At 58.7% G+C, this 57,671-nt stretch carries 39 protein-coding genes and 2 pseudogenes (1 of these 41 running past the window's edge); 19 read left to right on the top strand and 22 right to left on the bottom strand.

Annotated features, from left to right (window positions below; genetic code table 11):
• Positions 1–3,635: the 3' portion of an ATP-dependent RNA helicase HrpA gene (hrpA, locus tag E3W21_RS24475; protein ID WP_134422150.1), read on the top strand. 277 nt of this gene lie to the left of the window's left edge; the window shows 3,635 of its 3,912 coding nt (coding positions 278–3,912); its start codon lies off the left edge, out of view; it ends in the stop codon at positions 3,633–3,635.
• A 357-nt stretch (positions 3,636–3,992) separates the two neighbouring features.
• The gene (locus tag E3W21_RS24470) at positions 3,993–5,114 is read left to right on the top strand and encodes a beta-ketoacyl-ACP synthase III (RefSeq protein ID WP_134422149.1); all 1,122 of its coding nucleotides are present in this window, start codon (positions 3,993–3,995) and stop codon (positions 5,112–5,114) included.
• A gap of 229 nt (positions 5,115–5,343) precedes the next feature.
• Here E3W21_RS24470 and E3W21_RS24465 read toward each other — a convergent pair whose 3' ends face one another.
• Positions 5,344–6,660, bottom strand: coding sequence for a putative porin (locus E3W21_RS24465; protein WP_129442029.1), 1,317 nt, complete (start codon positions 6,658–6,660; stop codon positions 5,344–5,346).
• A gap of 280 nt (positions 6,661–6,940) precedes the next feature.
• Here E3W21_RS24465 and E3W21_RS24460 point away from each other — a divergent pair, with 280 nt between their 5' ends.
• Positions 6,941–8,065, top strand: coding sequence for a GNAT family N-acetyltransferase (locus E3W21_RS24460; RefSeq protein WP_046048079.1), 1,125 nt, complete (start codon positions 6,941–6,943; stop codon positions 8,063–8,065).
• Positions 8,066–8,201: 136 nt separating this feature from the next.
• On the opposite strand, the gene E3W21_RS24455 is transcribed toward E3W21_RS24460, so the two are convergent.
• The 4 genes and pseudogenes from E3W21_RS24455 to E3W21_RS24440 form a co-directional block, all read right to left on the bottom strand.
• On the bottom strand, positions 8,202–10,034 hold the full coding sequence (locus tag E3W21_RS24455) for an ABC transporter ATP-binding protein (protein ID WP_129442035.1): 1,833 nt from the start codon (positions 10,032–10,034) through the stop codon (positions 8,202–8,204).
• Positions 10,035–10,116: 82 nt separating this feature from the next.
• On the bottom strand, positions 10,117–10,674 hold the full coding sequence (locus E3W21_RS24450) for a peptidylprolyl isomerase A (protein ID WP_008153188.1): 558 nt from the start codon (positions 10,672–10,674) through the stop codon (positions 10,117–10,119).
• Positions 10,675–10,677: 3 nt separating this feature from the next.
• A pseudogene (locus E3W21_RS24445) lies at positions 10,678–11,483 on the bottom strand (alpha/beta fold hydrolase).
• A 14-nt stretch (positions 11,484–11,497) separates the two neighbouring features.
• Positions 11,498–12,421, bottom strand: coding sequence for a LysR family transcriptional regulator (locus E3W21_RS24440; RefSeq protein WP_129442037.1), 924 nt, complete (start codon positions 12,419–12,421; stop codon positions 11,498–11,500).
• A gap of 49 nt (positions 12,422–12,470) precedes the next feature.
• Here E3W21_RS24440 and E3W21_RS24435 point away from each other — a divergent pair, with 49 nt between their 5' ends.
• The 4 genes from E3W21_RS24435 (at position 12,471) to E3W21_RS24415 (ending at position 16,417) form a co-directional block, all read left to right on the top strand.
• A complete protein-coding gene (locus E3W21_RS24435; protein WP_129442039.1) occupies positions 12,471–12,785 on the top strand; it encodes a 3-phosphoglycerate kinase in 315 nt (104 codons plus the stop codon).
• Positions 12,786–13,044: 259 nt separating this feature from the next.
• Positions 13,045–13,644, top strand: coding sequence for an FMN-dependent NADH-azoreductase (locus E3W21_RS24430; protein WP_134422147.1), 600 nt, complete (start codon positions 13,045–13,047; stop codon positions 13,642–13,644).
• 365 nt (positions 13,645–14,009) lie between these two features.
• Positions 14,010–14,876 carry a carboxylate/amino acid/amine transporter gene (locus tag E3W21_RS24420; RefSeq protein WP_134422146.1) on the top strand — a complete coding sequence of 289 codons (867 nt, stop codon included), beginning with the start codon at positions 14,010–14,012 and terminating at the stop codon, positions 14,874–14,876.
• A gap of 65 nt (positions 14,877–14,941) precedes the next feature.
• A complete protein-coding gene (locus tag E3W21_RS24415; protein WP_134422145.1) occupies positions 14,942–16,417 on the top strand; it encodes a S41 family peptidase in 1,476 nt (491 codons plus the stop codon).
• A gap of 40 nt (positions 16,418–16,457) precedes the next feature.
• Here the strand turns inward: E3W21_RS24415 and E3W21_RS24410 are convergent, their stop codons facing one another.
• Positions 16,458–17,756, bottom strand: coding sequence for a mechanosensitive ion channel family protein (locus E3W21_RS24410; protein WP_134422144.1), 1,299 nt, complete (start codon positions 17,754–17,756; stop codon positions 16,458–16,460).
• A 193-nt stretch (positions 17,757–17,949) separates the two neighbouring features.
• Between E3W21_RS24410 and E3W21_RS24405 the strand changes: the two genes are divergently transcribed.
• Positions 17,950–19,296, top strand: coding sequence for a DEAD/DEAH box helicase (locus E3W21_RS24405; RefSeq protein WP_008153197.1), 1,347 nt, complete (start codon positions 17,950–17,952; stop codon positions 19,294–19,296).
• Between the two features lie 70 nt (positions 19,297–19,366).
• Here E3W21_RS24405 and E3W21_RS24400 read toward each other — a convergent pair whose 3' ends face one another.
• Positions 19,367–19,642, bottom strand: coding sequence for a hypothetical protein (locus E3W21_RS24400; protein WP_134422143.1), 276 nt, complete (start codon positions 19,640–19,642; stop codon positions 19,367–19,369).
• A gap of 199 nt (positions 19,643–19,841) precedes the next feature.
• Here E3W21_RS24400 and E3W21_RS24395 point away from each other — a divergent pair, with 199 nt between their 5' ends.
• From E3W21_RS24395 to E3W21_RS24385, 3 genes are read left to right on the top strand one after another with little or no spacing between them, the layout of a single operon-like run.
• Positions 19,842–21,548, top strand: coding sequence for a ShlB/FhaC/HecB family hemolysin secretion/activation protein (locus E3W21_RS24395; RefSeq protein WP_134422142.1), 1,707 nt, complete (start codon positions 19,842–19,844; stop codon positions 21,546–21,548).
• A 25-nt stretch (positions 21,549–21,573) separates the two neighbouring features.
• A complete protein-coding gene (locus E3W21_RS24390; protein ID WP_134422141.1) occupies positions 21,574–33,699 on the top strand; it encodes a filamentous hemagglutinin N-terminal domain-containing protein in 12,126 nt (4,041 codons plus the stop codon).
• Positions 33,696–34,229, top strand: a complete 534-nt coding sequence (locus E3W21_RS24385) for a hypothetical protein (protein ID WP_134422140.1) — start codon at positions 33,696–33,698, stop codon at positions 34,227–34,229. Before E3W21_RS24390 ends, E3W21_RS24385 begins: the two co-directional genes overlap by 4 nt.
• Positions 34,230–34,474: 245 nt before the next feature.
• On the opposite strand, the gene E3W21_RS24380 is transcribed toward E3W21_RS24385, so the two are convergent.
• Entirely contained in the window at positions 34,475–34,747 is a 273-nt protein-coding gene (locus tag E3W21_RS24380; RefSeq protein ID WP_134422139.1) for a hypothetical protein, read from the bottom strand.
• Positions 34,748–35,049: 302 nt separating this feature from the next.
• Positions 35,050–35,781 (bottom strand): thioredoxin family protein, encoded by a 732-nt coding sequence (locus E3W21_RS24375; protein ID WP_134422138.1) that lies wholly within the window; start codon positions 35,779–35,781, stop codon positions 35,050–35,052.
• Between the two features lie 177 nt (positions 35,782–35,958).
• On the opposite strand from E3W21_RS24375, the gene E3W21_RS24370 reads away from it, so the two are divergent.
• A complete protein-coding gene (locus E3W21_RS24370; RefSeq protein WP_134422137.1) occupies positions 35,959–36,351 on the top strand; it encodes a transcriptional regulator in 393 nt (130 codons plus the stop codon).
• Between the two features lie 109 nt (positions 36,352–36,460).
• Here E3W21_RS24370 and E3W21_RS24365 read toward each other — a convergent pair whose 3' ends face one another.
• From E3W21_RS24365 to E3W21_RS24355, 3 genes are all read right to left on the bottom strand, one after another.
• On the bottom strand, positions 36,461–37,330 hold the full coding sequence (locus E3W21_RS24365) for a DUF6279 family lipoprotein (protein WP_134422136.1): 870 nt from the start codon (positions 37,328–37,330) through the stop codon (positions 36,461–36,463).
• Positions 37,331–37,410: 80 nt separating this feature from the next.
• Positions 37,411–38,127 (bottom strand): TorF family putative porin, encoded by a 717-nt coding sequence (locus tag E3W21_RS24360; RefSeq protein WP_134422135.1) that lies wholly within the window; start codon positions 38,125–38,127, stop codon positions 37,411–37,413.
• 219 nt (positions 38,128–38,346) lie between these two features.
• Entirely contained in the window at positions 38,347–38,535 is a 189-nt protein-coding gene (locus tag E3W21_RS24355) for a hypothetical protein (protein ID WP_017337097.1), read from the bottom strand.
• A gap of 351 nt (positions 38,536–38,886) precedes the next feature.
• Between E3W21_RS24355 and E3W21_RS24350 the strand changes: the two genes are divergently transcribed.
• A complete protein-coding gene (locus E3W21_RS24350) occupies positions 38,887–39,723 on the top strand; it encodes a S1 RNA-binding domain-containing protein (protein ID WP_134422134.1) in 837 nt (278 codons plus the stop codon).
• A 129-nt stretch (positions 39,724–39,852) separates the two neighbouring features.
• Positions 39,853–40,785, top strand: a complete 933-nt coding sequence (locus E3W21_RS24345; RefSeq protein WP_134422133.1) for a DMT family transporter — start codon at positions 39,853–39,855, stop codon at positions 40,783–40,785.
• Here the strand turns inward: E3W21_RS24345 and E3W21_RS24340 are convergent.
• Positions 40,730–41,911 (bottom strand): MFS transporter, encoded by a 1,182-nt coding sequence (locus tag E3W21_RS24340; RefSeq protein WP_134422132.1) that lies wholly within the window; start codon positions 41,909–41,911, stop codon positions 40,730–40,732. The two genes, E3W21_RS24345 and E3W21_RS24340, sit on opposite strands and share 56 nt — an antisense overlap.
• A gap of 103 nt (positions 41,912–42,014) precedes the next feature.
• Between E3W21_RS24340 and E3W21_RS24335 the strand changes: the two genes are divergently transcribed.
• Positions 42,015–42,908: a LysR family transcriptional regulator gene (locus E3W21_RS24335; protein WP_056742691.1), complete on the top strand. Its 894-nt coding sequence runs from the start codon at positions 42,015–42,017 to the stop codon at positions 42,906–42,908.
• Positions 42,909–43,047: 139 nt separating this feature from the next.
• Positions 43,048–43,176: a PA1414 family protein gene (locus E3W21_RS31970; RefSeq protein WP_007914492.1), complete on the top strand. Its 129-nt coding sequence runs from the start codon at positions 43,048–43,050 to the stop codon at positions 43,174–43,176.
• A gap of 113 nt (positions 43,177–43,289) precedes the next feature.
• Here the strand turns inward: E3W21_RS31970 and E3W21_RS24330 are convergent, their stop codons facing one another.
• From E3W21_RS24330 to speB, 6 genes and pseudogenes are all read right to left on the bottom strand, one after another.
• Positions 43,290–43,541 (bottom strand): acyl carrier protein, encoded by a 252-nt coding sequence (locus tag E3W21_RS24330; protein ID WP_134422131.1) that lies wholly within the window; start codon positions 43,539–43,541, stop codon positions 43,290–43,292.
• 55 nt (positions 43,542–43,596) lie between these two features.
• Positions 43,597–44,321 (bottom strand): annotated as a pseudogene (locus E3W21_RS24325) (MBL fold metallo-hydrolase).
• A gap of 85 nt (positions 44,322–44,406) precedes the next feature.
• Complete coding sequence (locus E3W21_RS24320; protein WP_134422130.1) at positions 44,407–45,786, bottom strand: sodium:solute symporter; 1,380 nt, start codon at positions 45,784–45,786, stop codon at positions 44,407–44,409.
• A 156-nt stretch (positions 45,787–45,942) separates the two neighbouring features.
• The gene (locus E3W21_RS24315) at positions 45,943–47,454 is read right to left on the bottom strand and encodes a cytosine permease (RefSeq protein WP_134422129.1); all 1,512 of its coding nucleotides are present in this window, start codon (positions 47,452–47,454) and stop codon (positions 45,943–45,945) included.
• A gap of 54 nt (positions 47,455–47,508) precedes the next feature.
• Entirely contained in the window at positions 47,509–47,931 is a 423-nt protein-coding gene (locus E3W21_RS24310; RefSeq protein WP_129442085.1) for a nuclear transport factor 2 family protein, read from the bottom strand.
• A gap of 9 nt (positions 47,932–47,940) precedes the next feature.
• Positions 47,941–48,891 (bottom strand): agmatinase, encoded by a 951-nt coding sequence (speB, locus tag E3W21_RS24305; RefSeq protein ID WP_008153224.1) that lies wholly within the window; start codon positions 48,889–48,891, stop codon positions 47,941–47,943.
• A 376-nt stretch (positions 48,892–49,267) separates the two neighbouring features.
• On the opposite strand from speB, the gene E3W21_RS24295 reads away from it, so the two are divergent.
• Positions 49,268–50,161, top strand: coding sequence for a LysR family transcriptional regulator (locus tag E3W21_RS24295; RefSeq protein WP_007945995.1), 894 nt, complete (start codon positions 49,268–49,270; stop codon positions 50,159–50,161).
• A 4-nt stretch (positions 50,162–50,165) separates the two neighbouring features.
• Complete coding sequence (locus E3W21_RS24290) at positions 50,166–50,762, top strand: tRNA-uridine aminocarboxypropyltransferase (RefSeq protein ID WP_134422128.1); 597 nt, start codon at positions 50,166–50,168, stop codon at positions 50,760–50,762.
• 138 nt (positions 50,763–50,900) lie between these two features.
• On the opposite strand, the gene E3W21_RS24285 is transcribed toward E3W21_RS24290, so the two are convergent.
• From E3W21_RS24285 to E3W21_RS24270, 3 genes are all read right to left on the bottom strand, one after another.
• Entirely contained in the window at positions 50,901–52,280 is a 1,380-nt protein-coding gene (locus tag E3W21_RS24285) for an HlyD family type I secretion periplasmic adaptor subunit (RefSeq protein ID WP_134422127.1), read from the bottom strand.
• A 9-nt stretch (positions 52,281–52,289) separates the two neighbouring features.
• The gene (locus E3W21_RS24280; protein WP_134422126.1) at positions 52,290–54,449 is read right to left on the bottom strand and encodes a type I secretion system permease/ATPase; all 2,160 of its coding nucleotides are present in this window, start codon (positions 54,447–54,449) and stop codon (positions 52,290–52,292) included.
• Between the two features lie 128 nt (positions 54,450–54,577).
• The gene (locus E3W21_RS24270) at positions 54,578–55,936 is read right to left on the bottom strand and encodes a TolC family outer membrane protein (protein ID WP_134422125.1); all 1,359 of its coding nucleotides are present in this window, start codon (positions 55,934–55,936) and stop codon (positions 54,578–54,580) included.
• Between the two features lie 592 nt (positions 55,937–56,528).
• On the opposite strand from E3W21_RS24270, the gene E3W21_RS24265 reads away from it, so the two are divergent.
• Positions 56,529–57,671 (top strand): retention module-containing protein (locus tag E3W21_RS24265; RefSeq protein ID WP_256661639.1); only part of this gene is annotated, 1,143 nt, incomplete at its 3' end.

Raw genomic sequence — 57,671 nt, 5'->3', positions numbered from 1 at the left:
TTGCCGGTGAAACCGGTTCGGGTAAAACCACCCAGTTGCCGAAGATCTGCCTGGAAATCGGTCGCGGTCAGCATGGCCTGATCGGCCACACCCAACCCCGTCGAATCGCCGCCCGCAGCGTGGCGAGCCGGGTCGCCGAAGAACTGGCGACACCCTTGGGTGCGCTGGTCGGCTATCAGGTGCGGTTCGAGGATCAGAGCGATTCCAACACCCTGATCAAACTGATGACCGACGGCATCCTGCTGGCGGAAACCCAGAACGACCGTTACCTCGAACGCTACGACACGATCATCGTCGACGAAGCCCACGAACGCAGCCTCAACATCGACTTCCTGCTCGGTTACCTGAAAACCCTGCTGCCGCGTCGCCCGGACCTGAAAGTCATCATCACCTCGGCGACCATCGACCTGGAGCGTTTCTCCAAGCATTTCGATGACGCGCCGATTGTTGAAGTCTCGGGCCGCACCTTCCCGGTAGAAACCTGGTACCGCCCGCTGACCCTGGAGCAGGACGAAGAGGGCAACCGCGTCGAGGATGATCTGACCGTGGATCAGGCGATCCTCGCCACCCTCGACGAAATCGCCGCGTTCGAACGCAGCGAACGCAAGAGCCCCGGCGATGTGCTGGTGTTCCTGCCCGGTGAGCGTGAGATTCGCGACGCCGCGGACATGCTGCGCAAGGCCCAGCTCAAGCACACCGAGATTCTTCCGTTGTACGCGCGGTTATCGCCGGCCGAACAGCAGCGGATTTTCCAGTCGCACCCAGGCCGTCGCGTGGTCCTGGCAACCAACGTCGCGGAAACCTCGCTCACCGTGCCGGGCATTCGTTACGTGATCGACAGCGGCACCGCGCGCATCAGCCGTTACAGTTACCGCGCCAAGGTCCAGCGCTTGCCCATCGAAGCGATTTCCCAGGCCAGCGCCAACCAGCGTAAAGGTCGCTGCGGACGGGTCGAACCGGGCATTTGCATCCGTCTCTACGGTGAAGAAGATTTTATCGGTCGCCCGGAATTTACCGACCCGGAAATCCTGCGCACCAACCTCGCGGCGGTGATTTTGCAGATGCTGCATCTGCGCCTAGGCGAGATCACCGATTTCCCGTTTATCGAGCCGCCGGATGGCAAAGCCATCAGCGACGGTTTTAACCTGCTGCAAGAACTCTCGGCGGTCGACCGCAACAGCCAGCTGACGCCACTCGGTCGCCAGTTGGCGCGCTTGCCAGTGGACCCGCGCATGGGCCGCATGCTGCTGGAAGCGGCGAAACTCGGCAGCTTGCAGGAAGTGCTGATCGTCGCCAGCGCCATGTCGATTCAGGACCCGCGCGAGCGTCCGCCAGAACGTCAGCAAGCGGCGGATCAGGCGCACGCACAATGGAAAGACGTGGACTCGGACTTCGCCGGCCTGGTCAATTTGTGGCGTGGTTTCGAGGAACAGCGCCAGGCGTTGACCGCCAGCCCGCTGCGCAATTGGTGCCGCAAGAACTTCCTGAATTACCTGCGTCTGCGCGAATGGCGCGACTCCCATCGGCAGTTGAGCCTGATCTGCCGCGACATGCAGTTGAGCCTCAATAAAGAGCCGGCGGATTATCCGAAACTGCACAAAGCCGTGCTCTCGGGGCTGCTCAGCCAGATCGGCCAGAAAACCGAAGACGGCGACTACCTCGGCGCCCGTCAGCGGCGCTTCTGGATTCACCCGTCATCGGGCCTCGGTAAAAAGCGTCCGCAATGGCTGATGGCCGCCGAACTGGTGGAAACCACCAAGCTCTACGCGCGCATGGTCGCCAAGATCGACGCCGACTGGATCGAGCCCTTGGCCGGGCACCTGATCAAGAAAAACCACTTCGAACCCCATTGGGAGAAGAAGCGCGGTCAGGTCGTGGCGTTCGAGCAGATCACTTTGTTCGGGCTGATCGTGGTCGGTCGCCGGCCGGTGCATTACGGGCCGATCGACCCTGTGGTGTCTCGTGAGTTTTTCATTCGTGAAGGCCTGGTGCGCGGCGAGATTCAGTCCAAGGCCAAGTGCCTGACGGCCAATGCGCAACTGCTGGAACAGCTCGACGAACTGGAAGCCAAGGCTCGCCGTCGCGACATTCTGGCGGACGAAGAAACCCTGTTCGCCTTCTACGATGCGCGACTGCCAGCGGAGATCCACCAGACCGCGACCTTCGATAGCTGGTATCGGGTCAACAGCCAGAAAGACCCGCAGCTGCTGATCATGCGCGAAGAAGACGTACTGGCTCGCGAGGCCAGTGAAGTCACCGCGCTGCATTACCCGGACACCTTGCACATCGGTGATCTGGAGTTGGCGCTGAGCTACCACTTCGAACCGAACCACCCGCGTGACGGCGTGACCCTGCGTGTGCCGGCACCGTTGTTGCCGATGCTGCCGCCGGAGCGCCTGGAATGGCTGGTGCCGGGCGTGATCGAGGCCAAGTGCATCGCGCTGGTGCGCAACCTGCCCAAAGCCCTGCGCAAGAATTTCGTACCGGTGCCGGACTTCGTCAAAGCCGCCTTGCAACGCATGACTTTCGCTGAGGGCTCGTTGCCTCAAGCGCTGGGCCGTGAACTGTTGCGCATGACCGGTGCGCGGGTCAGCGATGAAGCCTGGGCCGAAGCGTCGCAGCAGGTCGACAGTCATTTGCGGATGAACCTGGAAATCGTCGACGGCCAGGGCAAGTTCCTTGGCGAAGGGCGTGATTTGGCGGAACTGACCGCACGCTTTGCCGAAGCCAGTCAGGCCGCGTTGGCCGTGCCGCAAACCGCGAAAAACCAGCAACCGGTGGAGCCGAAAGTGTTTGCCGCCGTCGCCGAGAAAACCCAGCAGAAGATCGCCGGGCTATCGATGACGGTGTATCCGGCGCTAGTGGAAGAGAGCGGCACGGTCAAGGAAGGACGTTTCTCGACACCGGCCGAAGCCGAGTTCCAGCATCGCCGCGCCTTGCAGCGGTTGCTGATGCAGCAACTGGCCGAACCGGCGAAGTTCCTGCGCAGCAAGTTGCCGGGGCTGACCGAGCTGGGGCTGATGTACCGCGACATGGGTCGCATCGACAGTCTGGTCGAAGACATCCTGCTGGCCAGCCTCGACAGCTGCATTCTCGACGGCGAAGACCCGCTGCCACGGGATGGCGCCGGGTTGGCATCGCTGGCCGAACGCAAACGCGGTGGCTGGACCGAGCACGCCGAGCGTCTGGCCAAGCTGACGCTGGAAATCCTCAAGCTCTGGCACGGTCTGCAAAAACGCTTCAAGGGCAAGATCGATCTGGCGCAAGCCGTGGCCCTGAACGACATCAAGCAGCAGCTCAGTCATCTGGTGTATCCGGGCTTCGTTCGTGAAACCCCGATGCAGTGGCTCAAGGAGTTGCCGCGTTATCTGAAAGCGGTCGAGCAACGCTTCGAGAAAATCGGCGCTCAGGTGCAGAGGGATCGGGTCTGGAGTGGCGAGTTGTCTGGCCTGTGGACGCAATATCAAACCCGCGCCAACAAACATGCCCAGGAAGGTAAACGCGATCCGCAGCTGGAGCTCTATCGCTGGTGGCTGGAGGAATACCGGGTTTCCCTGTTCGCCCAACAATTGGGGACCAAGGTGCCGATCTCCGACAAGCGCCTGAACAAGCAGTGGACCCAGGTCGAACCCTGAACCCGATACCCTGCGATCACCGCGATCCACTGTAGGAGCTGTCGAGTGAAACGAGGCTGCGATCTTTTGATTTTAGATTTTTAAAAACAAGATCAAAAGATCGCAGCCTCGTTTCACTCGACAGCTCCTACAGTCCTACAAGTAGTGTGCGCTTTATCCAGCAAAAGGCGCCAAACCCCAATGTTTATGGCAAACTTCGCGCCTATAAACGCCGGTCCCGCGGTTTTGAGCCTTCACAGGTCTGGGCGGATTGGAATAAAGCGATGCCAGGTTTGCTCCCCCTGACGGGAGCAGATCCTTTGTGTGTTGGTACGTCGGTGCCAACACTTTCTGCCTGAACAGATTAGAGAAACGACCATGCATAACGTCGTCATCAGCGGCACCGGCCTGTACACCCCGGCCAACAGCATCTCCAACGAAGAGCTGGTGCAGTCTTTCAACGCTTACGTCGCGCAATTCAACGCCGACAATGCCGACGCCATCGCGCGCGGCGAAATCGAAGCGTTGACCGAGTCCAGCGCGGCGTTTATCGAAAAAGCCTCTGGCATCAAAAGCCGCTTTGTCATGGACAAGGAAGGCATCCTCGACCCGCAACGCATGGCGCCACGCCTGCTGGAACGCTCGAATGACGAGTGGTCGGTGCTTTGCCAAATGGCCATCGGCGCCGCCGAGCAAGCCTTGCAGCGCGCCGGCAAAACCGCCGCGGACATCGACGGCGTGATCGTCGCCTGCTCCAACCTGCAACGTGCCTACCCGGCCATCGCCATCGAAGTCCAGGAAGCCTTGGGTATCCAGGGTTTCGGTTACGACATGAACGTCGCCTGCTCCTCGGCGACCTTCGGCATTCAGGCTGCGGCCAACAGCGTGCAACTGGGCCAGGCCCGGGCGATCCTGATGGTCAACCCGGAAGTCTGCACCGGTCACCTGAACTTCCGCGACCGCGACAGCCACTTCATCTTCGGCGACGCCGCTACCGCGGTGATCATCGAACGTGCTGACCTGGCAACGTCCAAGTACCAGTTCGATATCGTCAGCACCAAGCTGCTGACCAAGTTCTCCAATAACATCCGCAACAACTTCGGCTTCCTCAACCGCGCGGCGGAAGAGGGCATCGGTGCCAAGGACAAACTGTTCGTGCAGGAAGGCCGCAAGGTGTTCCGCGATGTCTGCCCGATGGTCGCTGAGCTGATCGCTACGCACCTGGAAGAGAACACGCTCAACATCAGCGACGTGAAACGCTTCTGGCTGCATCAGGCCAACCTCAGCATGAACCACCTGATCGTCAAGAAGCTGCTGGGCCGCGAAGCCACCGAAGAAGAAGCCCCGGTGATTCTCGACACCTACGCCAACACCAGCTCCGCCGGTTCCGTGATTGCGTTTCACAAGAACCAGGACGATCTGGCCGCCGGTTCGCTGGCAGTGCTCAGCTCGTTCGGCGCCGGTTACTCGATTGGCAGCGTGATTCTGCGCAAGCGCTGAGTTCGCCTTAAAAGATCGCAGCCTGCGGCAGCTCCTACACGGGATTGGATTTCAACGCGATATCGCGGTTGGAATACGGTCGGTGTAGGAGCTGCCGCAGGCTGCGATCTTTTTTTGCGCCAACAAAAAAACTCGCGCTGCAGTATCGGACGGATGATGGGGACCGATACCACAACGCGAGTTTGTAAAAGCGGCTCAGGTTTCCTTGCCCGAGTCGTGTAGCGGGGAATCAGAACTTCGCTTCGGCATCCAGTTGCAGGGTGTTGATGTCCGAATCTTTGAGAGTGGCGTTAGTGTAGTCAGAGTTAGCCATGAAGTACGTCGCACCCAGGTTGAAGTTTTTGTCCAGCTCATAACTCACTTTCAACTTGCTGCCACGCGAACCGGTGAAACCGTTGGCGAAGTCGGAGTCGGTGAAGGCGCCGACCACCGCGTTACGCTGTACGTCGCGGTAGTTGTAGTCCACTGCGAAGCCGTAGAACTTGGTCTTTACACCGGCCAACCAGGCAGAGTCCTGATCGTTGCTGGCGTCTTTGTTATTCACGTACTGACCGTACAGCGAGAGCGGCATAGGCAGGCCACCGATGTCGAGCTGACCAAAGCCTTCGTACAGTTTGAATTGCTCGTTCGGGCTGTTGCCGTTGATGGCCAGTGCGGCTGGAATGCTTGTGCCCCCTGCTCTGATGTCGTCATCATTGTCGTAGCCGTAGACGCTGCCACCCAGGGTCAGTTTCAGGTTGTCAGTGATGGCGAAGCGCGCACCCAACTGGCCAGCGTACAGGCGCAGGTCGTGTTTGAACTGCACACCCTCGCCGTCGACGTTGTCCTTGAGGGTGTAGTGACCGGCGCTACCAAACAGCTCGGTGCTGCCGCCCAGCGGGTATTTGTAAGTCGCTGCCAGGCCTTCCGGGTTGATGTCGCTATCCCAGATGATGTCGCCCATGCTCACCCATTGTTGCGGCATCTTGCCGCCGACGAGGTGCAGGTTCTTGATCGCGTCGGGGTGGTAGTCGACGTAGCCCTGGTCCAGCCAGATCGACTTCTTGTCGAAGTAGTTGTTCAGGTCCTGGTTGGTGGACCGGGCGTCGTCGTTGCTGCCGGTGGCGATACGAATACCGGTGTCGACCTGAGGGTTGATTTCGCTGTAGGCGCCCAGACGGGCACGAATGCGCTGACGATCCTGGTCTTTGTTGTTTGAAACGCCATCGTTGTGGACGGTTTCCTGACGGAAACGCACGTCACCCTTGAATTGGGTCTTGGCGGCCCACGCCAGTTTCTGGTCGAAGGTACTCAGTTCATTGGTTTTCTTCGCGGTCGCTGCGATCTGTTCGTTGGTCTCTTGTTGAGCCTGACGAGCAATCTGCTGGTCCTTTTGATCCCTGGTCAGCTCGGCTTGGAGTTCGCTGTACTGCGCGTTGGTAATCGAGCCGTTTGCCTTAAGCATGTCGAGCAGTTTGGCGTCGACTGCGGCGCTGGCCGGAACGCTCATGGCCAGCAACAGCCCGCCACACAGGGCTGCCGCAGTTTTCGTGGAAGCAAGACGCATATCAATCTCCGAAGATGAGAGGGGATGACTGAGCCATCCAGGACACAACCGACCGTTACGGGCGGAAAACAGTGGCCGGGCTAGAACCCGACGCTCTAAAAACAGGCGCCAGTATCGCGATGGTTTATGACAGAGCAGTGGCAATGTGATGGCGTCTCGATGACGATACAAATATGGCGTAAAGCCTTATCCAGAGCCCTGTCGGCGGATTGCTCGTGTGGATTTTTTGGCGATGGGCGATACTCGCCGGGCTTTCACGCAAAGAAGTAGGGAAGAACTGATGCCGCTGCAACGTCTGGAAAGTCTGTCCGAAATCGCGTCGCAGACGTGGGATGCCCTGGTGCCCGAGAATCAGCCCTTTCTGCGCCACGCCTTTCTCAGCGCGCTGGAAGACAGCGGCAGCGTCGGCCCTCATTCCGGCTGGCAACCCGAGCATTTGCTGCACATCGAAGGCGATCGCCTGATTGCCGCGCTGCCCAGTTATCGCAAATGGCATTCTTACGGCGAGTACGTGTTCGATCACGCCTGGGCCGATGCCTGTGAGCGTGCCGGTATCGATTACTACCCCAAGCTGCTGACGGCTGTGCCGTTCAGTCCGGTCAGCGGCCCGCGTTTGCTGGCGGCCACGCTCGAGGACGGTTTCGAACTGTTGAAAAGCCTGCCGGGCTACCTTGAAATCGAACAACTCTCCAGTGCCCACATCAACTTCACCGACCCGTTCACTGACGCGGCCTTGGCCGAGCAGCCGGGCTGGTTGCAGCGTATCGGCTGTCAGTACCACTGGCAGAATCGCGGGTATCGGGATTTTCAGGATTTCCTAGACGTCCTCAGTTCGCGCAAGCGCAAGCAGATGCGCAAGGAGCGCGAACAAGTGGCGGGGCAGGGCATTGATTTCGAATGGCTTGAAGGTAGGCAACTCGATCAGGCGCAGTGGGATTTTGTCTATGCCTGCTACGCCAACACCTACGCAGTGCGTCGGCAAGCGCCGTATCTGACGCGGGAGTTTTTCAGTTTGCTGGCCGAGCGCATGCCAGAGTCGATTCGTGTGGTGTTGGCCAAGCAAGGCTCACGGCCGGTGGCAATGGCCTTCAGTCTGGTGGGTGGCGACAGCTTTTACGGTCGTTACTGGGGCTGTCTGGCGGAGTTCGACCGTCTCCACTTCGAGACCTGTTTCTATCAAGGCATGGACTACGCGATTGCCAATGGCTTCCAGCGATTCGATGCCGGTGCCCAGGGTGAGCACAAGTTGATTCGCGGGTTTGAGCCCGTGATCACTCATTCATGGCACTACTTGCGCCATCCCGGCCTGAAAGCTGCCGTCAAAGACTTCCTGCAGCAAGAGCGCGTTGGTGTGTTGGCGTATGCCGAGGAAGCGAGGACGGCCTTGCCTTACCGGCAGGATTGATCCTGGGGGGATCACACTCACTATTGTGGGAGCGGGCTTGCTCGCGAAGGCGGTGTATCAGTCGACATAATTGTTGCCTGACACTCCGCCTTCGCGAGCAAGCCCGCTCCCACAGGATTATTGTCGATCAGAAGATTTAGTCGATGCCGACAAATCCCCCCGTCTGGTGCTGCCACAACCGTGCATACAACCCGCCATGGGCCAGCAGTTCGGCGTGGCTGCCGGTTTCGGCGATCTTGCCTTTTTCCAGGACCACCAGCCGGTCCATGCGGGCGATGGTCGAGAGCCGGTGGGCGATGGCGATCACGGTTTTGCCCTGCATCAGGGTTTCCAGGCTTTCCTGGATCGCCGCTTCAACTTCCGAATCCAGCGCCGAGGTGGCCTCGTCCATGATCAGGATCGGCGCGTCCTTGAGCAGCACGCGAGCAATCGCAATCCGCTGACGCTGGCCGCCGGAGAGTTTGACCCCGCGCTCACCGACGTGGGCATCAAAACCGGTGCGGCCTTCGGAGTCCGACAACAACGGAATGAACTCGTCGGCGCGGGCCTTGTGCACCGCCTCCCAGAGTTCGGCGTCGGTGGCGTCGGGTTTGCCGTACAGCAAATTGTCGCGGATCGAGCGATGCAGCAAGGACGTGTCCTGGGTGATCATGCCAATGCGTTCCCGCAGGCTTTCCTGGCCGACTTCGGCGATGTTCTGGCCGTCGATGAGGATACGTCCGCCCTCCACGTCATAGAGGCGCAGCAGCAGGTTGACCAGTGTTGACTTGCCGGCGCCGGATGGACCGATCAGGCCGATTTTCTCGCCAGGCTTGATGGTCAGGTTGAGGTCGCCAATGATCCCGCTCTTCTTGCCATAGTGGAAATCCACGTGCTCGAAACGCACTTCGCCACAGGTTACCAGCAACGGTTTGGCCTGCTCACGATCAGTGACGCTGACCGGTTGAGAAATGGTCTGCAAACCGTCCTGAACCATGCCGATGTTTTCGAAAATGCCGGTGACCACCCACATGATCCAGCCGGACATGTTGACGATGCGGATCACCAGGCCGGTGGCCAGGGCAATGGCGCCTACGGTGATCAGCGACTGCGTCCACAGCCACAGGGCCAGGCCGGTGGTGCCGACGATCAGCAAGCCGTTCATGCTGGTGATGACCACGTCCATGCTGGTGACCACCCGGCCGGCCAGTTGGGCTTTTTCGGTTTGTTCCTTGATCGCTTCGCGAGCGTATTGCTGCTCGAAATTGGTGTGGGCGAACAGCTTCAGGGTGGTGATATTGGTGTAGCCGTCGACAATCCGTCCCATGAGTTTGGAGCGCGCATCGGAGGACACGACCGAACGTTCCTTGACCCGTGGCACGAAGTAGTAAAGGGCACTGATGAAGGCGACGATCCAGGTCAGCAGCGGGATCATCAGGCGCCAGTCGGCTTCGGCGAACAGCACCAGCGAACTGATCGCGTAGATCAGCACGTGCCACAGCGCGTCCACGGCTTGCACGGCTGAATCGCGCAGTGAGTTGCCGGTTTGCATGATGCGTTGGGCGATGCGTCCGGCGAAGTCGTTCTGGAAAAAATTCAGGCTCTGTTTGAGCACATAACTGTGGTTCTGCCAGCGGATCAGGCTGGTCATGCTGGGGCTCAGGGTCTGGTGCACCAGCAGGTCATGCAGGCCAACAAAAATCGGCCGAAAAACCAGGGCTACCACCGCCATCCAGGCCAGCTCGATGCCGTGTTCCTTGAAGAAATCGACGTTAGGTGTGCCTTGGGTCAGGTCGATGATGCGACTCAGGTAACTGAACAGCGCTACTTCGATCAGCGCACCGATCAGACCGACGAACAGCAGGACGGCGAAACTCGGCCAGACCTGCTTCAGATAATAGGTATAAAAAGGGAGAACCCGATCCGGCGGAGCGGCCGTCGGGGCCTCGCGGAAAATGTCGATCAGTTTCTCGAAACGGCGATAAAGCATCAGTTCTCCGCCCGCGCACGGGCTCTCCTTTGAACAGTGTGAGCGGCGCACTCCGGCGGCCGCTCAAGACTTCCTGTGTAGCTTAGTCGATGACTTTGGCTGACTTGATGAACACAGGGTCGGCTGGCACATCTTTCATGCCGCCACGGGTGGTGGTTTGCGAGTTGACGATGACGTCCACCACGTCCATGCCTTTCACGACTTTACCGAAGACCGCATAGCCGTCACCGCTGTCGAGGAAGTCGTTGTCCTTGACGTTCACGAAGAACTGGCTAGTGGCCGAATCAGGATTAGAGGTGCGGGCCATGGACAGCGTGCCACGGACGTTATGCAGACCGTTTTTGGACTCGTTCTTGATCGGTGCCTTGGTTTCTTTCTGCTGCATTTGTTGAGTGAAACCGCCGCCCTGGATCATGAACCCTGGAATTACACGGTGAAAAATCGTGTTGTTGTAGAAGCCGCTGTTGACGTAATCAAGGAAGTTCTTGGTACTGATCGGCGCTTTGACCGGGTCCAGTTCGATCTCGATCTGGCCGTTGGTGGTTTCCAGCAGCACGTGCGGCGCCTTGGCGGGCGTTGCGGCCATCAGGTTGGCGGCAAACAGAACGGAGCCAGCGACGAGGGCGATTTTTTTCAGCATGGGTCAGTGATCCTGAGTGAGGTGGTGTCGACTGCGGTGAGAAACTCGAGCAGCGTTTGGTTGAACATTTCGGGTTGATCCAGCGGGGTGGCGTGGCGCGAATCGGCAATCACCACCAGCCGCGCATCGGGCAGCAGTTTTACGTAGGTCTCTTTCAGCGAAACCGGTGTGTAGTCACGGTCGGCGCTGACGATGAGGGTTGGACAGGAGACCCTCGAAAGTCGTTCCTGAACCCCCCAGCCAACGATTGCATCGAAGCTGGCGAGATAAGCATATTTGTCGTTTTTTGCCCAGCGCTCGGCCATTTTTTGTCGCAAGTCACCCTGTTCGGGTTTCGGGAACAGCTTGCCGCCCAAGGCCGTGCCGATGGCGCCCAGACTGAGGACGCGCATCAGGCTCCAGCGCTTGAACCACTGCCAGTAATCGTCGCGGTTGCGCAGTTTTACCTCGGGCGCGCTGTTGACGATGCACAGGCTTTTGAGCAATTGCGGCTGATCCACGGCCAGTTGAAAACCGATCATGCCGCCCATGGACAGGCCCACGTAATGAGTGGGGCCGAGGTTCAGGTGTTCAATGAGGGCGATCAGGTCGGCGCTGAACCCGGCGATGCTGTAGCGCTCGCGGGGTTTGTCGGAGCGACCGTGGCCGCGTACATCCGGGACGATCACCCGGTAGCGGGCCGACAGCGCCGGGATCTGCTTTTCCCAGTCCAGGGTGCTGGAACCCAGCCCGTGAACCAGCAGCAACGGCGTGCCGTGGCCATATTCCTCATAGTGCAGGTTGCAACCTTCATGTTCGAAATAGGCCATGCGTACACTCCGTGTCAGGCTTGTTCAGGGGCGGCGAAAGGGGCATCCAGCGGCGCAGTGTCGAAAGTGCGCAGCAGTTCGATAAGAATCTGCGTGGCCGGACCCAAGGGTTTGTCCTTGTTCGAGTACAGGTAGAAGCTCGGGTTGCGGCTGCCACCCTGGTCCAACGGTAGCAGCTTGAGCAGACCTTCCTTGAGTTCTCGTTCGATCATGTGCCGAGGTAACCAGGCGAAACCCAGGCCGCTGCTGACAAAAGTCGCCGCGGTGGCCAGGCTGCCGACGGTCCAGCGCTGTTCCGCGCCGAGCCAGCCAACGTCCCGTGGCTGCTGGCGGCCGGAGTCGCGAATGACCACTTGCATCTGAGATTCCAGATCCTGGAAGTTCAGTTCGCGGTTCAGACGATGCAGCGCATGTTCCGGATGGGCAACGGCGACGAATTCAACATCGCTCAATTCCGCGCCCAAATAACCGGGAATGCTGAACCCGGTGATCGCCAGGTCCGCCACGCCTTCCAGCAACACTTCTTCGACACCCGACAACACCTCTTCGCGCAGACGCACCCGGCAGCCACGGCTCTGCGGCATGAACGCGGTCAAGGCGCGGACGAGGCGGGCGCTCGGGTAGGCGGCGTCAACCACCAGTCGCACTTCCGCTTCCCAGCCTTGTTCCATGTGGTGGGCCAGGTCTTCCAGCTGACTGGCCTGTTTCACCAGTTGCCGCGAACGACGCAGCAGCACGCCGCCGGCTTCGGTCAGCACCGCTTTGCGGCCATCGATGCGCAACAGCGGCACGCCGAGCTGGTCCTGCATGCGCGCCACGGTGTAGCTCACCGATGATTGCGAGCGGTGCAGCGCTTCGGCGGCCTGTGCGAAACCGCCGTGGTCGACCACGGCCTGTAACGTTCGCCATTGATCAAGGGTCACGCGGGGCGCTTTCATGAATAGCTCCTCTTGTCCTAAGCTGGCAGTCCTTATTGGAGACTGCTGAATGAAAAAATTCTGTTGCGTGCTGTTGGCAATGCTGCCGCTGACGGCGTTTGCCTATCCGATCGACGTTGAAAAACAGCTGAACGGCTTGAGCATCGACTACAACGCGTATGACACGGATAGCGACATCGCCTCCATTCAGGTGAACAACTACGGCACCACCGATGCGGCCTGTAAGGTAGTTTTCAACAATGGCCCGGAAGCGCCACGCACCCGCAATATCGAAGTGGCCGCTGGTAAACACAAAAATGCCACCGCCAAGTTCAACCGGAGCATCATCAAGATGCGTATCAAACTGACCTGCACCCCCAAATGACCTTACAACCCTGTGGGAGCGGCGGTGCGGCGATCCGACTTGCTCGCGAAAGCGGTATGTCAGTCAACATTGATGTCGACTGACACGGCCTCTTCGCGAGCAAGTCGGATCGCCGCACCGCCGCTCCCACAAGGCATGCTCCGCTTATAAACGAATTTATTGATGGTTTATAGCAGTTATTTGCGCTTTTTCATCGATTTAACTCTGTTTAACCTTCACTCCATCGACCTACAGCATTCTCAGATGGAGGCTACATCCCATGTCCCGCGTTCTGATCATCGAAAGCAGCGCTCGTCAGCAAGACTCGGTTTCGCGTCAACTGACCCAGACCTTCATCAGCCAGTGGCAAACCGCGCACCCGAACGACCAGATCACCGTTCGTGACCTGGCCGTCAACCCGGTACCGCATCTGGACATCAACCTGCTGGGCGGCTGGATGAAAGCTGCCGAACAGCGCAACGACATCGAACAGGTTTCCCTGGAACGCTCCAACCAGTTGACCGACGAACTGCTGGCCGCCGATGTGCTGGTCATGGCCGCTCCGATGTACAACTTCGCCATCCCGAGCACCCTCAAAGCCTGGCTCGACCATGTGCTGCGTGCCGGCGTGACCTTCAAATACACCGACACTGGCCCGCAAGGCTTACTCAGCGGCAAGCGTGCCTACGTGCTGACTGCGCGCGGCGGGATCTACGCCGGCAGCCCGGCGGATCACCAGGAACCCTACCTGCGTCAGGTCATGGGCTTCATCGGGATTCACGACGTGACGTTCATTCACGCCGAAGGCATGAACCTGGGCGGTGACTTCCAGGAGAAAGGCCTGAGCCAGGCCAACGCCAAGCTTTCCCTCGTCGCCTGAGGCTTTAATCGCCAGATAATCCCTTGATGTTCAAGTGACCTGGCGCAACCTCTTCAAGGCTTTACGCGCATCGAACCTCCCTTTGCACTTGTTGCTCCTGAGTGCTGTAGCCCGATTGAACGCTTTAGCGAGATCGGGCTTTTTTTTGCCCGGGATTCGGGAGCGTGCACATAACCCCTGTGGGAGCGGGCTTGCTCGCGATTGCGGTGTGTCATTCAACATTGATACCGACTGGCACGCCCTCTTCGCGAGCAAGTCGAATCGTCGCACCGCCGCTCCCACATTAGTGGATTTGTGTGTTGCCTGACGATTCGCAGAGAAGAGTAAAAACCGCTATCGTCGCCGCCATTCGAAACGAGGCGAGCATGGGCTATCTACTTTTTGTCACGCTGATTCAGGCGTTTTCCTTCAGCTTGATCGGCGAATACCTGGCCGGTCATGTCGACAGTTACTTTGCGGTGCTGGTGCGAGTGGTACTGGCGGGGCTGGTGTTCATTCCGTTGACCCGCTGGCGTTCGGTTGAACCGGCGTTCATGCGCGGCATGCTGCTGATCGGCGCGTTGCAGTTCGGCGTGACCTACGTCTGTCTGTACCTGAGCTTTCGGGTGCTGACAGTGCCGGAGGTGTTGCTGTTCACCATCCTCACACCGCTGCACGTGACCTTGATCGAAGACGCGCTGAACCGGCGCTTCAATCCGTGGGCATTGGTCGCGGCACTGGTGGCGGTGATGGGCGCGGCGGTGATTCGCTACGACCAGATCAATCCCGATTTCTTCATGGGCTTCCTGCTGCTGCAACTGGCCAACTTCACCTATGCCGCCGGGCAGGTCCTGTACAAACATCTGGTGGCGCGCCATCCGAGCGATCTGCCGCATTATCGGCGGTTCGGCTACTTCTACCTTGGCGCACTGGCGGTGGCGTTGCCGGCGTTTTTGTTGTTTGGCAAACAGAACTTCCTGCCCGAAGCACCGCTGCAATGGGGCGTGCTGGTATTCCTCGGCCTGGTCTCGACTGCGCTCGGGTTGTACTGGTGGAACAAGGGCGTGTGCTTGGTGAACGGCGGGACGCTCGCGGTGATGAACAACCTGCATGTGCCGGTGGGGTTGTTGATCAATTTGCTGATCTGGAATCAGCATGAAGAGTTGGGGCGGTTGTTCTTTGGCGGTGGCGTGATTCTGCTGGCGGTGTGGATCAGTCGTTTGGGCATCCGACGCGCAGCCAAATTCGTGTAGGAACTGCGGCAATGATCAGATGACATCTATGTGACCATCATTCATCTAGTTTTTTGGTATTTTAAATGACGTGTAGTGCTAACGTATTTTCTTTCAGATACGTGTGTCTAACACTTTTTTTTGTTGTTTTTTCGCCTTTCGTGCTGGCTGGCGAAGCGCATATAAAAGACTGGAAGGATCTAACTATCAGTGATCTTTCTGCTATGCGACAACTGATAGTTACTTCTCATCCAGGCGCTATAGATAGTAGTAATGAGGCTTTTACAGGCTGGGTTGAACAGGGTTATTTGGAAGCAAGTCAGCTGTCCAAACGCGTCAACTCAAGGAAAGACTCTCAAGCCGTGCTGAATTTTTACATTGCAGGCTTCAAGGATGGACACGTAGGGGTGAATCAACCTAATCAAGGAAGTTCTTCCTGGGCAGGTTTTATTTTGGATATGCAGGGGCGGGATTTCGTTGTAAAACACGTCGCTAAAAATTGGTCTGTACCATTACCGCCGATTGATTCCAAGGTTATATCGTGTGATGACAAGTCGGTCCGCGAGATACTAGAGAGTGAATTATCTCCTTATATTGATCGTAGACTTAATCTAAATTCGACCTGGTTGCACTTAGCCAAGCAGTTAACTGTCGATGATGCCAGCTATCCCGTGCTGTCGAGAAACTTATCAAAAAGCTGTTTGGTTGTTCTCCCAAATGGAGAAAGACAGAGCTTTACTTTATTGTGGCAAGAAGATCGTGGGCAATTGGAGGCTTTCCTGCGCCAGCCTCAACCGCCCCAAGCTCTCCTAAATTTGGGGGGCGGGCAATATTGGATACATGTGTCGAATTTTATGCCATCAGCAGCCGAAAATGCTTCCCTCGATAAAATGCTCGACGTCATCAAGAGTATCAATGATGCGAAGCTGGTTGTGCTTGATACACGAGGGAATCGCGGCGGTAACAGTTTAGTTGGCGCTGAAATACTTTCTGCTCTGTTAGGCTCGCAATTGGTAAAAAGCTTGGATGAGCCATCTCGTGCGTATGCGATGTGGCGAGTTTCTCCTTTTGCACTCTCAACGCTCAATAAAGCTCTAACTACCATGGAAAGCGACTATGGAAAAAATAGTGAAGCTTATCAATTTGTTTTTAGTTTATACAAGTCAATGGAGCTCGCACTTCACGAGAAGAAAGACTGGTTACGCCAGCCTAGCACTTCCTCGGTCGATCAAGAGGGTTCGAGAGGAATCAATGCCCAAGGTTTTAAAGGTAAGCTTGCACTGGTTACTGACTCATTTTGCGCCAGTGCCTGTCTAGACTTTGCGGACGTCGTTCTTGCTGTTCCGGGGGTTGTCCATTTTGGTTTATCAACGAGCGCTGATACACTTTATATTGATATAGGCTCTCAAACACTGCCGAGTGGTGCCCAGTTCTGGCTACCGTTAAAGGTATGGAGAGGCCGAACACGAGAAAATAATCAAAGTTATGATCCCCAATTTGTTTTTGATGGGGATATAAACGATACAGCAGCAGTTCAAAAGTGGGTTCTTGATAACTTATGATCGGATCGGCGCCATTCCTCAAGCGCGCAGCAAACCGGTGTTACATGATGTGTTTTTCCGGCTCGGGAATATGGCTTGCGCCGAGCATCGCCGGCAGTAGCCCGGCCCGTAAATCCCCGCCACTGGGCTGCTGATAAAGGCTCAACCCAAACTCCGGCAACACCGCCAGCAAGTAATCGAAAATATCCCCCTGAATCCGCTCGTAATCCGCCCACACGGTGGTGCGGGTGAAGCAGTAGATCTCCAGCGGAATCCCCTGAGCGGTGGTTTGCATCTGGCGGACCATACAGGTCATGTTCGGCTGGATTTCCGGGTGACTCTTCAGGTACGCCAATGCATAGGCGCGGAAAGTCCCGATATTGGTCATCCGTCGACGGTTGGCCGACATCGCCGCCACATTGCCCTGAGCTTCGTTCCAGGCCTTGAGTTCAGCCTGCTTGCGACTGATGTAGTCGGTCAGCAGGTGAACCTGAGAAAGTTTCAGCTCTTCGTCATCGCGCACAAACCGCACGCCACTGGCGTCGATGAACAGGCTGCGCTTGATCCGTCGGCCGCCGGACTGCTGCATCCCGCGCCAGTTCTTGAACGACTCGGACATCAGGCGCCAGGTTGGAATCGAAACGATGGTCTTGTCGAAATTCTGCACCTTGACCGTGTGTAGCGTGATGTCGACCACGTCTCCGTCGGCACCGACTTGCGGCATCTCGATCCAGTCGCCAACCCGCAGCATGTCGTTGCTGGTCAGCTGCACGCTGGCGACGAACGACAGCAGGGTGTCCTTGTAGACCAACAGAATCACCGCCGACATGGCGCCCAGACCCGACAGCAGCAACAGCGGCGAGCGGTCGATCAGCGTGGCGACGATGATGATCGCGCCCAACACGTACAAGACCATTTTCGTCAGTTGCACGTAACCTTTGATCGAGCGGGTGCGGGCGTGTTCGGTGCGGGCGTAGATGTCGAGCAGGGCGCTGAGCAGGGCACTGACCGCCAACAGCAGGAACAGAATGGTGAACGCCAGCGCGACGTTACCGAGGAAGATCAGACTGGTCTTGCTCAACTCCGGCACCAGGTACAGGCCGAACTGGATCACCAGCGACGGGGTCATCTGTGCCAGACGATGAAACACTTTGTTGTGCCGCAAGTCGTTGACCCAATGCAGCGCGGGCTGGCGACCGAGCATTTTGGTCGCATGCAGAATGAGGTAGCGCGCCACTCGTCCGAGGACCAGTGCAACCACCAGCAATACCACCAATGCCAGGCTGGAATGCAGGAGCGGGTGCTGATCAAGGGCACCCCAAAGGTCTTGGACGTTGAGCCAGAGCTGTTTGATATCCATGGGTAAAAACGGTTCTTCTGTAGGACGCGACGGGGCGATTAGAGCATTTAAGGCGCTTTGGATGACGTTTGAGGACAAAAGACGCAACAAAAAAACCACTGTTTAGCGCCGTTTGTATAAAGAAACTCGGCCTTAGCGCTCGAAACCGTTACCCTATGCAGCTGTTTTTTTGTATTTCTTCGAGGTAGCACCCGTGTTTTCCCAATTCGCCCTGCACGAACGCCTGCTCAAAGCCGTGGCCGAGCTTAAATTTGTCGAGCCAACGCCTGTGCAAGCAGCGGCTATTCCGCTGGCGCTCCAAGGGCGTGACCTGCGGGTGACAGCGCAAACCGGCAGCGGCAAAACCGCCGCCTTCGTTTTGCCGATCCTCAACCGTCTGATCGGCCCGGCTAAAGTCCGCGTCAGCATCAAGACCCTGATCCTGCTGCCGACCCGCGAGCTGGCCCAGCAAACCATCAAGGAAGTTGAGCGTTTCGCTCAGTTCACCTTCATCAAGTCCGGCCTGATCACCGGCGGTGAAGACTTCAAGGTCCAGGCTGCCATGCTGCGCAAGGTGCCGGACATCCTGATCGGTACGCCGGGCCGGATGATCGAGCAACTGAACGCCGGCAACCTCGACCTCAAGGAAGTCGAAGTACTGGTCCTCGACGAAGCCGACCGCATGCTCGACATGGGCTTTGCCGAAGACGTCCAGCGTCTGGTGGAAGAGTGCACCAACCGCCAGCAGACCATGCTGTTCTCTGCCACCACCGGTGGTTCGGGCCTGCGCGAGATGGTCGCCAAGGTGCTGAACAACCCTGAGCACCTGCAGCTCAACAACGTCAGCGATCTGAATGCGACCACCCGTCAGCAGATCATCACCGCTGACCACAACCAGCACAAAGAACAGATCGTGAACTGGCTGCTGGCCAACGAGACCTATCAGAAGGCCATCGTGTTCACCAACACCCGGGCCATGGCCGACCGTATCTACGGCCGTTTGGTGGCGCAGGAATACAAAGCGTTTGTGCTGCACGGTGACAAGGACCAGAAGGATCGCAAGCTGGCCATCGACCGTCTGAAGCAGGGCGGTGTGAAAATCCTCGTCGCCACCGACGTCGCCGCTCGCGGCCTCGACGTGGAAGGCCTGGACCTGGTGATCAACTTCGACATGCCGCGCAGCGGCGACGAATACGTTCACCGCATTGGTCGTACCGGTCGCGCCGGCAACGATGGCCTGGCCATCTCGCTGATCTGCCACGGCGACTGGAACCTGATGTCGAGCGTCGAGCGCTACCTCAAGCAGAGCTTCGAGCGCCGCACCATCAAGGAAGTCAAAGGCACCTACGGCGGACCGAAAAAGGTCAAGGCCTCGGGCAAAGCCGTTGGCGTGAAGAAGAAAAAGGTCGACGCCAAAGGCGACAAGAAGAAAACCGGCGCCAAGGCCCCGACCAAACGCAAGATCGCCAACCGCCCGAAGACCGACGCCCTGTCGCTGGTCAGCAAGGACGGCATGGCGCCGCTGAAACGCCGCAAGCCGGAAGCGCCGGCTGCTGAATAAGCAGTTCTAGCGACCAATAAAAAACCGGACCAATGTCCGGTTTTTTTATGCCTGGGATTCCTGAGCCGGATCAACCCTCGGTTTTCTTCTCCGCTGATTCCAGCTCCTTCAATCGCTGATCGATCAACTGGCACTTATCCGGCAGATCCTTGCTCGCCGTCCCCAAATCCATCTTCTGCAACTCATCGTTGATTTCCTTGGCCTTGGCCGGATTTTGCTCGGTGAGCTTGGTGACTTCCTTGGCCAGTTGCTCGCGTTTGGCGGTGGCTTCCTCGGGGGTGCAGGCCCAAGCGGGGAGGGCGCAGGCGAGGGTGGCGGCGAGGGTGAGTTTCAGCAGGGTTTTCATTGGGGTGGCCTCGGTTCCGTGTCGGGCGGTTAATCGGTTGAGGCCGCGAGGTTGTGAAAGTTCACTCGTGATCAGCCGGTTTAGGTGGTGCCCCTCGTCGATTACGCCTTCTGGGTCCAACCATTTATTGACGCCAGAATAGTGGCTCTCTAATATCGCGCCACTATTGTGCTATCAGTCTCCATTCGAGGGATCGAACATGTACCCACCCGCCCTTGTGGCGAGGTTGTGCCTGGCTTTGCTGTGCCTTTCTCCGCTGAATCTTGCTCACTCCGCCCCCACCCCCGGTGAAACCGATCTGATCCGCGAACGTCAGGATCGCTTGCTCGAAGAGCAGCGTCGGCGTCTCGAAGAACTCAAGGAATTACCCGGCAAGGAAGCCAAACCCACGCAGCCGGCTGCCCCCGCCGACGCGCGTTGTTTCCCCATCAAGGACATCGAGCTCAAAGGCGCCGACAGTCTCTCCGAGAGCGAAAAAAGTCGTCTGCTCAAGCCGTACATCGGCCAATGCCTAGGCGTCACGCAGCTCAACGAACTGCTGAAAGTCATCACCGACCACTACATCGAAAAAGGCCTGGTCACCAGCCGTGCCTACTTGCCGCAGCAGGATTTGTCCGGCGGGCATCTAAAGGTGCTGGTGGTCGAAGGCAAGCTCGAAGGTTTGAAAGGCGCGCAGGGCAGCAAGCTGTCGGACCGCGAGTTGGGCATGGCTTTTCCCGGCAAGACTGGCGAGTTGGTCAACCTGCGGGAAATCGAGCAACTGGTCGATCAGCTCAACCGTTTGCCATCGAATCAGGCGCAGATGGAGTTGGCGCCGGGCAAGAACGTCGGCGGCAGTGAAGTGCTGGTCAAGAACACCCCGCAAAAGCCCTGGCGTGCCGGGTTGTCCCGCAGCAACGACGGCCAGCGCAGCACCGGCGAGCAGCAGTGGGGCACGACGTTTGATTGGGACAGCCCGCTGGGTTTGGCGGATCAGTTGATGTTGCGCGGCGGTCACGATGCGATGACCGATCACCAGCACACCTCCAACAACGCGATGCTCAATTACAACCTGCCGTGGGGCTGGTGGAACTTCAACTACACCTACAGCCAGAGTGAATACCGCTCGCAGGCTCAAGCCAATGGTTTCAATTTCAAGCAGACCGGCGATAGCGAAAACCATCAGCTGCGCGCCGAGCGGGTGATCCACCGCGATGCCGTGAGCAAGACATCCCTCAGCACCGGTCTCTCTTACCTGCGCACCAACAACTTCATCGAAGACAGCAAGCTCAAGCTGAGCAGCAACCGCATCAGCGAAGCGCAGTTCGGCATCAACCACGGTCGGCGAGTCGGCAGCGCGTTCGTCAACATTGACCTCGGCATGCAGCAAGGCATCGGTGCGTTCGATGCGCAGGGCAACGGTCACCCGGGCCCCGGCGAGCCGGACGCGCGCTACCGCAAATACACAGCCACCGCGAGCTACCTGCAACCGTTCAAGGTGTGGGGTGAGTCGTTCAGTTTCAGTAGCCTGATGACTGGCCAGCGCAGCGAAGATGTGCTGTTCAGTCCGCAGCGCACCAGCCTCGGTGGGCAGTCGTCGATCCGCGGTTACAAGGATCAATCCTTGTCCGGCGACAGCGGCGGCTACTGGCGCAACGACCTGCGCTGGAGCCGTCCGGTGACCCTGGAATGGCTCCGCCCGGCGTTCGCCGAATACGGCACCAGCCTCGGCTACGACCAGGGCGTGATTCGCGGCGATCGCTACAACGGCGATCAGCACGGGCGCATGTCCAGCAACTCCGTGGAGCTGTTCGCCCGGGGGCAGCACCTGGCCGCCAGCGTGACCTTTGCCCATTCCCTGGAACGTCCGGACACCCTGACCGAGCGCGAAGCGCCGATCTATTTCCGCGTGGATTTCTTCCTCTAAATTCTGCTTTAAACGAGATTCGATCATGGACGTTCGCCAACTGGCCTTTCTGGCCGGCCAACCCGCTGCTGCCGTAAAAAACCGTGAACACTTCTGGGGCATGCCCAAGCGCGGGTTGGCGTTCCTGTTGGCCAACGTGATGTTCTGGCAACCAATGTGGGCCCAGGCCGAGGGGATCGTTGTGGCCACGCCGGGCACCAGTCTCGGTCAGGCGGGCAACGGGGTGCCGATCGTCAATATCGCCACGCCGAATGGCACCGGGCTGTCGCATAACCAGTTCCACGATTACAACGTCGGCACCCAGGGTGTGATCCTCAACAACGTCGCCGCGCAGACCGGTGCGACACAACTGGGCGGCATCATCGTCGGCAACCCCAACCTGACCAACCGGATCGCGGCGCAAACCATCCTCAACGAAGTGGTCGGCGGCAGCCCGAGCCAGTTGCGCGGTTACACCGAAGTGGCGGGACAGTCGGCGCGAGTGATCGTCGCCAACCCGTATGGCATCAGTTGCAACGGTTGCGGTTTCATCAACACTCCGCGCGTGACCCTCACCACCGGTAAACCGGTGCTGGACAACGGTCGACTGGACCGCTTCCAGGTCGATCAGGGCAGCGTCTCCATCGACGGCTCCCGGCTGAACGCCAGCAACGTCGACCGCTTCGAAATCATCACCCGCAGCGCGAAGATCAATGCCGAGATTCAGGCGAAGAACCTGACGATTGTCGCCGGTCGCAACGATGTCAATGCGCAGAGCCTCAATGCTACCGCTCGCGCCGATGACGGCAGTGCCAAACCGCAATTGGCCATCGACTCGTCGGCGCTGGGCGGGATGTACGCCGGGGCGATCAAACTGGTCGGCACCGAGTCGGGTGTCGGGGTGAAACTCGACGGCAAACTCATCGCCAGCGGTGGCGATATTCAGCTCGATGCCAACGGCCACTTGAGTCTGGTCGACACCTCGGCGACTAACGGCGCGGTCAATGTCAAAGCTGCCAGTCTCGATGCACGCGGTCCGGTCTATGCGGGCACGGCGCTAAACGTACAAACCCAAGGCAACCTGAGCAACCAGCAAACCCTCGCCGCCCGCGACAGCATCACCCTGAGCGCTGGCGGGCAGTTGACCAACAACGGCATCCTCGAAGCCGGGGTCAACACCGACGGCAGCCGCAACGCCAGCGGCGATGTGAGCCTGACCGCGCAGAGCCTCAACAACACCGGAAAAAGCGTGGTGGCCAGCCGTAATCTGACGGTGAATACCGCACAGACCTTGAGCAACCAGGGCGGCACGCTGAGCGGGCAAAGCACCAACATCACCGCCGGGACGGTGGATAACCAAAACAATGGACGGGTGTTGAGCACGGGCGCGCTGAACATCGCGGCCAATCAGGTGCTCAACGCCAAAGGCGTGATCAACAGCACGGGCAATTTGACGGGCACTATCGGTCAGCTGAACAACAGCAACGGCGAGATTTCCAGTACCAGCATCACCCGGCTCAACGCGATCACACTGAACAACCGCAACGGCCAGGTCCTGGGTGACCTTGGCTTGAACATCGACCTCAGCGGCGCGCTGGATAACCGCGATGGTGTGCTGGGCACGGGCAAGGCGCTGGACCTTAAAGCCGCCAGCCTCGACAACCGTGACGAAGGCGTGGTGGTCAGCGGCGGTAGCCTCACCGCGCGCATCGGCGGTTTGCTGGATAACCGGAACAAGGGCGAAATCACCGCCAAAGGCGCAATCGATGTACGCACCGGCAGCCTCGATAATCGCGGGGGCAAAGTCACCGGCAAAGACACGCTGACCGTCAGCAGCGACTCGGCCGATAATCGCGGCGGAGTGACCCAGGCCGACAAGCATCTGAAACTGCAGATTGGCCAACTGGATAACCGCGACAAGGGCTTGATCAGCGGCAAGGCCGGCATCGCCTATGACGGTACTCGCCTGGACAATAGCGGGGGCCTGCTGAGTGCCGTGGGCCCGGTCACCCTCAAAGCCGATGAAGTGCAAAACACGGCGGGGCGGATCTCCAGCCAGAGCGACCTCACCGCTATCATCGGTCTGTTGCAACAACAAGGCGGCGCACTGGTCGCCCAGGGCAACCTGAGCCTGGCCGGCGCCACCTTCGATAACCGCCAGGACGGTCTGGTCGCTGCGACAAAAGCGCTGAAAATCGATGTTCAGCAGATCGACAATCGCGCCGGCAAACTGTCCAGCACCTTGGGGCTGACCCTCAACGCGGAGCACCTCAACAACAGCGACGGTGGGCGATTGCTGGCTGGTGGCGATCTGGTGCTGAAAGTCGGCCACCTGATCAACCAGACCACCGGCCTGATCCAGGGCCGCAGCACCAGCCGCATTACCGGTACTCATCTGGACAACACCGACGGGGTGATCGACAGCCGCGAGACGCTGAACATCACGCTCGACGAGGCACTCGACAACACTCGGGGACTGATCCGCAGCGACCGCTCCCTGACGCTCCAGGCCGGTCAGATCGACAACAGTGCCGCGAAGTTGAGCAGCGCCGATGATGTCTCTATTACCAGCAAGGGTGTGCTGTTGAACCAGGGCGGCACGGTCACCTCGGACAAAGCCCTGACACTGGCCACGGGCAGACTCGATAACAGCCAGAAGGGGCTGTTGTCCGGCAAGGCCGCCACCCGCGTCACCACCACCCGCTTAGATAACCATCAGGGTGGACGGCTGATCAGTGGGGACACCCTGGAGCTCACCGCCACTGAGGTGCGCAATAGCGATGGCGCAACCATCAGCAGCGAGGGCAACCTTACCGCCAGCGTCACCGGCCTCAGTCAGCAAGGCGGGGAGCTGTTCAGCAAGGCCGGCCTGCGCCTGGACCTGAACCACGGGCAGTTGAACAATCAGGGCGGGTACGTCCATGCCACGGGCCCGTTGGTGCTCAACAACCTCAAGGACGTCAACAACCAGAAGGGCGAAATCTCCAGCGCCCAGGCCTTCACACTGGCTGCGCAAAGCCTCGATAACACCGGCGCCAAACTGATCAGCGAGCAACGCCTGAGTCTGCGTGTCGCACAGTTGTTGAATGATGCCAAAGGACTGATTTCTGCCAGCATCCTCGACAGTCACGGAGAACGACTGAGCAACACCGACGGGTTGATCAGCAGCCGCGGCGCCCTTGATCTGAACGTGGTCAACGGCTTTGATAACCAGCGCGGCACTGTCGCGGCTGATGGTGAATTACTGCTGGCGGCCGGCAGTCTCGATAACCGTGCAGGGCACATCACCGGTAAGCTGGATGTGCGCGCGACGGTCAACACACTGGACAATCAAAACGGTCAGATGATCGCCACCGGCGCCCTGGATCTCACCGGTTCGACCCTCGATAACCGTCAGGACGGACTGGTAGGCGCGACAAAAGCGCTGACACTCAAAATCGACGCCATCGATAACCGAGGTGGCGAACTCTCCAGCCAGACCGGCACCCTCACCGTTGACGGTTCGCACCTGAACAACAGCGACGCAGGCCTGATCGAGGCGAGCGATCTGCGCTTGAATGTTGGTGAGGTCCTGAACACCAACGGTGGCTTATTGAATAGCCTCTCGGGCCTGGCGCTCACTGGCCAGCATCTGGACAACCGCAACGGCCAGCTCAAGAGTCAACAGCACCTGAGCCTCGATCTGTCGGGTGACCTGCGCAATCAGCAGGGCAAGATCAACAGCCAGCGCGAGCTCAACCTCAAGGCGGATGCCATCGATAACAGCGGTGGCGCGCTCACCAGTGCCGAAGCCCTGGATCTCAGCGCCAAGGGTGCCCTCACCAACGTTGGCGGCAAGGTGGTGACTGATGCGGCTCTCGTGCTGCGTAGCGCCAGCCTCGACAACCGTGAGCACGGGGTGATCAGCGCCAAAGGCGTGGCGCAGGTTCATACCGGCGATTTCGATAACAGCCAGAACGGCAGCCTCGACAGCGGCGATACCCTGGACTTGCGCACGGCGCAGTTGACCAATCATCAAGGCCGAATCGCCAGCGAAAAGGCCCTGACTGCGAGTGTCAGCGGGCTTGATCAGCAAGACGGCAAGCTGTTCAGCAACCAGTCCCTGAGCCTGGACCTGAATCACGGGCAACTGAACAACCAGGGCGGTTTCATCCACGCGCCGGGTCAACTGCTGCTCACTCACCTCGACGGTGTCGATAACCGGAACGGAGAAATTTCCAGCGACGAAGCCTTTCAGGTGGTCGCCAATCGACTGAACAACGACGGCGGCAAACTGCTCAGCAACCAGGCGTTGACGCTGCACATCAGCGACACCCTGACGTCGATCAAAGGCCAGATCGCGGCCGCTGCCCTAAAGGTCAGCGCTGCCAGCCTGGACAACACCGCGGGCAACCTCACCAGCCGCGGCGATCTTGAGCTCGCGGTGCACGGGACCCTGGTCAACCAGAACCAAGGACTTATCCAGGCCATCGACGGGCTGAACATCCGCAGTGCGGACCTGAACAATCGTGGCGGCAGCCTGTTGGGCGGCACCGCCGTTACCCTGTCGGCGATGGCGTTGGACAACAGCGCCGTTGGCCTGATCAACAGCAAGGGCACGTTGAATCTCAACGCGACCTCGTTGGACTCGAGCGCCTCGGGTGAAGTCTCGGCCAACGGCGACATGACCCTGAACCTGAATGCACTCACCCAGGTTGGTGGACGTTTGCTGGGTGATAGCGCCCTGACGTTGAACCTGGCCGGTGGCGATCTGGACAACCGCCAGGGCCGGTTGACGGCCCAAGGCCCGCTGACCATCAACCAGTTGCGCGATCTGAAAAACCAGAACGGCGAACTGTCCAGCCGGCAGGGGATCACGTTGCTCGCACGCAACGTGGACAACAGCGGCGGCAAGCTACTCAGCGACGCCCGACTCGGCCTCACGGTTGCCCAGTTGATCAACCAGAACGGTCTGATTTCAGGCCTGCAAGGCCTGGGGGTCGAAGCGACCAGCCTGGATAACCGCAACCACGGTACGCTCTCGAGCAAGTACGGCGACCTGAACGTCGACCTCAAAGGCACCGCGCTCAACAGCAATGCCGGGGCGCTGGTCAGCAATGGCACCCTCAAGCTCACCGCCGCCAGCCTGGACAACAGCAACGGCGGGGTGGTCTCCAGCCTCGGCAGCCAGCAACTGAACATCGCCGGTGACCTGAACAACGCCGACGGCGGGCAGATCGACAGCGATGGCACCCTCAACGTGCACGCTGCCAACCTTAACAATCACGCCGGCAAAATCAGCGCGCTGCAAGACCTGGATATCACCGCGAGCAGCCTGGACAATAGCGCTGGCACGCTCTCGGGCAAGGGCGCTATCAACCTCGATTTGCTGGGCAACCTAAGCAACGTTCAGGGGGTTCTTAACAGCAATGGGGCGCTGCTGCTCAAGCACGCGGCGCAGATCGACAACCGTGGCGGCAAGCTGATGAGCCAGCGCCTGCTGACTCTGACCGCGGACAGCCTGGACAACCGCGATCACGGCACCGTCGCCGCCAATGAGCAAACGACGCTGACGCTCGCGGGCGCGGTGCGCAACAGCAATGGCGGTCTGATCTACAGCCGTGACGCTGGCCTGATCCTCAAGGCCGCCAGCCTCGATAACGCAAAGGGCGCGATCCAAAGCCAGAAAGCCTTGAATCTGGAGATTCTCGGCGACGTCGATAATCAGAGCGGCAAGATCATCGTCCAGGACGAAGACCTGATGCTCAGCGCCACCAACCTGGACAACCGCGGTGGCGCGTTGTCGAGCATCAAGGGTGCGCTGGAGGCCAAGGTCTCCGGCGTGCTGCGCAACGGTTATGACCTGAACAACAACCGTCAGGGCGGGATGATCGAAGCCCAGCGCCTGACGCTGCGAGCCTTGGCCGGACTGGACAACAACGGCGGCCGCATCGCTGCGCGCACTGCCGATGCCTCCGTCCACACCGCTGACTTGAACAACCGCAACGGCGCACTTTTGTCCGGCGGCCAGATACGCATCAACGCTAACGGGCTGGATAACACGGCCGGTCAGATAGGCGGCCAACTGATTGATTTGAGCCTCAACGCCGCCCTCAACAACCAGCAAGGCATCATCGAAAGCGACAGCAATCTCGCGGTTCGCGCCAGCAGTCTCGATAACCGCAATGGCCAAGTGCGCGCCACCGGCGGCGCGGGCAAAACCGCGTTCCAGATCGGCGGCCTGTTCGACAACCGCAATGGTCGACTCGAGGTGGTCAACACCGACCTGAGCCTGGCCGTTGGTGGCTTTCAGAACGTCGGCGGTAGCGTGTTGCATTCCGGCACCGGTGAGTTCGACATGACCACCGCCAACATCCTCGGTGCCGGCGGCACCCTCGTCACCCGCGGCGGCATGACACTGAACGCGGACTCATGGTCCAACAGTAGCGTCATCCAGGCCGGGCGCTTGAAGGTCAACGTCAACAACTTCTACCAGAGCGCCAGCGGTCAGTTGCTGACCTCCGAGCGTCTTGAAGGTAGCGGCGGTAACTGGACCAACGATGGCCTGATTGCCAGTGACGGCAGCTTGAACCTGCAACTGACCGGGGTTTACGGAGGCACCGGGCGCCTTAGCAGCCAGGGCGATCTCACCCTCGGTGCGGCGCAATTGAACCTGCCAAGTGCAGCCAGCCTGGCGGGCGGCGGCGATACGCGCATCAACGTCGGCGGGCAACTGAACAACTTCGGCCGTCTGAGCTCACGCGGCGCGCTGATGATCGACGCGGGCAGTATCAGCAACCGCGGGACCCTCGCCAGCGGCCAGGGCATGACTCTAACAACCGGGGACTTGCTCAACGCCGGGATCAGCGCCACCGAACACAGCCTGATTTCCAGCGGCGGTGACATGCAGTTGTTGGCCAACACCTTCAACAACCGCTACGCCGAGGTCTACAGCATGGGCCGCTTGTTGATTGCGGCGAATGCCGGGCAAGCGCAATCGAGCCTGCTGGAGAACCGTTCGGGTTCGATTGAAAGCGTCGGCGACCTTACCATTCGGGCCATGACGGTCAAAAACGTGCGGGACATCCTGACCGTTTCAGGCCATGAGAAGTACTTTGCCGAAATTCATGAAATCCCTTGCGCGCCGTTTGGCAAATGCCATGTCAAGAGCAGCGGCGGGCGACGCAATGCGGTCTGGCAGGTCACTGAACGTGATCGATTGATCGTAAGTGAAAGCAGTGATGCATCGAGCATCATGAGCGGCGGTCGACTGAACATCGGTGCCCAACAGTTGAGTAACCAGAGCAGTTCCATTGCCGCCTCGGGTGACCTGGCGATCAATGCTGCGAGCATCGAAAACCTGGGGGTCGAGTCCAAGGACCTGGAAACGATCTCCATCAAGTACAACCACGTTTACGAGTTCAAGGGTGCGAAAAAGGCCGTCGCCAAATTCAACGCCAATAACAAAGGAAAAGTTTCCGCCACCTTTGAGGCGGACATGGCCGCCTTCAACAAACTGATGACAGGCGGCACGATCTCGGTCAAGAGCCATGACCTGCCGGGCAGCGGCCTGACCTACGACGCAATCATTCAGTCCGGTGCTGCCGTCCAGCTCACCGCCTCGCAAAACATCAACAACAGCGTGGTGCGCGGCTACTACGCGTACGTCGGTGGCGGCAAGAAAACCGGCGACACCAGCGTCGGCAGCCAGTATTCGACCCCTATCTACATCAACTCCCAGCTACCGCCAGATTTGGCGCAGCAACAGGTCAACCCGTTGACGTTGCCGGGCTTCAACTTGCCTGCCGGGCAAAACGGCATGTTCCGGCTCAGTGGCCAGGGTGCGAGCGCTACCGCGCCGACCCAGGCCAACGTTGCACCGCAAAGCTGGACCATGGGCAGCGCCAGCCTGAGCCTGGCGCAGCACACGCAACAACTGCCGGTCAGCCAGGGGCGCGTCATTCAAGTAGGTGACGTGGCCGCGGTGGCCGCCAGCGAGCGTCAGCTGGACGCCATTGCCCGGCAGAGTGTCGGCGTCGATGTCAGCTTACCGAGCTTTGTCACGACGATCCCGGCGGACGGCGCCAGCGCCAACCTGCCATTGGCTAACCGTACCAGCCTTGGCTCACAGAACCAGACTATTGCCCGGGTTCAGGGGTTGCCGTCGGCAATCCCCCCGTCCAATCCGCACAAGTACCTGATCGAAACCAACCCGGTGCTCACCGACCTCAAGCAATTCATGAGCTCGGATTACCTGCTGTCCAACCTCGGCTACGATCCGGACAAGAGCGCCAAACGACTGGGCGATGGCCTCTATGAACAACGCTTGGTCCAGCAAGCGGTGGTGGCCCGTACCGGCCAGCGATTCATCAATGGCCAGACCTCCGACGAAGGCTTGTTCAAATACCTGATGAACAACGCCATCGTCAGCAAGCAGCAGCTGGACCTGGCGGTGGGTGTCACCCTGACTTCGCAACAAGTGGCCGCGCTGACCCACGATATCGTCTGGCTCGAAGAGCATGAGGTCAACGGCGAAAAAGTACTGGTGCCGGTGCTTTACCTGGCCAATGCCAACCAACGCCTGGCCTCCAACGGCGCCCTGATCGCCGGCAAGGACGTGTCCCTGATTGCCGGCAAAGACCTGATCAATGCTGGCACCTTGCGCGCCAGCAACAATCTGTCGGCCTCGGCGGGCAACGACCTGGTCAACAGCGGTCTGATCGAGGCCGGCAATCGTCTTGACCTGCTGGCCGGCAACAACCTGGTGAACAAGACCGGCGGCATCATCGCCGGTCGCGACGTCAGCCTGACCACCCTGCGTGGCGACCTGATCAACGAACGCACCGTCACCTCGCACCAGAGCGCCAGCGGCGATCTGAAGGACCGTCACGACTTCCTCGACAGCGCCGCGCGCATCGAAGCCGCCAACGACCTGACCCTCAACGCCGGGCGCGACCTCAACAACACCGGTGGCGTACTGCAAGCCAAACGCGACACCACCATCAACGCAGGCCGCGATGCCAACCTCGTCGCAGTGGAAGAGCAAAACAGCGAAACCCGCAGCCGCTTCCTGCGCGAAACCATCACCCAACACGGCAGCGAAATCACCACCGGCCGCGACCTCAGCGTCAGGGCCGGTCGCGACCTGACCGCCATCGCCAGCCAGATTGAAGCCAAGCGCAACCTCAGCATGGACGCCGGGCAAAACCTCTCCCTGGCGTCTGCGGCGGATGAGAGTCACTCGTTCTCCAAGAGCAAGAAAATCACCAGTCAGAAAGACCATGTAAGCCAGGTCGGTACCGACCTAAAAGCCGGTGGCGACGTTGTCCTCAGCGCTGGTAAAGACCTGACCCTGATCTCCAGCCGCATCAACGCCGGCGACGAAGCCTACCTGGTTGCCGGCGAAAACCTTGAACTGCTCGCCGCACAAGACAGCGACTACTCGCTGTACGACATGAAGAAAAAAGGCGGTTGGGGCAGTAAGAAAACCCAGCGCGATGAAGTGACCGATGTGAAAAACATCGGCAGTGAAATTACCGCCGGGGGCAACCTGACCTTGGTCAGCGGTGGGGACCAGCGGTATCAGGTGGCGAAGCTGGAGAGTGGCAAGGACATCATGTTGGACAGTGGGGGGAATATTACGTTTGAAGGCGTGAAGGACCTTCACCAGGAAAGCCATGAGAAGAGCAGCAGCGACCTCGCCTGGAACAGCGCCAAGGGTAAAGGCAACACAGACGAAACCCTGCGTCAGAGCCAACTGATTGCTCAGGGAAATCTCGTTATCAAAGCAGTCGATGGCTTGAAGGTCGACCTCAAGCACATTGACCAGAAAAGCATCAGTCAAACCATTGATGCGATGGTAAAGGTCGATCCACAACTGGCCTGGCTCAAGGAAGCAGAAAAGCGCGGCGACGTAGATTGGCAGTTGGTGAAGGAAACTCACGAGTCCTTCAAATACGACCAATCCAGCCTCGGCCAAGGGGCGATGCTGGCGATCATTATCATCGTCACCGTGCTGACGGCGGGGGCGGCGAGTGCCGCGGTGGCTTCCGCCAGTACCGCCATGGGCGCTACCGCCGGTGGGACCATGGCAGCCGCTTCTGCAGCCACCGCGGCAACGGCGACGAGTGCTGCCACCGCAGCCACGGCGGCGGGACTGGGTAATGTGATCGCGGCGGGCATGTTGACCTCAATGGCTGGCACTGCGGCAGTCAGCACGATCAACAACAAGGGCAATTTGGGTGCTGCATTTAAAGAAACATTTAGCAGTGACAGCATGAAACAAGCGCTTATTGCAGGGGCAAGCGCTGGCTTTATCAACTATGCAAGCGGGAACTGGTTTGGGGCGCAAACTGATGCGTTCACCAATAAGGTAACCGGACCGAGCATCGCTCCTCACCTAAGTGACCCAGCAGCGTTGGCGCGCTTCGGAACCATCCAGCTCGCTGGTGGAGCCGTACGCGGAGCGTTGTCCGAAGCGCTTGGGCAGGGGGAGTTCAACGATGCGATTAAGGGCAGCCTTTTCAATGTACTTCAAGCCGTTGCGTTTACCGGTGCCGGAGACCTTGGGGCAAAGTTAAATCTTGAGGAAAGCGGTCTCGGGAAAACTGCTTTGCATGCTGTTATTGGCGGGCTTGTTTCAGAGGCTATGGGTGCGGATTTTAAAACCGGGGCCATTGCCGCTGGGGCAAACGAAGCACTTATTTCGATGCTTGATAAAAGTGACCTATTGAGTGGGAAGGACCCTATTGAACATGATCGACTGGTCAACGCAGCTTCTAAGCTAGTTGGTCTTGTGGCCGCGGCTGCTGCCGGTGGCAATGTTTCAGTAGGTTCAGAGATAGCCGGGAGTGCGCAGTCATACAACCGTAAGCTCCATGTTCTTGAGAAAGAGCGGTTGTCCAAAGAAGCCGCAAACCTGGACTCAACTGTTGGTAAAAGCAAAACGGGTATTAGCTGGAGCATTTTGCTTGAGTTCGCGTCCGGCGGGCAAATAGATGAAGAAGACAACGCTCAGCTGCAAGCGATTTTAAGTAGCTACGGTAAAAATAATCCTGAGGGCATTCGTGTCACGTCTGATTTGAAGCTGGCCGGTGAGGTCGTTAAGCAGCTACAAAGTGAAAAAGTTCTCCTGACTTTTGCGGATGGAGCGCCAATCGTAGCGAATGGGGAAAAGGTATACGCGTTTACTTCAACGAGTAACCAATACAAAGACTCGCAGCTGTTTAATTCCACCAGTAATACAACTCTAATAAATTCTCCAGATGGCTTGGGAGTCGTGCCCGACAAGTGGATTGATCAATATGGAGAGTCAGTCGCTACCAAACGGTTGCGTGAAATAGGAGCCATCAATAGCGACGCTGAACTCAGTGCCGATCAATGGAGAATGTTCCGTGAATACGCGACGGGTGGGTTGAACTCGAACATTGACCTCGAGTTGCTCGTTGAGATGCTACCTCCCGGCAAGGCCACCAAAGGCACTCTTCTTGCGGTTCTGAAGGAGTTGGCCACTCGTGATGCGTTGGCGAAGGCTGAGAAGACAGTATTAGAGAAGCGTCTCATCGAGTTGAACGCTACACGCGATGCGGAAGGGTTTGGGCCGTCTGCACAGCGTGACTTTGTTCCAGGAATGGAGCATCGTGCGGAGAACATCAACGCAGGGCAGGTGACAGACCGTGATGGCCTTCCGCGTGTCGATGATGAGAAAAAGGCGAATGATCTGCTCTTGACGGAGCAAGCGGGTGGGGTAGAACTTCCCTATTGGGGAACACAACGCGCGGCCTGGAAGGAAGGAACAATAGTGACCGATAAGGTTTTAGAACAGCCGCGTACCATGACTATGGTTATAGATCAGAGACAATACGACGCTATGCGTAACAGCGAAAAAGTAGGATCAAATCCGGCATCTTCTCTAGGAGGCTGGGCAACAGACTCTCCGGTAAACTCGATAGATGACGTTAGAAATAAACTGGCTATTTCTAGCGAATTTAAAGATGGTGACTTGTATAAGGTTGAATTTACTATAAAGCCAGGTGTTGGGGTTCGTGAGGGTGCCGCTGGTGACATGTGGGATGCCAATCAAAAAATAAGGCTGCAGGGTGGAGCAAATCAAGTCAATTTTATGGATAAAACTCCTCGTACAAACCCTGAGTTCTATAATGTTGATATTGGCAGTCTGAGGTTGTTGAAATGAATAGTCTTATTGCATGTGTAAGGAGTGAGGTGACGCATGCTGATGGAACAGTCTTTGAGGAGTTCTATGATTGGCAGGGTGGCAGAACTGATTTTGAAGTTGAAATGGAACACCTCAGATATGTGAAGGTTAGTCCAGTCGTGAAGGTGGTGAGATTTATAGTTTCTGAAGGGGGGGCGGCAGTCCAGGTTTCTGTTGCTGGTACCCCTTGTATACTGCCTGATAGAACTGGTGTTTTGGTGGTTTTTGATAAGGAGCCTTCAAAATTTAGCTGCCCCGAAGCTCCCTGGTTTTTTGATTTCCCTAATAACGCTGCGATCTATAATGTTGACGGCTCATTACGTTTTCAACTGCACAATCCTCAGGGTGAAGGCAGTTATATAGGGGCCGTCCACTCTGGTGCGATGCCCAATCATCCTGACACGCTAGGTGTCTTGGTTGGTACGGTAGGGCATGACCCAGAATGGCTTTATTTGGTTGATTGTAATAGCCCGAAATTAATACATACGGGGAAGTGGATTCGCTATTAGTTGTGGTGATTTATATGAGTGAAAAAAGTTTATGTTTGATTTCGATGGTGGCAGTTGTAATGAAGGCTGTCCTGCTTTATTCAATGCAGGGGTGTAAATGGGACGAATTTATTTATTGCCGATGGCCAGAGAATAAATCAATCTCTGAGACCCTCGATTTTCTCACGACAAATCGAAGAGCATAGACTGTCAGGTGTTTTGTACGAACCATGTAAAGCGGGCGACCTACAGGTCGCCCGCTTTATTCACTCCGCAGTCTGTGCCCGCAACCGTCGACCAATCACATCCATCAAATCACAGCCATCACGCAACGGTATGGTCAGCAGTTTGGAAAAGTCCGACAGCACCACCGTGTCGCAACCGATCTCGGCACGAAATGCGATGTTCTCCAGCACTTGGGTGACCGTGCGAATGCGGTAGTCGGCCATGGCTTGCAGGACATCTAGCGGGGCTTGGGTATCAATGAGCAGAGAAGCCGGGATCAGGTCGATTCCGGTGAGGGGCATGTATCGATTCATTTTAAAATCTCTATTTGATGGGCCAATGCTGTCACTCTTTCGTCGCCAAACGATTAGGTGGCAGCTGTACGCAGGTTGGCGAACCGGCATAGAGAAAACCGGCAGACCCGAAGATCTCCCGCGCACAGCCGCCATAAAAGCGGCATTGCGGGTGCGTCGGAACCTGCAATTAAGCTGATAGCCTTCGCATTCTCTATGATCAGGTCGCCAAACCTGAATCGCCATGTGAGCGACGGGCGGACTATAAGCTTCATCGTTCCAACGGTGCAAGGCGCCTGATTTCCGAGATTGGCGTAGGAGCTTTAGCTGTGGCAGCAGCTGGCCGGTGCCTTGTCGTCATACTGATCATGAAGCCTTACCCACTCCATGATTTCCTCTTCGTTACGCCCCTTGGGCGTCAGGTCGAGATAGTTATAGGCGCCGACCAACATGTCCAGACCCCGGGCATAGGTGGAGTAGGTGTGAAAAATCTCGCCCGCTTCATTGCGATAAAACACGCTCAGGCCAGGGAGTTCCTCTTCGGCGCCGTTGGATTTTTCGTAGTTGTAGGTGGCTTTTCCGGCCGCTACGTCTTCGGCTCGGGCCGAGACGCCGAAGTCGTAATTGAAGTCGCAACCTACTGACGATACCCAATCGAATTTCCAGCCCATGCGCCGTTTGAAGGCCTGGAATTCGGCGAACGGTGCGTGGGAAACCGCCATCATGGCAACGTCATGATGGGCCAGGTGTTGGTTGGCGCCGTCGATGTGGTCGGACAGGAACGAGCAGCCGGAGCAGCCTTCGTCCCAGCCTTTGCCAAACATGAAGTGGTAGATGACCAACTGGCTACGGCCGCCGAACAGGTCCGCCAGTTTCAGTTCGCCGTTCGGGCCCTGAAAGTGGTAGTCCTTGTCGATTTTCACCCAGGGCAGGGCGCGGCGTTCGGCGCTGAGTTTGTCTCGTTCTTTGGTGAAGGCTTTTTCGTGGGCCAGGTGTTGCTTGCGGGCGGCGAGCCATTCTTCTCGGGAGACGACGGGATGATTCTGAATGTTCATTGGGTTTCTCCTGCGGGTTGCTGGGAGGTGACTTACACAGCCTAGTCGTTTGGCCTATGCGCAATTCGACATACCGCCGGTCGGTACAGGCAAAAACCTCGGCTGAACGGCTACGAGCCGCGCCGGTCACACCCTATGAAGGCCATCTCACTCGCGGGCACTGGAGGTTGAATCAGGATGACGACTTATAACTGGGATTTGATTGAACGCTTGCTGCACGAGGCGCAGAACAGCGCCGGCCATAGCTTCACGCCACGGCCCTACGCCGAGCAGTACGCGGCGGAAAAAGCGGCGGAGGGCGAGACGATTGAGAACCTGGATCACCTGAAAGCGGTGGCCGGTGAGTATGAAAAGTTACTGTTGGCGCGCGGCTATATTGAGCCTCGGCCTGAGGAGCAGGGTGGCAACGGTTCGAACTACATTTTGACGCCTCGGGGCTCGAGTTTATTGAGCCTGATCGACAGCAGTATTCCGGGGAATGACCATCCGCGGCAGGTGTTGGATGAGCAGGAAGATGCGCTGGATGAGGTGACGTTTGATGAGGTGGCGTCGAAGGCGCAGATTGCCTGAAAACGCGCAAATCCAAGCGGGCTTGCTCGCGAAAGCGGTGTGACAGTTAACTTATCGTTGCCTGACACACTGCATTCGCGAGCAAGCCCACATTGGATTTGCGTAGCACTTAGCTCTGTTTTGCTGCCTTCAGACACTTCAAATCATTGAAATCCTTCCTCACTCCCTCGATCTTCTTCAACAACCGCTGGCGCTGTTCCGGCGTGCCTTCGGCCATCAAGTCCACAAATAACGCCCGTGCCTGGGCTTCGGTGCTGGCGTAGGCCTGGCGATAAGCGGGCGTCCACAAGCTCTCGCGATTCACCAGAAGCGTCTCGATTCGCTGTGGGAATTCTAGACTCTGGCGCTGCGCAACCGCCGCGCTGAACTGCTTCTGCCAGTGGGTGCGGTTGGCGATCCATTGCGTATTCTGGTCACCCAAGGCGTTGGACCACGCGACAACGCGTAGCTGCTGGGTTGCGCTGAGCGGGCCGAGCCAGTCGTTCAGGCGTTTTTCCATACGCTGGCTGCGCGCCTTGATCTGTTGATCGAGAGACGGTTTGAGGTATTGCTCCTGGCGTTTGCGCTGGTCCTTGGCGAAGGCGTCGTTCATCTCCGCGACTTGCTTGTCATCCAGCCCCTGTAACAGCTCAATGGCCGACGGGGTGATTTCCCGGGCGGTCTGGGCGATGGCTTGTTTGGCTTCCTGGACGCGGGTTTGCAGCGCAGCGTCGGTGACCTGGTTGGTCTCGACCATGACCTGCAAGCGATCCAGCCAGTCGAGGTAGCCCGGCAGTTGCGTGGTGCAGTGCCAGCTCAGGTGTTCCTTGAGGCGCTCGTTGAACCAGCCTTTCTGCTCGCCGTTCATGTCCAGGTAGTCGCTGAGCGTCCACGGAATGATCACGTCGAGGTTGCGATAGGCCAGGCCCACGCGGCTGCACGCGCCGAGGGCGAGACTGAGGGTGATAACGATGGCGAGACACTTCAACCAGCGCGACATGGGCGAATCCTTTGCGAAGGCCTGGCTTTTTTAATGGGCTTCTCTATGTGAACGCAGGATGAGCCTCGCAGTTCAGCCGATCAATAAAAGGCGCGTTCGGCCTTGAGGGTGATTAGCCCATCGCATTGGCTGTTGTGCCCGGAATAGGCGGAGCAGCTGTTGCCGCTCAAGCTGGAGTCACTGTAGATCAGGTCCAGATCGACGCCCATGAACGGGCGGGAAAATTGCACTGACCAGTCGGTGAAACTGCCTACATACCCACCGTCGACGGACACCGGTGTGTTGAGCTGGTGAGTGGTGTATTTCATGCTGATCCCGATGCCAAACGGCTGATTGCCGCCAAGGTCGGCGAATACGGTGCTGTTTTGTTTGTCCGGGTCGTTGCTGAACGCTGCGCCGAAACGGCTGCCCAGAAAGGTCAGGCCACCGAAAAGCTCCTGGCTGTCGAGGGTGTCCACTTTCGGATAGCTGTAACGGATCATGCCGACTTCGTACCCGAGGGTATTATCGAAAGGCTGTTTGAAGCCCATGTAGGAGTCGACTTCAAGGTTGGCCCCTGGCGTTAAACCCATGCTCGGTGCCCATTGGCCCACGTAAAAACCGCTGTCGTGGCTCAGGTCGAGACCACCGTGAAACGAGCCGGTGCTGGAAGGTTTGACCAGCCCCTGGGCCATGCTGCGGCTGGGGGTGGTGCCGAGTTTGAGATCGAAGTCGCCCAGTTCACGCTGAAAGATTTGCGCATTGGCGACCGAACACGACAGGAGGGTGCCGAGCAATAAATAGGAGGGTTTGAGCATGCGTCACTCCATGACAGCGAGGTGCAGGCACTAAAAACCTACTGAAACGCTTGATCTAGACGTGTGCAAGCATACCGGCGAATGCTCGGCATCGAGGGCCGTTCGTCGATTTTTGAAATATTGGTTTGTTTGCGGGGGTGTTGCGAGGAGGGTTCCAGTCCAAGCGCTTCGAAGCTCAAAGCGCTTAGGGACCAGGTGACGCGGCGGATCTTGGGGAAGTTACTTCTTGCCCAGGGTGATCTGCTTGGACGGGCCGAACGTCTGGCCGCTGACGCCTTTGGCAATTTGCTGGATCTCTCCGCCGGACTTGAGGAACGCAGCAATCTGGTTGTTGATCGATTCGCTGGTTTCAACGGCTGGAGCTGGCTTTGCTTTGCTGTTGGATGCTTTTACACGCATGGCGGCCATTAACCTATAGAAAATTAACTTGGCCAGGCATCGTACAGGAAATACTTGACAATTGCTTGGTAAATATCCCCCCGAAACACACGGGGCAGATGAAGAATTAATCACAAGTTATTATTCTGAATAGGTCTCTAAGCTGCTGTTTTAACTAAGAACGATCGTGAAAAATTACAGTTTTCCGCTTGGGGGACAGGTGCGAAAATCTCCAGAACGGCCTGACGAGCGGCCAGGCGTGTGCGGTAAAACCCAGGAAAATTAAGCCCTTCAGAGGATTTTCTTGCGCCACCGGGCTGGCCAGCGAACGCGGCCCGCAAAACCGGGTAGAATGCCGCCCACGCAATGAGGGTATTGGAAATGGCTTTAGTCGGGCGCTACAACAGTTTGCAAGTGGTTAAACACACTAACTTCGGTTTATATCTGGACGGTGGTGCGGATGGCGAAATCCTCCTGCCTAATCGTTATATTCCCAAAGATATTCCCAGCGAAGATGAAGACTGGCTCAACGTTTTTATTTATCTGGACAGCGATGACAAACTCATCGCAACTACCGAAAAGCCGAAAGTTCAAGTCGGTGAATTCGCCAGTTTAAAAGTCGTTGAAGTCAACAGCATCGGTATTTTCCTGGATTGGGGCTTGTCGAAGGATCTGTTGCTGCCGTACTCCGAAGAAAAACGCCAGATGACCGCCGGCGAGTATGTCGTGGTACACGTCTACCTCGACAAGCACACCCGCCGCATCACCGCGACGGCGCGTCTGGACCGCTACCTCGACAAGACCCCGGCCAATTACACCCCTGGCCAGGAAGTTGATTTGCTGGTTGCCGAAGCCACCGATATGGGCTTCAAGGCGATCATCAACAACAAGCATTGGGGTCTGATTCACAAGAACGAAATCTTCAAGTTCATGCGCGCCGGTAAAGAAGAGAAGGGCTTTATCAAAGAAGTCCGTGCCGACGGCAAGATCAGCCTGAGCCTGCAACCGGTCGGCGAAGAAGCCGCCACCAGCCTGAACTCGAAGATTCTCGCCAAGTTGCGCGACAACAATGGCAGCCTGCCGGTCAGCGACAAGAGCGACCCGACGGTGATCAGCAGTATGTTTGGCGTGAGCAAGGGCAACTTCAAAAAGGCCATCGGTGCGTTGTACAAGAACGGCCAGATCGTCATTCATGCCGATCGCATTGAACTGAGCTGACCTCGCGCCCACCCTCATGTAACGCGATTGCATAGGGTTGGACTGTGATGAAAAAGTCCCGGCTCTGTGTCGGGGCTTTGCTTTTTACTGTCGAGTGACTGCCATGTTTTGTGTTGTCGAGGTGTTCCGGTGAGCGCCACCCGGCGCAGCGCCGATGGGTTTGCCCTGCAAGTGATGATCGGGTTGTGCCTGATCTGGGGTATTCAGCAAGTGATGATCAAGTGGGCGGCGCCAGACATCGCGCCGGTCATGCAGGCCGCCGGGCGCTCGGGTATTTCCGCGTTACTCGTAGGATTGTTGATCTGCTGGAAGGGCGGCTGGGATCAAGTGGGCAACACTTGGCGCGGTGGACTACTGGCTGGCGCGCTATTTGGCCTGGAGTTCTTCTTCATTTCCGAAGGCCTGCAACTGACCACGGCCGCGCACATGTCGGTGTTCCTTTACACCGCGCCGATCTTCACCGCATTGGGCGTTCATTGGCTGTTGCCGAGTGAGCGTTTAAGGCCGGTCCAGTGGCTGGGGATTTTTCTCGCCTTCGTCGGGATAGCTATCGCCTTTGCCGGTGGAGTGTCGTGGGACAACCTCGATCACCGCATGTTGATGGGCGATGCGCTGGGCGTACTGGCCGGCGCGTCATGGGGTGCAACCACGGTGGTGGTGCGCGCTTCGCGCCTGTCGGAAGCGCCGGTGACCCTGACGCTGTTCTATCAATTGATTGTCGGTTTCGTTGGTCTGTTGCTGATCGCGATCCTCAGCGGCCAGGTCACCCACGTCAGCCTCACCACCGTGGCGGTGGCCAGTGTGTTGTTCCAGGGATTGGTGGTGTCGTTCTTCAGTTACCTGACCTGGTTCTGGCTGTTGCGCCGTTACCTGGCGGCGAATCTGGCGGTGTTTTCGTTCATGACGCCGCTGTTCGGCGTCACGTTCGGCGTGGTGCTGCTGGGCGAAGAGCTGAGCTTCAACTTCGTTGTCGGCGCGGTGCTGGTGTTGCTGGGCATCACGTTTGTCAGCGCTGAGCAGTGGGTGCGCCGTCGCTTGCGCAAAGCCCTTGGGCAGAGCTGACCGGACGCAATAACAGACCGCCAGCGACAATCAAACCGCTGCCGGCGAACACCAGCGCGGGCTGTAAACCACCGCTGAAGTGGCTGCTCAACGCCGCCAGCAACGGCCCGCTGAGCTGGCCTACGGCAAAGCATGCCGTCAGCAGTCCGGCGTTGCGCTGGGTGGCGTGGGGCGCCAGTTCCCGGGAACGTTGCATCACCAGCTGCATGCAGGCCAGGAACGGCGTGCCGCAAAGGATCACGCCCAAGGCCAGGCCCGGGCCGCTGCCCAACAAGCAGGCGAAGACCCCGGCGGCTTGCAGCCATAACGTCGCCATCAGCCAATAACGAGTGCCATGCGGGTGCTGTCGACGCAGACTTACCAGCACCACCCCGATGGCCGAAGCAAGACCGAAGCAAGGCCAGAACAGATCGGCCTGCCATTGGCCATGGAACTGCGCATTGGCCATTTGCGAGAGGAAAGTGGCCGGAATGATGTAGCCCAAACCGTACAGCCCATAGACCACGCCTAAACGGCCGATGCCATGATTGCCCGAGCCAGCGACGCTGGGTGCGGCGGCCACGGTCGTGGCCGGTTGCGGCAGGAACGGCAGAATCCCTAGTAGCATCGCCAGCCCGACGCCGGCATACACCAGCCACAAGGCTGCAGAAGTCTGCCCCAGCAGGTTCGATCCCAAGGCCAACAAGCCCGTCAGAAAAATCCCCAGGCCCGGTCCGGCAAATACCAGGGCGCCAAGCCGTGGGCGACCGGCCGCCGCGGCCAACGGCTGACTCAACGCGGTGATCATCACCAGCACCCAGGCGCTGGCCACGCCGGTGCCGAACCGCAGCACCAGATGGGACCAAAACCCGTTGGCCCAGAACGAGGCCAACGTCAGCAATACACAGAGCCACAAACCGCCCAGCAAACGCCGGCGGACTTGCTCGGGGCGGCGAGAGAACATCGCGTCCACCGCACCGACGAAGTAGCCGAGGTAGTTGGCCGCGGCAATCAGACCGGCGGCGGTCAGGTCGATCTGACCTTCGCTGAGCAGGTGCGGCAACTGAGGCGTGAGGGCGAAACGCCCGATGCCCATGGCCATCATCAGGGCGATGAAACTGGCGAGTAAGCGAATCAGAGGGGACATGGGCTGAATTCCAGCAGAGGATCAATGACCGTCAGGCTAGGACTGATTGACTTTCTTTTAAAATGAATAATAGTGAGTAACTTGTTCTGATTTGGAGAATGGCGTGGAATTCAGCCAATTGCGGATTTTCCAGGCGGTAGCGGAGGAGGGTTCCATCACCCGCGCTGCCGAACGCCTGCACCGGGTGCCGTCGAACCTGTCGACCCGGCTTAAACAGCTGGAAGAGCAACTCGGCGTAGAACTGTTCGTGCGTGAACGTCAGCGTTTGCAATTGTCGCCTGCAGGAAAAGTCCTGCTGGACTACACCGCCAAGTTGTTCAATCTGCGCGACGAAGCTCAAGCGGCGGTGCAGGGCGGGCAACCGGCCGGGGATTTCGTGCTCGGCACGATGTACAGCACAGCGGCGATTCATCTGCCGGGGTTGCTGGCGCGTTATCACCGCACTTACCCGGCGGTGAACCTGCAAGTGCAGTCCGGGCCAAGCGGCGAATTGCTTGAAGGTTTGCTCACCGGGCGTCTCGATGCGGCGTTGGTGGACGGTCCGCTGGAATTGGCCGGGCTCGACGGCGTGCCGTTGTGCGACGAACGGCTGGTGCTGATCAGCGAGGCCGATCACCCGCCGATCCTCAGCGCACTGGATGTGGAAGGGCGGTCAGTGTTTACGTTTCGGCAAGGTTGTTCCTACCGCATGCGGCTGGAAGCCTGGTTCTCCCATTACCACGCGGCCATGGGCCGGGCGATGGAAATCGAGTCTTATCCGGGGATGCTTGCCTGCGTGATCGCCGGCTCTGGCGTGGCGCTGATGTCGGAGTCGATGCTCGCCAGCCTGCCGGGTCGCGAAAGCGTGGCGGTACATCCGTTGGCCGAGCCATTTGCCAGTGCCACCACGTGGCTGATGTGGCGCAAAGGCATGGTCGGGGCGAATTTGAACGCGTGGCTTGAGCAGCAACAATTGGTGTATCCGTCAGCGCCGAGTCAGGCTCGGGCGATGGCTTGAACTATCGGTCAGGTATTTTGATCAATTCAGTAACAGATCATTGCGACTTTGGGCGAGCATTACGTAGGACTTCGGACTATTATCAGTGCGAAGTGGCTACAGAATTTTGGCCACTCGGCACTACCCTGAAGGGGGCACCATGAAAGAGAAAATCCAAAACTGGCTGCACGACCTGGGTGTTGCACTCGGTTTGATCGAACCACCTCTGCAACCTGTGCCTATTCGCACTGACGACGAACAACGCCGACGCCAGCAGCGCCGCCGGTAACGCGTCAAGGCCTAAAAGATCGCAGCCTTCGGCAGCTCCTGCAGGGAGTAGCGCCAATGCTGCGATTGCCCGTGTACCTGTACCGCGTTCGGACGATCTTGGCGGTCTACAGGTCAATGCCGCCCAATCTCGATCAAAAACCGGCTCAAGTCATTCGCCGTCCTGGCGGTCTTGAGCATCTGATCTTCCTCCGCCGTAAACGCTGTCAAACCCAGCTCATCTTCCAGATGGAAGATCAGCTCTTCGATATCTTCTTTATCCAATCCCAATTGCGCGAGGCTCGCGTTGTCGTCGAAGTCATCCTGACCCTCCAGCAGGCGGCGGATGAAACGATGCACGGCAGCACGAACGGCAGCTCTTTTCATGGGGGTTCTTTGAGGGCGTTATTGTTGTTGTCCCTGGGGCTGAGTACAGCAGGCTTCAGGCGTGCAAGCGCTGCCACTCGTCAATCATCGTGCGCAGATGTTCCCCGGAAAAACTCCCGAAATGCCCGCCATGCACCGTGCGGATCGGCAACTCGCGCAAACGCTGCAGGCTGCGGGCGTAGTCGTCGAGGTTGGAGTGGTAGGCGTCTTCGATCAGTGGCCCGTCGTAGATAATGTCGCCGCTGAACAGGGTCTCGGTCGCGGCTTCGTAAAGGCTGATGCCGCCCGGTGAATGCCCCGGCGTGTGCAGCACTTGCAGCGTGCGGTTGCCCAGATCCAGTACGTCGCCTTCTTCAATCAGGCCGGTGGCTGGAGCAGCTTTGACCCGATACTCGGCGTAGCACAACGGGCAATCCGGGTGCGCCTCGAACATCTCGTCGCCGACAAACGCCGTGCTCAGTGTGTTCTCGCCGTCCGGTGACGCGAGGATCTGCGCTTCAGCCGGATGCACCAGCCGTTCCGGGAATTCGTGATGGCCGGCGATGTGGTCGAAATGGCAATGACTGGCCACGGCTACCAGCGGCCGTTCGGTGATCCACGGCAGTTGCTCGCGCAGGCTGACCAGCCCGGAACCGCTGTCGAGCAGCAAGTCTTGTCGCGACCCTGAATGTGCCAGAGATTGCAGCGATAGAAGGGGCGGATGTAAGGCTCGTGAATCAATCGGATACCGTCACTGAGCTGTTTCACTTCGAACCACTGATCGCGGCTGACGATCTTCATAAACGATTTTCTCCAGACGAAAAAAAACGGGTGTGGCAACCGACGCCACACCCGTCGAAGAAAGCATCAAGTCGTTATGTTCAGCTTAGGCGGCGCTGGCCACCACTGCAGGGCGACGGGACAGCAAGCTGACCACCACGAAACTCACCAGACCTACGCCGAGGCTGTAGTAGATCGGGGTGTTGGCGTCCATACCGTCCTTGATCATGAACACCAGCGCGGTAGCAAAGCCCAGGCCCATGCTGGCGATAGCGCCGGCGGTGGTTGCGCGTTTCCAGAAGATCGCACCGATCAGCGGGATCAGCATGCCACCCACCAACAGGTTGTACGCCAGGGTCAGCGCGCTGATCACGTCGTTGACCACCAGCGCGATGCCGAGTACCACGATGCCGGTCAGCAGGGTAAACAGGCGGTTGATGCGCAGGCTCGACTGTTTACCGCCACGCAGTTTCGGCAGCAGGTCTTCGGTCAGGGTGGTGGCGGCGGCGAGCAGGCCGGCGCTGGCGGTGGACATCATGGCCGCCAGGGCAGCCGCAATCACCAGGCCACGGATACCGTCCGGCAGGGACAGTTTGACGATGGCGGCGAAGGCGTTGTTGACGTTGTCCAGGTCCGGGATCAGCACATGAGCGGCCATGCCGATCAGGGCGCAGGCCAGTCCGTAAAGGATGCAGTAGAAGCCTGCGAATGTACCGGCGACCTGAGCCACTTTGGCGCTCTTGACGGTGAACACACGCTGCCAGATGTCTTGGCCGATCAGGATCCCGAAGAAGTAGATCATGAAGTAGGTGATGATGGTGTCCCAGCCAATCGTGGTGAAGCTGAAGGCGGTTGCCGGCAGTTTCAACACCAACTCATCCCAACCACCGACGCGGTACAGGCAGATCGGCAACAGGATGAACATCAGGCCCACGGTCTTGATGACGAACTGGACGATGTCGGTCAGGGTCAGGGACCACATGCCGCCGATCGCCGAATAAATCACCACCACACCACCACCGACCAATACCGACAGCCAGAACGGCAGGTCGAACAGCACTTGCAGCACGGTGCCAATGGCCAGGATCGAGACCACGCCGATCATCAGCGCATACGCCAGCATGATCACCGCGCTCGCGGAGCGGGCCATCGGGTTGTAGCGTTTTTCCAGCACCTGGGTAACGGTGTAGATCTTCAGTTTCAGCAGCGGTTTGGCGAGGAACAGGTTCAGTGCCACGATCCCGCAACCGAGGGCCGCACAGAGCCAGAAACCGGAGATGCCATGGACGTAGCCCAGGCGCACGGTGCCGACGGTGGACGCGCCGCCCAGAACGGTGGCGGCCATGGTGCCCATATACAGGCTCGGGCCGAGGTTACGACCGGCGACCAAAAAGTCTTCGTTGGTCTTGGCCTTGCGCATGCCGTAGTAGCCGAGTATCAGCATCGCGGCGGCGTAGATGAGTACGACGAATAAATCCAATGCCATGATGGCGTGTCTCCGATTGTCTTTTTTATGGTGAGGCTGAAATCAATTCCTGGTGGGAGCGGGCTTGCTCGCGAAAGCGGTCTGTCAGTCACATCAATGTTGGATGTGCCGCCGTCTTCGCGAGCAAGCCCGCTCCCACACAGGTAATGTGTTGAATCAGGCGACTTGTCGCACTGCCGGTTTAGCGAGCGAATCCGTGCCCTTGCTGCGTGGATCGTTTGGACCGAACACCGCGGCCGATTCCGGGAACAGGCTCAACAGCGCCAGGTACACCAGCGACGCCAGGCCAAGGGTGACCGGCAAGCTGATGTCGATGCCGCCGGCCAGTTCACCGAGCGGACCCACGAACTGCCCAGGCAGGTTCACAAAGCACAAGCCCACCGCAGCGCTCGGGATCCAGGCACCCAGCCCACGCCAGTTCCAGCCATGCGTGAACCAATAGCGGCCACCTTTCTCGCCGCGGGTGAACACTTGCAGGTCATCCGGGCAGTAGAAGCCGCGGCGCACCAGCAGGCCGATGATCATGATCACCATCCACGGAGTGGTGCAGGTGATGATCAGCACGGCGAAGGTCGACACGCTCTGCACCAGATTCGCTGCAAAGCGGCCGATGAAGATGAAGGCAATCGACATCACTCCGATCAGCAGCGTGGCCTTGACCCGCGACAGTACCCGTGGGAACACGCTGGACATGTCCAGCCCAGTGCCATAGAGCGAGGTGGTGCCGGTGGACATGCCGCCGATCACCGCAATCAGGCACACCGGCAGGAAGAACCAGCTCGGCGAGACGGCCAGCAACCCGCCGACGTAGTTGTTGGCGGCGATGTAGTCCGGTGCCTTGATCGCTACGATGGTGGCGGTGGCGAGGCCGAAGAGGAAGGGAATCAAGGTTGCGATTTGTGCTGCGATCACCGCCAGCATGATTCGGCCTTTCGGGGTTTCGCGCGGGATGTAGCGCGACCAGTCACCGAGGAACGCGCCGAAGGAAATCGGGTTGCTCATGGCCACCAGCGCGGCGCCGATGAACGCTGCCCAGAAACCGGCCTGACCCATGGCTACGGTGCCGGCGAACTGGCTGTCGAAGGTCGGGGCGAAGGCGAAGATGCCGAGCAGGAACAGCAGGCTGGCGGCCCACACCGCGATGCGATTGACCCACAGCATGAAGCGAAAGCCGTAGATGCACACCGTCAGCACCAGGATCGCGAACAACCCGTAGGCCAGGCCCAGCGTCAGGTCGGTTTCCGGAAGGCCGATCAGGCGTTTGGCACCACCCACCAATGCATCACCCGAGCTCCAGACGGAGAGCGAGAAGAATGCGATAGCGGTCAGAAGCGACAGGAAGGAGCCGACGATCCGCCCGTGCACACCAAAATGCGCACCTGAGGACACGGCATTGTTGGTGCCATTGAGCGGACCGAACAGGCCCATCGGCGCAAGGATCAGCGCACCGAGCAACACGCCCAGCACAATCGCCCAGACCCCGGCCTGGAACGACAGGCCGAACAGCACGGGAAAACTGCCGAGCACTGCTGTGGCGAAGGTATTGGCGCCGCCGAAGATCAAGCGAAACAGGTCGCTGGGTTTGGCGTCGCGCTCATGATCCGGGATCTGTTCGACCCCGTTTGTTTCAATGCTGCTAAGGCTTTTTTCTTTGTTGTTGTTATTCATGATCTGCTCCGATCATAAAGGCGCGCTCATCGTGTGTGAGCGTCACCTGTTTGGCTAAGGGGTTGGCAGCCCTTCCGGCATCGCGGACAAATGTTCGTGGCAGGCCAGCCATAGGCCTTGTTGTTCTTGGCCAGACGCTTGTTTCTTGAAAACAATCGTCTCGCGCTCCTGGCTGAAGTGTTGCTCCCCTTGCATGCGCAGCTCGGTGGCCACGTCATGGATGAAAATCGCCACGTCGCCCTGCAGGCTGACGAAAGCGTTGCTCGAGGTGCACGAAAGCACCTCGAAGCCATCCTCCGAGCGCCAGGTGTCCCACAACGCCTGATAGGCATCGCGCGACAGCAGGGGCTGTTCGAGGGTGTAGAACACGAAGCTGGCGTCGGTGCTGAACGCACCGAAATAGGCTTCGCGATCATTACGGGCGAAGGCGGCTACCAGATCGGCAGCGGCCTGGAGTACCTGATCACGTTCGTTCACGACCAATCCTCAGCGGTGGACTACGCCAGGCAGTACGCAGAGCATTTCGTACAGCAGGTTGGCGGCCAGCAGCGAGGTGTTGCCGGTGGTGTCGTAAGCGGGCGAGACTTCTACCAGATCGCAACCGACCAGGTCGAGGCCTTGGCAGCCGCGAACGATTTCAATCGCCTGAATGGTCGTCAGACCACCGATTTCCGGGGTGCCGGTACCTGGCGCCCACGCTGGATCGATACCGTCGATGTCGAAACTCAGGTACACCGGACCGCCGCCAACTTTCTCGCGAACTTCGGCCATCAGCGGTGCCAGGGATTTGTGCCAGCACTCTTCGGCCTGAACCACACGGAAACCCTGGTTGCGGCTCCAGTTGAAGTCGTCAGCGGTGTAGCCCTGAGCGCGCAGGCCGATTTGCACCACGCGGTCCGGATCCAGAAGGCCTTCTTCGACAGCGCGACGGAAGGTGGTGCCGTGGGCGATTTTCTCGCCGAACATGTGGTCGTTCACATCGGCGTGAGCGTCGATGTGCACCAAGCCGACCTTGCCGTGCTTCTTATGGATCGCACGCAGGATTGGCAGGGTGATGGTGTGGTCGCCGCCGAGGGTCAGGGGGATCACATTGTGTTCGAGGATTTTGTGGTAGGACTCTTCGATGATCCGTACCGCGTCCAGCAGGTTGAACGTGTTGATCGCCACGTCACCGATGTCGGCAACCGACAGCGAGTCGAACGGTGCAGCGCCGGTGGCCATGTTGTACGGGCGGATCATTACCGATTCAGCGCGGATTTCGCGAGGTCCGAAACGGGTGCCTGGGCGCAGGGAAGTACCGATGTCCAGAGGGACGCCAACGAAGGCAGCATCCAGACCGGCAGCGGTTGGCACATGGGGCAGTCGCATCATGGTGGCGATGCCGCCGAAGCGCGGCATTTCATTGCCGCCCAGTGGTTGGTGAAGAATCTTGTCCACGGGTAGGGCCTCATCGTCGTTGTTTTATTTATGTCGGTTGCACCGTTCACGGAAGAGACGGGCACCGCTGTGGGCCGATTCTGCGAAATGTAGTGGCCGGGAAGAATCGCTACGGGCAAATACTTAGTTCAGATTTTTCTAAACTAATGCCAATGACGGCGATAGACTCGCAATGTCTTATGTAGCAGCTGCCGAGCCTGCGAGGCTGCGTTCGGCTGCGCAGCAGTCGTAAAACCTAAGCGCGAGGTTTTCCTGAAACACCGCGTCGCCTGATTTCACGACTGCTTTGCAGCCGAACGCTGCCTCGCGCTGCCTCGCGCTGCTCGACAGCTGCTACAGGTCTCATCGTCTACGTGTGTTTTTGCTGGAGAACCCCATGGCCAACGCATTACCCGACCTGAAACTGTTGCGCATCTTCGTCAGCGTGGTTCGCCATCAGGGGTTTGCCAACGCCCAGCAGGAACTCAACCTCTCGACCTCGGCCATCAGCACTTACATGAGCCAGCTCGAAGCCGCCCTCGGTCTGGTGCTCTGCCATCGCGGTCGTGGTGGTTTCAGCCTGACCAGCAAAGGCGAACTGTTCCATCAGGAAACCTTGCGTCTGCTCGGCGAACTCGAAGGCTTCGAGCAATACGCCGCGGCGCTCAAGGGCGAACTGCGCGGCACCTTGAACCTCGGTGTCATCGACTCCACTGTCAGCGACAAGGCCTTGCCCTTCGCCGAAGCCATTGGCGCTTACAGCCAGGAACACCCGGCCGTGCATTTGCACCTCTCGGTGATGAGCCCTTACGAACTGCAACTCGGCGTGCAGGATAACCGTCTCGACCTGGCCATCGGCGCGTTCTCCACGCGCATGAGCGGTTTGGTCTACATGCCGCTGTACCGCGAACAACACTGGTTGTATTGCAGCAGTCGTCATCCACTGTTCACCGAGCGGCGCATTCCCGAGCAAGTCATCACTCAGCAGCGCATGGTTGGCCGCGGCTACTGGAGCCAGGCGGAACTGGCACGCCACGGTTTCAAACACAGCGCGGCGACGGTGGAAAGTATGGAGGCGCAGCTGATTCTGGTGCTGTCCGGTGCCTACATCGGTTACCTGCCGGAGCACTACGCCCAGGCTTGGGCTGACAAGGGCGATTTGCGGGTGCTGCTGCCGGCGACCTTCGGCTATCAGGCGCCGTTCTCGATGATCGTGCGTCGTGGCCGCAGCCGCGAGCCGCTGATCCAGACCTTTCGCGATTTGCTTAAAGCACAACTGAATCAGGCTTGAAAAAATGTCCAGAATCCAATGTCCGCGCTGCCTGCGCCCACAAACCCATTGTCTGTGCCCACTGATTCCGAACCTCGACAGCCGCACCCGGGTGTTGCTGCTGCAACATCCCAGCGAAGTGAACCATGCGCTGAACACCGCACGTTTGGCGGCGTTGGGGTTGCAGAATGCCGAGTTGATTGTGGGCGAGGTGTTCGAAGATTTGCCGGCATTGTTGAATCAGCCGGGTTATCAGGCGCGGCTGCTGTTTCCTGCCGATGATGCGCAGCCGTTGCAGGCTTACACGGCAACTGATCAACCATTATTGCTGGTCGTCCCGGACGGCACCTGGCGCAAGGCGCGCAAGATGCTGCACCTCAACCCGCTGCTGGCAGCGTTGCCGAGGGTGACGTTGGCGCAGGGCGGGGTGTCGAGATATCGATTGCGCAAGGCTCCGGGGCCGGGCGCGTTGTCGACGGTGGAGGCGATTGTTCAGGCGTTGCAGACCCTCGAAGCGCCGACCACTTTCGAACCGTTGCTACGGCCGTTCGAAGCCTTGATCGAGGGGCAAATTGCGGCGATGGGGGAGGCGGTTTTTCAGCGTAATCATGGGCCGAAATAGTCGTTGTGATTCAGGGCCTCTTCGCGAGCAAGCCCGCTCCCACATTTGATCGCATTTCTCCTGAGGAACTCGGTCGAATGTGGGAGCGGGCTTGCTCGCGAAGACGGTAGAACAATCACAGAAAATCCCAGCCAGAGACTAACGTTCGCGCATCGCCTCGGTCCGGGCTTTAAGCACCGGTTTGAGCAAGTAATCCAGCACACTTTTCTCCCCGGTGATGATATCCACCGTCGCCACCATCCCCGGAATGATCAGCAACGGTTTCACATCCCCGCCCAAGTGATTCTTATCCGTCCTCACCTGAATCAGGTAGAAGCTGTTGCCCTTGTCATCCGTAATCGTGTCCGCCCCAATCAACTCCAGCTTCGCACTCAACCCTCCATAAATCGTGTAGTCATAAGCACTGAACTTGACCATCGCTTTCTGCCCCGGGTGCAGAAACGCCACGTCCTGCGGCCGGACTTTGGCTTCGATCAGCAAGTTGTCTTCCAGCGGCACAATTTCCACCATGTCGCTGCCCGGCTGGACCACGCCGCCGATGGTGTTGACCTTCAGTACTTTGATAATCCCGTGAACCGGCGACACCACCGTGGTGCGGGTTACGCGGTCATCGATAGCAATGCTCGATGCCGTGATTTTCGACAGGTCGGTGCGTTTTTCATTCAGCTCTTTCGCCGCGTCGGAGCGGAAGGATTGTTCGGACTCATCAATCTTGCTTCTGATCTCATTGATCGCCGATTCCGCACGAGGAATCGCCAGGGTCGTGGCGTTCAATGAACCGCGAATCTCCACCGCGCTGCGTTTGAGTCGCAAGATTTCCACCGGCGAAACCGCCCCGGTGCCTACCAGCGGGGCGGACATGTTCATCTCTTGTTGCAGTAATGCCAGGCTTGAACTGAATTGGCCCTGTTTGGAGCGGAACTCCGCCAGTTCCTGGGTTTTTTGCCGAAGTTGTTCACTCAGGGTGCGCTGTTCGCTGGCCAGTCGACGTTGCCGTTGCTCGTACAGCGAGCGTTCGTCCTCAGCCACTTGCGGCGCCTTGGCGATCACTTCCGGGGACAGCTTGAATGGCCTGCCTTCCGCTTCTGCCGACAGCCGTTCGACCTGCGCGATCAACGCATAACGATCCGCTTCGCTTTCGCCCTTGTTCGACAGGAATCGAGTGTCATCGAGGCGCAGCAAGGTGTCGCCCTTGTTCACCATTTGCCCTTCGCGAACGAAGATCTCAGTGACGATGCCGCCCTCCAGGTTCTGGATCACTTGAACCTTGCTCGACGGAATCGCCTTGCCTTCGCCCATGGTCACTTCCTGCAGCACCGCAAACTTGGCCCAGACCACCGCGGTGATAATCAGCGCAGCCGCCAGCCATACGGTGATCCGCGACCAGCGTGGGGAATCCTGTAACGAGGCGCCGGCGGTTTCCGGCATGAATTCGCTTTCGGCGCTTTTGCTGAAACTGCCAAAGTATCCGCGTGGCTTCGAATTAGAGCGCGACGCGTCGGATGATGAACGGGCCATGGCTAGCTCCTAGACAGCCGCAGAGCCGACACGGCCCTTGCGCAGTGCATCGATGACCACTTCTTTCGGACCGTCGGCGACGATCCGCCCGTTGTCCAGCACCACCAGGCGATCCACCAGGCTGAGCATCGAGGTGCGGTGGGTCACCAGCAGCAGGGTTTTGCCCTGGACCCAGCGGTGGAGTTTTTGCCGCAGAACGTCTTCGCTGCTGTTGTCCATGGCGCTGGTGGGTTCGTCGAGCAACATGATCGGCGGATCCAGCAACAAGGCGCGGGCCAGCAACACCGCTTGACGTTGCCCGCCGGACAGCAGTTGTCCGCGTTCACCCACTGGGCGGTCGAAACCTTGCGGATGTTGACGGGCCAGCTCGGTGACGCCGGTCAGTTCGGCGACTTCGAGCATCCGTGAATCGCTGATGTAGCGTGCGCCGAGGGTCAGGTTGTCGCGCAGGCTGCCGGCCAACAGTGGCAGGTCATGGGCGACGTAACCGATTTGCTGGCGCAGGTCGGCGACGTCCAGTTGCCGCAGGTCGAGGCCATCGAGCAGCAGTTGGCCTTCTTCCGGTGCGTAGAAACCCATCACCAGCCGCGCCAACGTACTTTTGCCCGAGCCGCTGCGGCCGATGATGCCGATCCGCTCGCCGGGTTTCACGCTGAAGCTGATGTTGGCCAGGGCCGGAGCGTTCTGGCCGTTGTAGTGGAACGTCACGCTACTGACGTCTATCGCGCCTTGCAGTTGCGTGCGTTCCAGCGGCCGTTGTTTGGCGTCGCGTTCCTGCGGCAAAGACATCAGCGCATCGGTGCTTTTCATGGTCAGTTGCGCTTGCTGGTAGCGGGTGATCAAACCGGCAATCTGCCCCAGCGGCGCGAGCACCCGGCTGCCGAGCATGTAGGTCGCCACCAGCGCGCCCACGCTGAGGTTGCCGGCGATGATGCTGTAGACCCCGGCGACGATGGTCGCCATGCCGGAGAATTGCTGGATGAACAGCGTGCCGTTGGTGGCCAGTGCCGAGAGGTTGCGCGCATGGCTGTCGAGGCGGGTGAGGGCGCCGTGGGTGCTTTCCCATTTGTGCTGACGTTCGCTTTCGGCGCTGCAGGCCTTGAGGGTTTCCAGGCCGCCGAGGGTTTCGATCAGCAGCGCCTGGCGTTCGGCGCCCAGGGTCAGGCTTTTCTGTACGGTGTCGCGCAGGCGCACCTGAATCACCATTGCGAAGATGATCGTGATCGGAAACGCCAGTAACGGAATCACCACCAGCCAGCCACCGAGCAGGCCGATCACCACCAGCATCAGCACGGCAAAGGGCAGGTCGATCAGGCTCGTCAGCGTCACGGCGGTGAGGAATTCCCGCAAGCCCTGGAAGTCGTGAATGCTTTGGGCAAAACCACCGATGGTTGCCGGGCGCGCTTTCATCGCCATGCCGGTGATGCGTTCGAACAACGTGGCCGAAAGGATCACGTCGGTTTTTTTCCCGGCGGTGTCCAGCAGGTGCGCGCGGACCACCCGCAATACCAGTTCGAACCCGGTGCCGATCAGCAAGCCGATGGACAGCACCCACAGCGTCGACGTGGCCTGGTTCGGCACCACCCGATCGTAGGTCTGCATCACGAACAGCGGCACCATCATCCCCAGCAGGTTGATCAAGAAACTCGCCAGAATCGCATCGCTGTACAGCCACTTCGACAGCTTCAAAGTGTCGCGAAACCACGCCTCAACCCGCGGCACCAGCGGTGAGCGCAAGTCTTCGAGTTCATGCCGTGGCCGCGCGAACAAGGCCTGGCCGCTGTAATTCTCGGCCAGTTCGTCCGTGCTGACCCATTGTTCACCGCCGTCGGATTCGCTCGGCAAAATCAGCAACTGCCCGTCATCGCCGAAGCGTCGTAGAACGGCAGTACGACCGTTGTTGAGGATCAGCATCACAGGCAGGTTGAGGGCGCAAATATCCGCCAGTTCACGGCGCAGCAATCGCGCCTGCAAACTGGCCCGGGCCGCTGCGCGAGGCAGCAGGTCCAGGCTCAAGCGTTGCTTGTTCAGGGGGAGCCCGGCACTCAGGCTGGCGCGGCTGACCGTCGCGCCGTGAAGTCTGCAGAGGATCAACAGACCGTCCAGAAGCGGGTCATCGAAGCTCAGGCGCGGATCGACACTGATGTTACCGGGTTCCATGCTGGTCACATTGATCGCTCCAGTTGGCATAGGTATCGACACATATCCTTGTAGGAGCTGCCGAAGGCTGCGATCTTTTGACTTTGCTTTTAAACATCAAGATCAAAAGATCGCAGCCTTCGGCAGCTCCTACCGGGTTACCTCAGTTCAGGCAAACGGGCTTCGTTTTTTACTTCCGTGGAGGCGATCGCATCGGCGGGCAACACCACCCGTTGTTTGCTCAGCAACTGACCCATGTTCGCCAACACGCGGTACATCGAGAACTCCTCGGTGTAGCGCACTTCGGTGTAGCGGCGGTTGGCGTTGTAGAGCTCGTTTTCACTGTCCAGCAGGTCGAGCAGGGTGCGTTGGCCGAGGCCGAACTGGTCCTGATACGCCACGCGCACGCGTCGGCTGGTGTCCGCGTACTCGCGGGCGGTCGGGGTTTGTTTCTTGGCGTTGACCATGGCGTTCCAGGCCAGGTGAATGTTCTCGTTGAGTTGGCGCAGGGCATTGTTGCGGATGTCCATTGCCTGGTTGATCTGGTGCGCATCGGAGGCCAGGCGAGCCTTGTCACTGCCACCGCGGAACAGGTTGTAGTTCATCACCACGCCGACTCGCCATTCGTTGTCGTGGCCTTCATCGCCCTGCACGTTGTTGTTCGCACCCACGGCGGCTTCGGCGTCGAAGCGAGGGTAGAACGGCGATTTGGCAACTTCGTACTGGCTCTCGGCCGATTGCACATCGGCCTGAGCGGATTTCAGGTACGGGTTGTTTTCCACCATGCTTTGCTGGGCTTCCTGCAGGGTGGCGGGAAGTTCGCCGCGAGTCGAGGGCGGGGCTTCGAGTTCATCGGGCAGACGCCCCACGACGGCGTAGAAGTTCGACTCGGCATCCGCCAGATCGACTTCAGCGGTATCGAGGTTGTTTTGCGCCAGTGCCCGGCGAGCGACGGACTGGTCGGAGTCGGCGTTGCTGCCGATACCACGCTGGGTACGCAGACCGATCTGATCGTTGACCCGCATGTGAGCTTGCAGATTGTTCGTGGCCAAGGTCACCAGTTCGCGGCGCTTGAGCACTTCTAGGTAGACCTCGATGGTGCGCAGGGCCAGATCCTGAGCGGTGCCCTGAGCGTAATAGGCCCGGGAATTGACCACGCCTTTGGTGCGCTGGACTTCGTTGGCGGTATTGAAGCCATCGAAGAGCATCTGCCGCAGGCGCAATTCCGATTGGGTGTAGGTCAGGATTTCGGTGTGGTGATTGCCTAATGCCCGGGTGCTGGTGTTATCGCTGTACCCGCGCCCGTAGGCGGCATTCAGATCAACCGATGGATAAAATCCTCCCTTGGCGACTTTCACTTGCTTATCGGCCGAGAGGCGGCTGTCTACACGCGACGCCAACTCCGGGTGGGTCGCGATGGTGCTCTGGATTGCCTCCGTCAATGACATGGCTTGAGCCTGAGAAGTGCAGGCCATGGCCAGAAGAATTGCGCTGCAGAGGGGGGTTAATACGCGCATGGGTGCCTCTCCCTGATTCCTAATGGTGCTTATTAGTCGCCAAATATTTGACGATATTTATAGTGAAAACCGTTTCATGCTTGTAACAACAGAGCTAAGAACATTCTGGAGAGAACCATAGAAGAATTTTTCATAAGGCTTATGCCAAAAAAAACTTATGCGCTCCGCAAAATCCAGCACATTGTTCACTCCGAAAGCCCTTGATTTATGAGCGTTAGGGCGCTCAGCGGGGCTTGAGGAAAGTTCCAAATCACATATCGACATAGGGCGGGGAAGTGCTGGAGGGGAGGGAAGCGGACGGTTTTGAGGTGACGGTTTATTGTCACCTTAGTGGATCAAAACCGTTACGCATCGCTCAAAGGGTGACTTGTTGCGCAAGTGGATCCCGATGCCATTGATTGCAGAGGGTTTTTATCCCGCAGCAGACACGTCGCCCGCGAGCGGCACGCTTGGCGAGAACGGCGCCAGGGCAGCGGCTTACTTCAGGTAACCGCTGCCAGCAGGCGATTGCGCCAGGCAACCCGTTGGAGCCATGAGCACGTTCTTCGCAAAAACAGGATGCCGACAGCGGTTGGCAGCGGAGGAAGTGCATATGGCTACGCTCATCGGTATTGTCAGTAAGGTCATTGGTCAGGTGTTCGCGGTTGCGAGCGATGGCACCCGACGCGCGCTGGTCGAGGGGGACCGGTTATTCGCCGGCGATCAACTGGTCACCGGGGCCGAAGGCGCGGTGGCGGTTCATCTGCAGAATGGCCAGGAACTGACACTTGGGCGTGGCAGCAGTATGGAGATGACACCCCAGTTACTTGCGCATCAGGCACCCCATGTAGACACCGCTGAAGCGGTGACGCCGACTCAGGCGCAACTGACCGATGTCGAGCAACTGCAAAAAGCGATCGTTGCCGGCGACGACCCGACCCAGACCGCTGAAGCCACGGCGGCCGGACCGGGTTCGACCGGTGCACCTGGTGCACTGGGTGGCGGCCACACGTTCGTCATGCTCGAAGAGGTGGGCGGGCGGGTCGATCCGACCATTGGTTTTCCTACCGCAGGTTTCAACGGCATTCCCGAGTTTCCCCTGGAGCGGCTGGCCGGAAACCCGGAGAACGGTGACAACGGCGACAATGGTGCAGGCGGTTCAGGTGGTTCAGGTGGTTCAGGTGGTTCAGGTGGCTCAGAAGGATCAGGAGGGTCAGGCGTTGTTCCTGTAACACCGGTTGTTCCTGATGTGCCGAACAATCCGGTGACCCTCACCGGCCTGTCGGTGGCAGGGGGCGAACTGACCCTCAATGAGGCCAACCTGGCCGACGGTTCGGCCCCCAACCCTGGGGCACTGACCAAGACCGGCACGTTCAGCGTGTCTGCTCCTGACGGGCTGACCAGCCTGAGCATCGGAGGGATCAACGTGATCAGCGGTGGTGTTGCCGCAGGCTTCCCGCAATCGATCACCACCCCGTTGGGCAACACCCTGACCGTCACCGGCTACAACCCGGCCACGGGGGTTGTGAGTTACAGCTACACCCTCATCGACAATGAAACCCATCCGGCCGGTGACGGCGCCAACAGCATCACCGAGAATTTCGACGTCGTCGCCACCGATACGGACGGCAGTACGGCGATCGGTCAAATCAACGTCAACATCGTCGATGACCTGCCGACCGCTCATGCCGACACGACGTCGGTCGCCGAAGGCGGCATCGTCAGCGGCAACGTGCTGTGGAACGATGTCACCGGT

The sequence above is a fragment of the Pseudomonas sp. F01002 genome (assembly GCF_004402115.1).
In the GTDB taxonomy this organism is placed as follows: Bacteria; Pseudomonadota; Gammaproteobacteria; order Pseudomonadales; family Pseudomonadaceae; genus Aquipseudomonas; species Aquipseudomonas frigoris.
Note: the sequence above shows the minus strand (reverse complement) of the source record. Positions and strands in the feature narration are given on the sequence as shown.

Coding starts and splice junctions, on each gene's coding strand:
- E3W21_RS24470 (WP_134422149.1), top strand. CDS start 3,993: ATGCATAACGTCGTCATCAGCGGCACCGGCCTGTACACCCCGGCCAAC.
- E3W21_RS24465 (WP_129442029.1), bottom strand. CDS start 6,660: ATGCGTCTTGCTTCCACGAAAACTGCGGCAGCCCTGTGTGGCGGGCTG.
- E3W21_RS24460 (WP_046048079.1), top strand. CDS start 6,941: ATGCCGCTGCAACGTCTGGAAAGTCTGTCCGAAATCGCGTCGCAGACG.
- E3W21_RS24455 (WP_129442035.1), bottom strand. CDS start 10,034: ATGCTTTATCGCCGTTTCGAGAAACTGATCGACATTTTCCGCGAGGCC.
- E3W21_RS24450 (WP_008153188.1), bottom strand. CDS start 10,674: ATGCTGAAAAAAATCGCCCTCGTCGCTGGCTCCGTTCTGTTTGCCGCC.
- E3W21_RS24440 (WP_129442037.1), bottom strand. CDS start 12,421: ATGAAAGCGCCCCGCGTGACCCTTGATCAATGGCGAACGTTACAGGCC.
- E3W21_RS24435 (WP_129442039.1), top strand. CDS start 12,471: ATGAAAAAATTCTGTTGCGTGCTGTTGGCAATGCTGCCGCTGACGGCG.
- E3W21_RS24430 (WP_134422147.1), top strand. CDS start 13,045: ATGTCCCGCGTTCTGATCATCGAAAGCAGCGCTCGTCAGCAAGACTCG.
- E3W21_RS24420 (WP_134422146.1), top strand. CDS start 14,010: ATGGGCTATCTACTTTTTGTCACGCTGATTCAGGCGTTTTCCTTCAGC.
- E3W21_RS24415 (WP_134422145.1), top strand. CDS start 14,942: ATGACGTGTAGTGCTAACGTATTTTCTTTCAGATACGTGTGTCTAACA.
- E3W21_RS24410 (WP_134422144.1), bottom strand. CDS start 17,756: ATGGATATCAAACAGCTCTGGCTCAACGTCCAAGACCTTTGGGGTGCC.
- E3W21_RS24400 (WP_134422143.1), bottom strand. CDS start 19,642: ATGAAAACCCTGCTGAAACTCACCCTCGCCGCCACCCTCGCCTGCGCC.
- E3W21_RS24395 (WP_134422142.1), top strand. CDS start 19,842: ATGTACCCACCCGCCCTTGTGGCGAGGTTGTGCCTGGCTTTGCTGTGC.
- E3W21_RS24390 (WP_134422141.1), top strand. CDS start 21,574: ATGGACGTTCGCCAACTGGCCTTTCTGGCCGGCCAACCCGCTGCTGCC.
- E3W21_RS24385 (WP_134422140.1), top strand. CDS start 33,696: ATGAATAGTCTTATTGCATGTGTAAGGAGTGAGGTGACGCATGCTGAT.
- E3W21_RS24380 (WP_134422139.1), bottom strand. CDS start 34,747: ATGAATCGATACATGCCCCTCACCGGAATCGACCTGATCCCGGCTTCT.
- E3W21_RS24375 (WP_134422138.1), bottom strand. CDS start 35,781: ATGAACATTCAGAATCATCCCGTCGTCTCCCGAGAAGAATGGCTCGCC.
- E3W21_RS24370 (WP_134422137.1), top strand. CDS start 35,959: ATGACGACTTATAACTGGGATTTGATTGAACGCTTGCTGCACGAGGCG.
- E3W21_RS24365 (WP_134422136.1), bottom strand. CDS start 37,330: ATGTCGCGCTGGTTGAAGTGTCTCGCCATCGTTATCACCCTCAGTCTC.
- E3W21_RS24360 (WP_134422135.1), bottom strand. CDS start 38,127: ATGCTCAAACCCTCCTATTTATTGCTCGGCACCCTCCTGTCGTGTTCG.
- E3W21_RS24355 (WP_017337097.1), bottom strand. CDS start 38,535: ATGGCCGCCATGCGTGTAAAAGCATCCAACAGCAAAGCAAAGCCAGCT.
- E3W21_RS24350 (WP_134422134.1), top strand. CDS start 38,887: ATGGCTTTAGTCGGGCGCTACAACAGTTTGCAAGTGGTTAAACACACT.
- E3W21_RS24340 (WP_134422132.1), bottom strand. CDS start 41,911: ATGTCCCCTCTGATTCGCTTACTCGCCAGTTTCATCGCCCTGATGATG.
- E3W21_RS31970 (WP_007914492.1), top strand. CDS start 43,048: ATGAAAGAGAAAATCCAAAACTGGCTGCACGACCTGGGTGTTGCACTC.
- E3W21_RS24330 (WP_134422131.1), bottom strand. CDS start 43,541: ATGAAAAGAGCTGCCGTTCGTGCTGCCGTGCATCGTTTCATCCGCCGC.
- E3W21_RS24320 (WP_134422130.1), bottom strand. CDS start 45,786: ATGGCATTGGATTTATTCGTCGTACTCATCTACGCCGCCGCGATGCTG.
- E3W21_RS24315 (WP_134422129.1), bottom strand. CDS start 47,454: ATGAATAACAACAACAAAGAAAAAAGCCTTAGCAGCATTGAAACAAAC.
- E3W21_RS24295 (WP_007945995.1), top strand. CDS start 49,268: ATGGCCAACGCATTACCCGACCTGAAACTGTTGCGCATCTTCGTCAGC.
- E3W21_RS24290 (WP_134422128.1), top strand. CDS start 50,166: ATGTCCAGAATCCAATGTCCGCGCTGCCTGCGCCCACAAACCCATTGT.
- E3W21_RS24285 (WP_134422127.1), bottom strand. CDS start 52,280: ATGGCCCGTTCATCATCCGACGCGTCGCGCTCTAATTCGAAGCCACGC.
- E3W21_RS24270 (WP_134422125.1), bottom strand. CDS start 55,936: ATGCGCGTATTAACCCCCCTCTGCAGCGCAATTCTTCTGGCCATGGCC.